This window comes from Nocardia niigatensis NBRC 100131 (genome assembly GCF_000308655.1).
Taxonomy (GTDB): Bacteria; Actinomycetota; Actinomycetes; order Mycobacteriales; family Mycobacteriaceae; genus Nocardia; species Nocardia niigatensis.
On record NZ_BAGC01000044.1, the window covers coordinates 1 to 57,671 of the forward strand.

At 66.6% G+C, this 57,671-nt stretch carries 56 protein-coding genes (1 of these 56 running past the window's edge); 35 read left to right on the forward strand and 21 right to left on the reverse strand.

All coding sequences use genetic code 11. From position 1 onward, the window contains the following. The 4 genes from ON33_RS20765 to ON33_RS20780 form a co-directional block, all read right to left on the reverse strand. Positions 1–313: wax ester/triacylglycerol synthase domain-containing protein (locus ON33_RS20765; RefSeq protein WP_040860705.1), on the reverse strand; the 313-nt coding region annotated here is incomplete at its 3' end. A 16-nt stretch (positions 314–329) separates the two neighbouring features. After that, positions 330–704 (reverse strand): NIPSNAP family protein, encoded by a 375-nt coding sequence (locus ON33_RS20770; protein ID WP_040860706.1) that lies wholly within the window; start codon positions 702–704, stop codon positions 330–332. Between the two features lie 185 nt (positions 705–889). After that, positions 890–1,351: a CoA-binding protein gene (locus ON33_RS20775; RefSeq protein WP_218001476.1), complete on the reverse strand. Its 462-nt coding sequence runs from the start codon at positions 1,349–1,351 to the stop codon at positions 890–892. Between the two features lie 38 nt (positions 1,352–1,389). After that, positions 1,390–1,680 (reverse strand): DUF4342 domain-containing protein, encoded by a 291-nt coding sequence (locus tag ON33_RS20780; RefSeq protein ID WP_051152558.1) that lies wholly within the window; start codon positions 1,678–1,680, stop codon positions 1,390–1,392. A 593-nt stretch (positions 1,681–2,273) separates the two neighbouring features. Here ON33_RS20780 and ON33_RS41410 point away from each other — a divergent pair. Further along, positions 2,274–2,648 (forward strand): hypothetical protein, encoded by a 375-nt coding sequence (locus ON33_RS41410; protein ID WP_157184630.1) that lies wholly within the window; start codon positions 2,274–2,276, stop codon positions 2,646–2,648. Between the two features lie 321 nt (positions 2,649–2,969). Here ON33_RS41410 and ON33_RS20790 read toward each other — a convergent pair whose 3' ends face one another. From ON33_RS20790 to ON33_RS20800, 3 genes are all read right to left on the reverse strand, one after another. Then, entirely contained in the window at positions 2,970–3,386 is a 417-nt protein-coding gene (locus ON33_RS20790; RefSeq protein ID WP_040860709.1) for a hypothetical protein, read from the reverse strand. A 588-nt stretch (positions 3,387–3,974) separates the two neighbouring features. After that, positions 3,975–4,727, reverse strand: a complete 753-nt coding sequence (locus ON33_RS20795; protein ID WP_157184631.1) for a DUF8020 domain-containing protein — start codon at positions 4,725–4,727, stop codon at positions 3,975–3,977. 74 nt (positions 4,728–4,801) lie between these two features. After that, entirely contained in the window at positions 4,802–5,647 is an 846-nt protein-coding gene (locus ON33_RS20800; RefSeq protein WP_040860903.1) for an SDR family NAD(P)-dependent oxidoreductase, read from the reverse strand. Between the two features lie 103 nt (positions 5,648–5,750). Here ON33_RS20800 and ON33_RS20805 point away from each other — a divergent pair, with 103 nt between their 5' ends. The 7 genes from ON33_RS20805 to ON33_RS20835 all read left to right on the forward strand — a co-directional run bounded on the left by ON33_RS20805 (position 5,751) and on the right by ON33_RS20835 (position 14,378). After that, positions 5,751–7,052, forward strand: a complete 1,302-nt coding sequence (locus tag ON33_RS20805) for a PucR family transcriptional regulator (RefSeq protein WP_040860711.1) — start codon at positions 5,751–5,753, stop codon at positions 7,050–7,052. Positions 7,053–7,173: 121 nt separating this feature from the next. Further along, positions 7,174–7,641 (forward strand): 2,4'-dihydroxyacetophenone dioxygenase family protein, encoded by a 468-nt coding sequence (locus ON33_RS20810; RefSeq protein WP_040860712.1) that lies wholly within the window; start codon positions 7,174–7,176, stop codon positions 7,639–7,641. 3 nt (positions 7,642–7,644) lie between these two features. Continuing rightward, the gene (locus tag ON33_RS20815) at positions 7,645–8,034 is read left to right on the forward strand and encodes a DUF1330 domain-containing protein (protein WP_040860713.1); all 390 of its coding nucleotides are present in this window, start codon (positions 7,645–7,647) and stop codon (positions 8,032–8,034) included. Next, positions 8,031–8,894, forward strand: coding sequence for an alpha/beta fold hydrolase (locus ON33_RS20820; protein ID WP_040860714.1), 864 nt, complete (start codon positions 8,031–8,033; stop codon positions 8,892–8,894). The genes ON33_RS20815 and ON33_RS20820 overlap by 4 nt, the downstream gene beginning before the upstream one ends. A 147-nt stretch (positions 8,895–9,041) precedes the next feature. Next, on the forward strand, positions 9,042–10,646 hold the full coding sequence (locus tag ON33_RS20825) for a long-chain-fatty-acid--CoA ligase (protein WP_245550639.1): 1,605 nt from the start codon (positions 9,042–9,044) through the stop codon (positions 10,644–10,646). A 196-nt stretch (positions 10,647–10,842) separates the two neighbouring features. Further along, positions 10,843–11,751, forward strand: coding sequence for a formylglycine-generating enzyme family protein (locus ON33_RS20830; RefSeq protein WP_040860715.1), 909 nt, complete (start codon positions 10,843–10,845; stop codon positions 11,749–11,751). Positions 11,752–11,867: 116 nt separating this feature from the next. Then, positions 11,868–14,378, forward strand: a complete 2,511-nt coding sequence (locus tag ON33_RS20835; protein WP_051152560.1) for a sulfatase-like hydrolase/transferase — start codon at positions 11,868–11,870, stop codon at positions 14,376–14,378. Between the two features lie 344 nt (positions 14,379–14,722). Here the strand turns inward: ON33_RS20835 and ON33_RS20840 are convergent, their stop codons facing one another. Then, positions 14,723–15,082 carry a DUF732 domain-containing protein gene (locus ON33_RS20840; protein WP_157184632.1) on the reverse strand — a complete coding sequence of 120 codons (360 nt, stop codon included), beginning with the start codon at positions 15,080–15,082 and terminating at the stop codon, positions 14,723–14,725. 13 nt (positions 15,083–15,095) lie between these two features. Here ON33_RS20840 and ON33_RS41415 point away from each other — a divergent pair, with 13 nt between their 5' ends. Further along, positions 15,096–15,251, forward strand: coding sequence for a hypothetical protein (locus tag ON33_RS41415; RefSeq protein WP_157184633.1), 156 nt, complete (start codon positions 15,096–15,098; stop codon positions 15,249–15,251). 16 nt (positions 15,252–15,267) lie between these two features. Here ON33_RS41415 and ON33_RS20845 read toward each other — a convergent pair whose 3' ends face one another. Continuing rightward, positions 15,268–15,507, reverse strand: coding sequence for a hypothetical protein (locus tag ON33_RS20845; protein ID WP_157184634.1), 240 nt, complete (start codon positions 15,505–15,507; stop codon positions 15,268–15,270). A gap of 160 nt (positions 15,508–15,667) precedes the next feature. On the opposite strand from ON33_RS20845, the gene ON33_RS20850 reads away from it, so the two are divergent. The 3 genes from ON33_RS20850 to ON33_RS20860 all read left to right on the forward strand — a co-directional run bounded on the left by ON33_RS20850 (position 15,668) and on the right by ON33_RS20860 (position 18,651). Next, complete coding sequence (locus ON33_RS20850) at positions 15,668–16,237, forward strand: IS110 family transposase (protein ID WP_083869146.1); 570 nt, start codon at positions 15,668–15,670, stop codon at positions 16,235–16,237. 132 nt (positions 16,238–16,369) lie between these two features. Continuing rightward, complete coding sequence (locus ON33_RS20855) at positions 16,370–17,020, forward strand: transposase (protein ID WP_157184635.1); 651 nt, start codon at positions 16,370–16,372, stop codon at positions 17,018–17,020. Between the two features lie 719 nt (positions 17,021–17,739). Next, the gene (locus ON33_RS20860; protein WP_218001477.1) at positions 17,740–18,651 is read left to right on the forward strand and encodes a helix-turn-helix domain-containing protein; all 912 of its coding nucleotides are present in this window, start codon (positions 17,740–17,742) and stop codon (positions 18,649–18,651) included. 83 nt (positions 18,652–18,734) lie between these two features. Here ON33_RS20860 and ON33_RS20865 read toward each other — a convergent pair whose 3' ends face one another. From ON33_RS20865 to ON33_RS20885, 5 genes are all read right to left on the reverse strand, one after another. After that, positions 18,735–18,992, reverse strand: a complete 258-nt coding sequence (locus ON33_RS20865; protein ID WP_306307520.1) for a DUF397 domain-containing protein — start codon at positions 18,990–18,992, stop codon at positions 18,735–18,737. 436 nt (positions 18,993–19,428) lie between these two features. After that, positions 19,429–19,881, reverse strand: a complete 453-nt coding sequence (locus ON33_RS20870; RefSeq protein WP_040860721.1) for a DUF2871 domain-containing protein — start codon at positions 19,879–19,881, stop codon at positions 19,429–19,431. A 7-nt stretch (positions 19,882–19,888) separates the two neighbouring features. After that, positions 19,889–20,326, reverse strand: a complete 438-nt coding sequence (locus ON33_RS20875; RefSeq protein ID WP_083869190.1) for a DUF4267 domain-containing protein — start codon at positions 20,324–20,326, stop codon at positions 19,889–19,891. 73 nt (positions 20,327–20,399) lie between these two features. Further along, the gene (locus ON33_RS20880; protein ID WP_040860722.1) at positions 20,400–21,368 is read right to left on the reverse strand and encodes a hypothetical protein; all 969 of its coding nucleotides are present in this window, start codon (positions 21,366–21,368) and stop codon (positions 20,400–20,402) included. Between the two features lie 36 nt (positions 21,369–21,404). Then, complete coding sequence (locus ON33_RS20885; RefSeq protein WP_083869149.1) at positions 21,405–22,517, reverse strand: AfsR/SARP family transcriptional regulator; 1,113 nt, start codon at positions 22,515–22,517, stop codon at positions 21,405–21,407. A 548-nt stretch (positions 22,518–23,065) separates the two neighbouring features. On the opposite strand from ON33_RS20885, the gene ON33_RS20890 reads away from it, so the two are divergent. The 10 genes from ON33_RS20890 to ON33_RS20935 all read left to right on the forward strand — a co-directional run bounded on the left by ON33_RS20890 (position 23,066) and on the right by ON33_RS20935 (position 40,534). Continuing rightward, positions 23,066–23,440, forward strand: coding sequence for an SHOCT domain-containing protein (locus ON33_RS20890; protein ID WP_040860724.1), 375 nt, complete (start codon positions 23,066–23,068; stop codon positions 23,438–23,440). A 181-nt stretch (positions 23,441–23,621) separates the two neighbouring features. Beyond that, on the forward strand, positions 23,622–25,025 hold the full coding sequence (locus tag ON33_RS20895; RefSeq protein WP_040860725.1) for a DUF2252 domain-containing protein: 1,404 nt from the start codon (positions 23,622–23,624) through the stop codon (positions 25,023–25,025). A 481-nt stretch (positions 25,026–25,506) separates the two neighbouring features. Further along, the gene (locus ON33_RS20900) at positions 25,507–26,403 is read left to right on the forward strand and encodes an SDR family oxidoreductase (protein ID WP_040860726.1); all 897 of its coding nucleotides are present in this window, start codon (positions 25,507–25,509) and stop codon (positions 26,401–26,403) included. 2 nt (positions 26,404–26,405) lie between these two features. Further along, entirely contained in the window at positions 26,406–27,842 is a 1,437-nt protein-coding gene (locus ON33_RS20905) for a cytochrome P450 (protein WP_157184636.1), read from the forward strand. Then, a complete protein-coding gene (locus tag ON33_RS20910; RefSeq protein ID WP_051152561.1) occupies positions 27,839–29,188 on the forward strand; it encodes a phthiocerol/phthiodiolone dimycocerosyl transferase family protein in 1,350 nt (449 codons plus the stop codon). The genes ON33_RS20905 and ON33_RS20910 overlap by 4 nt, the downstream gene beginning before the upstream one ends. Then, on the forward strand, positions 29,181–36,260 hold the full coding sequence (locus ON33_RS20915) for a non-ribosomal peptide synthetase (protein ID WP_169336824.1): 7,080 nt from the start codon (positions 29,181–29,183) through the stop codon (positions 36,258–36,260). The genes ON33_RS20910 and ON33_RS20915 overlap by 8 nt, the downstream gene beginning before the upstream one ends. Next, positions 36,257–36,502 carry an acyl carrier protein gene (locus ON33_RS42305; RefSeq protein WP_040860728.1) on the forward strand — a complete coding sequence of 82 codons (246 nt, stop codon included), beginning with the start codon at positions 36,257–36,259 and terminating at the stop codon, positions 36,500–36,502. The genes ON33_RS20915 and ON33_RS42305 overlap by 4 nt, the downstream gene beginning before the upstream one ends. Before the next feature lie 23 nt (positions 36,503–36,525). After that, positions 36,526–37,704, forward strand: a complete 1,179-nt coding sequence (locus ON33_RS20925) for an acyl-CoA dehydrogenase family protein (RefSeq protein WP_040860910.1) — start codon at positions 36,526–36,528, stop codon at positions 37,702–37,704. A 10-nt stretch (positions 37,705–37,714) separates the two neighbouring features. Beyond that, on the forward strand, positions 37,715–39,367 hold the full coding sequence (locus tag ON33_RS20930; protein ID WP_040860729.1) for a long-chain-fatty-acid--CoA ligase: 1,653 nt from the start codon (positions 37,715–37,717) through the stop codon (positions 39,365–39,367). Positions 39,368–39,376: 9 nt separating this feature from the next. Continuing rightward, on the forward strand, positions 39,377–40,534 hold the full coding sequence (locus tag ON33_RS20935) for an FAD-dependent oxidoreductase (RefSeq protein ID WP_040860730.1): 1,158 nt from the start codon (positions 39,377–39,379) through the stop codon (positions 40,532–40,534). Here ON33_RS20935 and ON33_RS20940 read toward each other — a convergent pair. Further along, positions 40,495–41,415, reverse strand: coding sequence for an AfsR/SARP family transcriptional regulator (locus ON33_RS20940; protein ID WP_157184637.1), 921 nt, complete (start codon positions 41,413–41,415; stop codon positions 40,495–40,497). The two genes, ON33_RS20935 and ON33_RS20940, sit on opposite strands and share 40 nt — an antisense overlap. A gap of 275 nt (positions 41,416–41,690) precedes the next feature. On the opposite strand from ON33_RS20940, the gene ON33_RS38370 reads away from it, so the two are divergent. The 4 genes from ON33_RS38370 to ON33_RS20960 all read left to right on the forward strand — a co-directional run bounded on the left by ON33_RS38370 (position 41,691) and on the right by ON33_RS20960 (position 45,847). Beyond that, on the forward strand, positions 41,691–42,344 hold the full coding sequence (locus ON33_RS38370; RefSeq protein ID WP_157184638.1) for a TetR/AcrR family transcriptional regulator: 654 nt from the start codon (positions 41,691–41,693) through the stop codon (positions 42,342–42,344). 61 nt (positions 42,345–42,405) lie between these two features. Beyond that, positions 42,406–43,797, forward strand: a complete 1,392-nt coding sequence (locus ON33_RS20950) for a cytochrome P450 (RefSeq protein ID WP_083869153.1) — start codon at positions 42,406–42,408, stop codon at positions 43,795–43,797. Then, positions 43,794–44,798, forward strand: a complete 1,005-nt coding sequence (locus ON33_RS41420) for a terpene synthase family protein (RefSeq protein ID WP_051152565.1) — start codon at positions 43,794–43,796, stop codon at positions 44,796–44,798. Before ON33_RS20950 ends, ON33_RS41420 begins: the two co-directional genes overlap by 4 nt. After that, positions 44,795–45,847 carry a polyprenyl synthetase family protein gene (locus ON33_RS20960; protein ID WP_063711046.1) on the forward strand — a complete coding sequence of 351 codons (1,053 nt, stop codon included), beginning with the start codon at positions 44,795–44,797 and terminating at the stop codon, positions 45,845–45,847. Before ON33_RS41420 ends, ON33_RS20960 begins: the two co-directional genes overlap by 4 nt. A gap of 257 nt (positions 45,848–46,104) precedes the next feature. Here the strand turns inward: ON33_RS20960 and ON33_RS20965 are convergent, their stop codons facing one another. Then, a complete protein-coding gene (locus ON33_RS20965) occupies positions 46,105–46,548 on the reverse strand; it encodes a PIN domain-containing protein (protein ID WP_040860731.1) in 444 nt (147 codons plus the stop codon). Then, entirely contained in the window at positions 46,545–46,775 is a 231-nt protein-coding gene (locus ON33_RS20970; protein WP_063711052.1) for a ribbon-helix-helix protein, CopG family, read from the reverse strand. The genes ON33_RS20965 and ON33_RS20970 overlap by 4 nt, the downstream gene beginning before the upstream one ends. A 285-nt stretch (positions 46,776–47,060) precedes the next feature. On the opposite strand from ON33_RS20970, the gene ON33_RS20975 reads away from it, so the two are divergent. From ON33_RS20975 to ON33_RS41425, 6 genes are all read left to right on the forward strand, one after another. Continuing rightward, positions 47,061–47,501: a hypothetical protein gene (locus ON33_RS20975; RefSeq protein ID WP_063711047.1), complete on the forward strand. Its 441-nt coding sequence runs from the start codon at positions 47,061–47,063 to the stop codon at positions 47,499–47,501. A 161-nt stretch (positions 47,502–47,662) separates the two neighbouring features. Further along, positions 47,663–47,932 carry a hypothetical protein gene (locus ON33_RS42800; RefSeq protein ID WP_218001478.1) on the forward strand — a complete coding sequence of 90 codons (270 nt, stop codon included), beginning with the start codon at positions 47,663–47,665 and terminating at the stop codon, positions 47,930–47,932. 1,095 nt (positions 47,933–49,027) lie between these two features. After that, positions 49,028–49,453 (forward strand): DUF5994 family protein, encoded by a 426-nt coding sequence (locus tag ON33_RS20985; RefSeq protein WP_040860735.1) that lies wholly within the window; start codon positions 49,028–49,030, stop codon positions 49,451–49,453. Next, on the forward strand, positions 49,450–49,926 hold the full coding sequence (locus ON33_RS20990; protein ID WP_245550640.1) for a DUF5994 family protein: 477 nt from the start codon (positions 49,450–49,452) through the stop codon (positions 49,924–49,926). The genes ON33_RS20985 and ON33_RS20990 overlap by 4 nt, the downstream gene beginning before the upstream one ends. 138 nt (positions 49,927–50,064) lie before the next feature. Then, a complete protein-coding gene (locus ON33_RS20995) occupies positions 50,065–50,322 on the forward strand; it encodes a hypothetical protein (protein ID WP_040860736.1) in 258 nt (85 codons plus the stop codon). A gap of 230 nt (positions 50,323–50,552) precedes the next feature. Further along, entirely contained in the window at positions 50,553–50,981 is a 429-nt protein-coding gene (locus ON33_RS41425; protein WP_157184639.1) for a DUF5994 family protein, read from the forward strand. A 528-nt stretch (positions 50,982–51,509) separates the two neighbouring features. Here the strand turns inward: ON33_RS41425 and ON33_RS41430 are convergent. Continuing rightward, positions 51,510–51,845: a hypothetical protein gene (locus ON33_RS41430; protein WP_218001479.1), complete on the reverse strand. Its 336-nt coding sequence runs from the start codon at positions 51,843–51,845 to the stop codon at positions 51,510–51,512. Between the two features lie 384 nt (positions 51,846–52,229). On the opposite strand from ON33_RS41430, the gene ON33_RS21005 reads away from it, so the two are divergent. Further along, positions 52,230–52,592 (forward strand): hypothetical protein, encoded by a 363-nt coding sequence (locus ON33_RS21005; protein WP_040860737.1) that lies wholly within the window; start codon positions 52,230–52,232, stop codon positions 52,590–52,592. A 340-nt stretch (positions 52,593–52,932) separates the two neighbouring features. Here the strand turns inward: ON33_RS21005 and ON33_RS21010 are convergent, their stop codons facing one another. The 3 genes from ON33_RS21010 to ON33_RS21015 all read right to left on the reverse strand — a co-directional run bounded on the left by ON33_RS21010 (position 52,933) and on the right by ON33_RS21015 (position 55,672). Beyond that, the gene (locus tag ON33_RS21010; RefSeq protein ID WP_083869157.1) at positions 52,933–54,012 is read right to left on the reverse strand and encodes an RNA polymerase sigma factor; all 1,080 of its coding nucleotides are present in this window, start codon (positions 54,010–54,012) and stop codon (positions 52,933–52,935) included. 290 nt (positions 54,013–54,302) lie between these two features. Further along, positions 54,303–54,449: a hypothetical protein gene (locus tag ON33_RS41435; protein ID WP_157184641.1), complete on the reverse strand. Its 147-nt coding sequence runs from the start codon at positions 54,447–54,449 to the stop codon at positions 54,303–54,305. A gap of 65 nt (positions 54,450–54,514) precedes the next feature. Next, positions 54,515–55,672, reverse strand: a complete 1,158-nt coding sequence (locus ON33_RS21015; RefSeq protein ID WP_051152570.1) for a helix-turn-helix domain-containing protein — start codon at positions 55,670–55,672, stop codon at positions 54,515–54,517. Between the two features lie 179 nt (positions 55,673–55,851). Here ON33_RS21015 and ON33_RS21020 point away from each other — a divergent pair, with 179 nt between their 5' ends. Then, complete coding sequence (locus ON33_RS21020; RefSeq protein ID WP_083869158.1) at positions 55,852–56,622, forward strand: SDR family NAD(P)-dependent oxidoreductase; 771 nt, start codon at positions 55,852–55,854, stop codon at positions 56,620–56,622. Between the two features lie 34 nt (positions 56,623–56,656). Further along, positions 56,657–57,671 carry the 5' portion of a flavin-containing monooxygenase gene (locus ON33_RS21025; RefSeq protein WP_040860739.1) on the forward strand. It continues 347 nt past the right edge of the window, so the window shows 1,015 of its 1,362 coding nt (coding positions 1–1,015); its start codon is at positions 56,657–56,659; its stop codon lies off the right edge, out of view.

Below are 57,671 nucleotides of genomic sequence, written 5' to 3' on the forward strand. Positions count from 1 at the left end.
GGTCGCCGGGCGGGGCAAGCGCATGGACGTGGATGTGCTCAGCGAGGTCGAAGTAGGGCGCGTCGATCCACAGCGGCCAGCCCAGCCCGAGCCGAGGCCGGCACAGCAGCTGCCTGAAGCGAGGCACCAAGTGCATTCTCGGCTCGAGGTGGCGCCGAACCGCGTCGAGTCGGACGTTGCCGTCCTCGTCGAGCAGGTTTGTGCCGTCGAGGATGGCGAGCCCGCCGATGTCAGTGGACCAGCCGTAGTCGTCCCAGAGCAGCAGGAACAGGTCCGAAGCGGTCACCCGTTCCAGCAGACGGGTCTCGGCCATGACCCCACGTCCCTTCCTAGACAGCCGCCGCGGTTCCGAGGCCTTGGAGGAACGAGTAAACAGCGATTCCTCCGGCGTGCTTGTACGCGAGTTCCCTGAGCTCCTGGGAGACCTCGCCGAAGGCGGTCATGCGGTGGTCGTACGCGTACTTCTCGAAGAGGATCGCCCGCGCGTGCATGACGTGAGTGTTGTGCTCGATCAGCCCTTGTCCGCTCGGGTACGCCTCGTGGACCTCGCACTCGGTTCCGTCCTCGCTGATGAACCAGTCGTAGCGAAGGGTCTGCGTGTCCTTCTCTCGGGTCAGCCGCATGATCTCGGCCGCTTGAGCTTTGAACCCTTCCAGTTGACCTGGACGGATCTTCAGATGTGCGTGCAGTTCCAGATGTCCCATAACTCCTCCCGTCATCGACATCGGGTGCGATCGTTCTGACCGAGGCGACTAGACCGTTGCCGTCCGTTCGAGTCCCTGCAGGAACGAAGAAACGGCCGACATCGCCCCTATTCGCTCTTCGACGAGTTCGAGGAAATCCTCCAACACCCCGCCGTCGAGGGGCGCCTGGTGGTCGGACGCAGTGGTCACACGGTCTTCGGGACGTGACTCCGGTAGATCACCCGCATGACCTTGTGGCCGAGGTCGGCGGTCGGTTCGAACATCAGCGGGCATCCTCCGTCGATCACAGTGATGCCGTGCCCACGCCCGTAGGCCGTGGCCGTGTCGCTGACGCTGCCCGCGCCGTAGGACCGGTGCATCCATACGTGTTTGATCCCCAGCTCGGCGCACTCACGCATCGCGCTGTCGGCCTTGTCGGGCGCGGTGGCGATGACGACGGCGTCGACCCCTCCTGGGATGCTCTTCAAATCGTGATAGCTGCGCGCACCCTCGACCTCGTCGGCATTGGGATTGACCGCGAACACCTCATACCCACGATCGCGCAGACGCTTGTACACGACGTTGGATCCGTGCTCCTTGGGTTTCCGCGATACACCCGTCACCGCGATTCGCTTGTTCGCAAGGAACGCAGAAGCTGCTTCCTTCATCGTCGGCATAATCCACCTCCTGTCACCGCCCGCATTACCTACGCCGGCGTAGTGCCGCCGGTCTCTGTCGAATCGGGAGTCTCTCGTTCGACTTCGATCGAGTAGTCCGCGGCGAGCGCGGCGAGCGCTCCGATCGCGGCCACCGTGGGCGCGAGGAGGAAGCCGGCCACACCAACCGTGACGGGTACCTCCATCACGGTCTTGCCGTCTGAGTCCTTGATGATGATCCGACGAACGTTGCCTTCGTGGACCAATTCCTTGACCCTCTCCGCGAGGTGGCCGCCCTTCACGTCGACCTTCTCTGTCGATGTCGTCGCTTGCCGTGCCATTCCGTTCACCGCCTCCGCTGCGCTGTCCGGCAGACCGCGTCCTCTCCGTTCCCGCGGCTCAACCTCGATGTCCGGCTCATGGCCGGACCCCCTCCGTTCTTCACATCGTCGTCTTCGAGACCGCCTCGAGGCAGGGCCGAAGGTCCACCCCTCACCGGGCCGAACCGACTGACTGCCGGGGTCAGATTCGCGACCTATTGATCGGTACCGCGCCGAGCATCAACCTCTGACGCCTCGCGCTGGCCGGTTCGGTCAGCGCGGTATGCGGCTACTTGGTGAGATCTGACCGTTCCGAGTGGGGCCATGCCCGCAGTACGCAGCCAGCCCCCGAGGTTTGCTGCCCGAGGTTGCGGAGGGCGGGCGGCTGGACTACCCGCATCGGTGGGTGCGCTTGCCCAAGCGGCTTCAATGGTCGGAAGATGGGACTCGAGCGCTTCCGGCCAATCCTTGTGAATAGCAACGAGTTTAGTCATCCGGTCGAGCGAGTCTCGGCGGTTGTTCAACCAGGTGCCGCCCGTGTTCAGCATCCCTGAGATCACAACAGCGGCAGCAGCAATCAGGCCGATGTAGTCGACGAACGTGGAGCCTCGGGGTTGAGCTTGCGCCGGTTGTACGGCATCTGCGAACCAAGTCAGCACGCCCAGAACTCTGCCAGCGCACCGGCGCTCAAACTGGGCGATCACCGAAGAGAACTGCGTGACTGGCGAGGATCCGAAGATTGCGCGCCACCCGCCGACTACAACAGTGACTTCGACGATCCTTGGCATGCACTGGTTTTCATGCAAGAAGTGGCGCGGGAAGGCATCTACTGGAAGGCGATAGATGGGGCCTTGCTGCACGAGTCGAACCTGCCGATGCCGTTCGGCAGTGTGGACGGCTACCTCGAGCGAAGCCGGCGACACACACTGACACCCTGCTTTGCAGAGCTGCGCCGCGCGGTCGCCGCGCAGCTGGACAATGATCGCTGAGGCACGAGGAACCATCGGCCGTCGATCAATTACATGGAAGCATGTCGGCCGAGATCGCGTCCGGCAGATCGCCGGGGCAATTCACGCTCATCGGCAGTTGCGGTGCGTTCGGCCAGCCTCGGATGGCTACGGCCAGTTGATCTTCCGTGCCTCGGGCTGGCCAGCCCGGTCAGCGGCATGATGATGCGTTCGGCCAGCCTCGAATCAGGACAGGCAACTGTTCTTCGGCTGTCTGGGCAGCTCGACCCGAACAGCGCGGGAACGCACGAGCGGAGGTTGAGAATCGATCGATTCTCGACCTGCGCTCGTACCCAGGGACGTTCAGTCGATCTGCAGGTTCAGCGTGTACGAGGCGTCGTGCTCGGGCGAGGTAATGGTCAGGTAGTAGGTGCCCGTGGCCGGGAGGTAGAGCTGGGTTCCGGTGGTGTCGATGGCCAACTGCTGGCCGTCGGGCGAGGTGAGCGTGTAGACAGCGGTTCCTGAGGCGGAGGTGTAGTGCGAGGTGATGTCGGTGCTCAGCTGCTGACCGGCGCGGGCGTCGAAGTACCAGGTGTCGGAGTATCCGCGGTTGATGTAGCCGTCCACGGCGCCGTGGTCGGTGCCGAGCGCGAACTTGATCTCGGCATTGACCCCGCTGGCATTGGCGGCACCCGCGCCTGCCAAGGGGATGAAGAGCGCCGCCGCGATCGCAATCATGGCGACGGCCGCTTTACGGGCGGCGGTGGCAAAGGCAGTCATGAGGTTCCCCCAATTCGATGTATCGGACGGCGCTACGCCACGTCGGCGTCCGCTCGTTCGGCCGGATGTTCTTCCATTCGGCACTACCGTATCTTTCGCGTCCGAGGCGAAACCCGTTGCGCCCCTATTCTCATGGGCACGCAGGCCACCGAACCGCAAACCTCACCCGCACTGGTGCACAAGACTTCTCGCGCCAGCACCTTCGAACCACCCGGGTAGCGGCAGGAGAGTGCGCTGCCACGCGGACATGCACGGCCAACCCACCTGTTCTAAACGTTCACTACAGCTGAGGAATTGGCGCGAAATTGCCTTTCTACAGCGGATTGTGCGGGATTTGACCGGTCGCACGGCATTCGGCAGATCAGTGCGTTTTCGCCAGCAGGCGCGCCGCGGCCGTCCCGACCCGAGCGATCAGCGGCGATACGGGACGTCGCCGTGAAAAGCCAGTACTGGATACGGGTCACGAGCACGTTCCTCCGACGATCGCAACAGAACCGACGAGAACCGTCTCGACGTCGGTGCCCCACCGGCGGAAGAGCGCATTTGGCTGAGTCCGAGCCATCGCCGGTGGGTTCCGCTACTGGGTTGTCATCGATTTGGGGTGGTGGCTTGTGCAGGGTCTTTGCAGTAGGCGAGGTCGGGTGGGCAGGGGGCGAGGATGGTGGAGAAGTATTGGAGGGCGGAGAACAGGGTGACGGGTCCGCCCGCGACGACGAGTCCGATCATGGAGCCGACCGCGCCGATGGTGGCGGCGCCGAGGACACAGCCTGCGATGGTCGCGCCGACGAAGGGGACGAGGAGGGCTAGAACAGGGCTGCTGACGACGGCGCCGGCGGCGGCGCCGACCAGGCATCCGACTCCGGCTCCGAGGACGGCTCCGAGGACGGCGCTGACGGCGGCGCCGATGGAGGCGCGCTGGGCGAAGGCGCCGAGGGCCTGGGCGTCGCGCGGGGTGAAGGATTCGGCGATCTGGGTGGCGGCTTGATCGGCGGTGATGATCCGGTCCGCGGTGACGGGCTCTGATACGGGCCGGCCGTCGCTCCGGTCGGGGGTGAGTGTTGCTGTGGTGCCGTCGATTCGGGCGGTGACCGGGTAGGCGGTGTTGTCGATGCGGTACGTGAGTGGGATCGCGGCGATCGGTTGCTTATCGCGGGTGGTGAGGACGAGTTGGTCTGCGACCAGTCTGAATTCGCCGCCGCTGACGGTCAGGACGGCGGTATCGCCTCGACGGGTGACTTCGTAGTGCACCGCGGTGCTGTCGTCGCCGGGCTGGGCGGTCGCGGTCGCGGTGGTGAGTGCGACCGCACTGGTGGCGAGCACCGCTGTGAGGGTTTTCCTCATCGAATGGTTCCTTGGTTCATCAGGGTGTTGCGATGGTGGAATGCGTTGTGGGTGAGGTCAATTCGGCAGTGGCATCACTTCGCGACCGAAGCCAGCTTGGCCGCCACCCACCTCGCCAGCGGCGGAGTGGCTCGAGACAGCGCGTACATGACGTGGGCTTCGGCTGCCACGGGAGCCACGGCGCGGTCGCGGTCGACGGCCCGCAGGATATTGCGGGCGACGCGTTCCGCGGTGTAGCCACGCTTCTTGTAGGTGCTGGCGAGGTTTTCGCGCCGTTGATCGGCGTTGTGCCCACGGATGGGGCTGGTCTGGGTGATGGCCGTGTTGATGACTCCCGGGCAGATCGCGGTGACGCCGATGCCGTGCGGATCGAGTTCCATGCGCAGTGCCTCGGACAGGCCCAGAACCGCGAATTTGGTTGCGCTGTAACCGACGAGCTGGGGATTGGCCAGCAGCCCGGCGGCCGAGGAGAGGTTCACGACATGCCCGCCACGGCCGCGGTCGACCATCGCGGGAATGAAGGCGTTGCAGCCGTGCACGACACCCATCAGATTGATCGACACCAGCCACTCCCAATCCGCGAGGCTGGTGTCGAGGAAGCCGCCGATGAGCCCGACGCCTGCGTTGTTGACCACCATGTCCACGCCATCGAAGCGGTCGTGGGTAGCGGCGGCGAACGCGATCATCTGATCCGGATCGGCCACGTCCACCCGGCTGGTGACGACGTCATTGCCGCGGGCGCGGGCCCTGTCGGCCGTGTCGGCGAGGCCGGCCTCGTTGATATCGCACAGGGCGAGGTCGGCGCCGCGGGCGGCACACAACAAGGCCAGCTCGCGTCCGATGCCGTTACCCGCACCGGTGATGGCTACGACGCGGCCGGAGAGATTCGCGGTCTTGATTCGGGAAGGGGGAGTGATCATGGTCACAAGCTAGGAGTAACCCGTTCCGAAGCGCTCGTGTCTCGGCGCCAACATCCGTCGACCTCGTTGTCGCACCGCGACAATGCTGAGTAGGTTCGGCGCCATGGACATCGAGTGGCCACCGGCGCGGCAGCCGACCGCTGAACGGGTGTGGCGAGAGGTATTGCGCCCGATCGCGGTCGAGATGCGGTTATCGGCGGGCGAGCTGGCCGCCCGCGCGGTCGCCCGGATGCAGGACGAGCTACCGGAGCTGTTCCCTGATACGCAGACCGTGACCGAGAACCTCGTCAGCACCGAGGCCAGCCTGCGCCAGTTGGCACAGGTCATGGAGATCGGAGCCGATCCACAGCAGCTGGATTTGCCGCCGTCGACACTGGCGATCGCCCGTTCCGGGGTGCGGCGCCAGGTCGCGCTGGCCGATCTCATGCGGTTCTACCGTCTCGCTCAAGAGCAGGTGTGGAAGTGGATACTCGACCGGATCACCGTGAGGGCCCGGGACGCGAGTGAGCAGGCCACCGCGATCAGGCTGGCCACGGAGTGGATCTTCGCCTATGCCGACGGGGCGATGATCCGCGCCGAGCGAGCCTACGAAGTCGAGCGAGAGACGTGGTGGCGCACCGCCGCGGCGGCGCGGGCCGTGGCGATCGAGGAGATCCTCGAGGGCGGGGAACGTGATGGGCACCGGGCGTCGGCACAGCTGCGGTATGAAGTGATCCGGCATCACATCGGCGTGATCGCATGGGTCGAGCAGATACCCCAGGACGGCGATGTTCTTCCCGCGCTCAACGATTCCGTCGCCGGGTTCGCCCGCGCTGTCGGGGCCGAGAGCACTCTCGTGCAACCGATGGGCTCGCTGGCCGTCATGGCGTGGGTCAGCCGCCGCGGCGCCTTCTCCGCCGCCGACCTCGACAATGTGCGACGCCATCGGGAGATGCGTGACCTGCCCGCGGGCGTCAAAATCGCTCTCGGCGAGCCGAATCGGGCGCTGGACGGGTTCCGCCGCAGTCACATCCAGGCGGCCCACGCCCGGCGGATCGCCTCGATGGTCGGGCCTCACGGCGACGCGGTGACGCGGTATCGCGATATCGCGGTCGCCGCGCTCGGCACCGCCGACGGTGATCACGCGCTGGCATTCATCACCGCGGCGCTCGGGCCGCTGGCGGCCGACGACGACGCCACCTACCGGTTGGCGATGACCTTGGCGGTGTTCCTCGACGAGAACGGCAGCCGCATTCGCGCCGCCGAGCGTCTCAACGTGCATCCCAACACGGTCGCCTATCGGGTGCGTCAGGCCGAAGAGCTGCTGGGCCGCGGCATCGACACCGGCACCTTGGAGTTGCGCGTCGCACTGGCCCTGCTTCCCGCCCTCCCCGGCTTGACACATCCGCGGCCGACGGCATTGTGACTCGACGACAAAAGCCCTCTCGAACGTTGTCGCGCAGCGCCGAGAGTATGTGATCTGGGTCTCCTAACGTCGGGAACGCGGCCGATCGGTCCGCAGTCACCAACGCAACGAGGAGCCTTGAATGCAGGCCCAGCAGCAACTCGACGTCAACTACATGAGTGGCGCCGACAATCCGTGGATCCCGTTCACCCCGCTCACCGATCAGGTGCACCTCAAATACTGGAAGGTGGACCCGGTGCGCGCGGAGATCATCGTGTCGATGAAGTTCCCTGCCGGGCTCGAGCTTCCGCCGCACTACCACACCGGCATCGTGGTCGGTCATACCGTGAAGGGCGCGTGGCGGTACAAGGAGAACAACTGGATCTCCCGCGGAGGTGACACCGTCTACGAGGTAGCCGGCTCCTCGCACACCCCGGAGAGTCTCGAGGAGACCGAGGTCTTCTTCTTCCTGGTGGGCGAACTGCTGTTCCTCGACCAGGACAACAAGATCCTCTGGCAGGAGAACCACAAGACCTCCATCGAGCGGTACAACGCCTACTGTGTCGAGAACGGAATCACCCCGCGCGACCTGACCAGTTGGGAGGCCTGAGCCATGCCCGGTATCGAGCCGAACCAGGACCAGGCAGCCGCCCTGATGGCCGCCGCGGCGGACAACAGCGACCCGGTCGTGATGATCAACCTCCTGCAGTTCCGCCCCGAGGACGGCGGCACCAATTATCAGCGGTACGCCCAGGCCGTGCAGCCGCACCTGGACGCGGTCGGCGCCTCGGTGTTGTACGCGGGTGACGCCGACCAGGTCGTCGCCGGGAACATCGACCAATCCTGGTGGGACGCAATCGTTGTCGTTCGCTATCCCTCCCGAGCGGCGTTCCTCACGATGGCGACCAGCCAGGAGTATCAGGAACAAGCTCACGTCCACCGGGCGGCGGCGCTGGAGAGTACCCATTTGATCGCGACGGATCCGTGGCCCATCAGCCGATGAGCGACACCAGCGTGTTCGAACAACGACAGATCGTCGTCGCCGGAGTCCGCTCACCGGTCCTGGTGGGCGGGCTCGGCGATACCGATCAGGCAGTGGTCTTCGTCCACGGCAACCCGGACGCCGGCGGTGACTGGATGCCGTTGCTGACCGAGGTGGCGACATTCGCTCGCGTCATCGCACCGGATATGCCGGGCTTCGGCGGTGCCGAGCGACGCGCCGACCAGGATTACACGGTGGCGGCCTACGCCGCCCATCTGGCCGGAGTCCTCGATGAACTCGGTGTCGGCACAGCGCATTTGGTTGCCCACGACTTCGGTGGTCCGTGGGCACTGGCGTGGGCCGCTGCGCACCCGGGACAGGTCGGCAGCGTCACCCTGATCAACACCGGGGTGCTGACCGATTACCGCTGGCATCGGATGGCGCGTCTGTGGCGATTGCCTGTTATCGGGGAACTGGTGCAGGTGCTGGCGACACCGCGAGTGCTGCGCGCTGTTCTGCGACACGACAACCCGGGGTTGCCGACCTCGTGGCTCGAGCGCATCGTCGGCCACGCGCTGCCGTGGGGAACCAAACGGGCCGTGCTGCGCCTGTACCGCTCCACCGATACAGCGGCGATCGAAGCGCTCGGGATCCCGCTTCGTGAACTCGACCTGCCGGCGCTCGTCGTTTGGGGCGAGTCCGACGTCTACATTCCGGTTGAGCAGGCGCGGCTGCAGCTCGAGGTCTTTCCCCGCGCCCGTGTCGAAACACTTGCGGGAGTGGGTCATTGGGCCTGGATGGAACAGCCGGACCGGGTCGTCGGACTCGTCGCGCCGTTCCTGCGCGCACAGCTCACCCGCCAGGACTCCGGCGAGTCGTGACTCGTCGAGGGCGACTGACCGACTGAACCGAGCCAGGACGAGACGAATGGCTTCGGAGCTCCCGCCGCCGTCTCGTCCTGGCCACCGAACCCGACAGCGGCTGTCGGTCGCGCCGCTGGAATCGCACTACTACCTCAGGAATTTCCAGTGATCGATGCTCTGACCATGGATGACTATCCGCTCACGTTGACCCATGTGGTCGAGCGTGCCGAACGTTTCCATGCCGGGAGAGAGGTGATCTCACGGCGGCCGGACGGCAGGATCGACCGCACGACACTCGGTGCTTGTGCCGCACGTGCGCGGCGATTGGCTTCCGCGCTCGCGGAATTCGGTGTCGGCATCGGGGATCGGGTGGCCACGCTGCTGTGGAATCAGGCCGAGCACCTCGAGCTCTACCTCGCGGTCCCGGCAATGGGAGCGGTGGTACACACCTTGAACCCGAGGCTGCATCCGGACGAACTCGCATTCATCGCGGCCGATGCGCGTGACCGGGTGATCGTGGTGGACGAGTCCCTGCTCGACGTGTTCGAGCGTTTCGGCCCCGCGCACCCGTTCGAGCATGTCATCGTCGTCAGCCACAGCGGGGCGGTGCCCGCGGGGATGCAGGACTACGCGGACCTGATCGCTGGCAGTGTGCCGATGGTATGGCCGGTGCTCGACGAACGGCTCGCCGCCGCCCTCTGCTACACCTCGGGGACTACCGGTCGCCCGAAGGGAGTCGTGTACTCGCATCGTGCCCTAGTGCTGCATTCGTTGGCGGCTGCCCTGCCCGATCAGCTGGGTGTATCGGCTCGTGACACCTTGCTGCCGGTGGTTCCGATGTTCCACGCCAACGCGTGGGGACTGCCGTACGCGGCAGCGCTGCTGGGGGCTCGGCTGGTGCTGCCGGGGCCGCTCCTGGACCCGGTCAGCGTGCTCGATCTGCTTGCCGGCGAACGCGTCACGATGACCGCCGGGGTGCCGACGGTCTGGATGGGCATGCTCGCCGCTCTCGACGCGGAACCGCGGCGCTGGGACCTCGGCCGCCTCGATCGGCTCGTGGTCGGCGGCGCGGCGGTGCCCAGGGCCTTACTGGAAGGGTACGACCGGCACGGTCTGACCGTGATCCAGGCGTGGGGCATGACCGAGACCGCGCCACTCGGCAGTGTCGCCCGGCTACCCGAGGACCTGGATGCCCATCCCGTCGAAGCGCAGGTCGCGTTCCGAGTGCGACAGGGTATCGCGGTGCCGTTCATGGAAATTCGCGCACGCGACGAGAACGGCGAACTGATCGATTGGGACGACACGGCGATGGGTGAGCTCGAGGTGCGCGGCCCCTGGGTGGCGTCGGCGTACCACAATGGGCAAGGCGCGGACAGCTTCACTCCGGACGGCTGGTTCCGCACCGGCGATATCGTCCGTATCGATCATCGTGGGTGCCTGCGGATCTGTGATCGGGCCAAAGACCTCGTCAAGTCCGGCGGGGAGTGGATCTCCTCGGTGGATCTGGAGAACCATCTGATGGCGCATCCGGCCGTGGCCGAGGCTGCGATCATCGCGATTCCCGATCATCGATGGGGCGAGCGTCCGCTGGCGGTCGTCGCCCTGCGCGAGGGGATGCATGTGGGTCCCGGGCAGCTCCGAGATCATCTATCCACCGAATTCGCTCGCTGGCAGCTACCCGAACACTTCGAGTTCGTCGACGCCATCCCCCGCACGGCGACCGGCAAATTCAAGAAGACCGCGCTTCGTGACCGCTACTCACCCGGCTGACCAGGATGACAGAGATTCCTTGTCGGCCGATGTCGAGCGGGGACCTATCACCCCGAGCCGCTGTTTGTCGCGGCGCGACAACAGGCGATGGCAAGCTTGGCTCCCGATGACGAGCGCAGCGCTTCGTGGCACTCCTAGCTTCGTGGCTATGCCACTACGTGCTTCCTCGTCCCGAACCACCGACCTGCGCAAAGGCATGGCCCCAATTCCGGGCGGCCGGTTCGCCATGGGTTCACTGGACTTCTTTCCCGAGGAGCAACCGGTGCGTGAGGTTGTCGTGGAACCGTTCTGGATCGACGTCCACCCGGTCACGAATGCCGCATTTCACCGGTTCGTCCGGGAGACGGGATATCTCACGGTGGCCGAGCGGGAACTCGACCCCGAGGACTTCCCCGGTGCCGATCCGCTGGAGTTGGCGCCGGGAGCCTTGGTGTTCCGTTCGCCGGGCGGGCCTGTGCCACTGGATGATTGGCGGCAGTGGTGGTCGTGGGTACCGGGCGCGAGCTGGCGGAATCCGGGCGGGCCGGGCACGACCCTGGACGGACGTACCCACCACCCCGTGACGCACGTCGCCTATGCCGACGCCGTCGCCTATGCCGAGTGGGCCGGCAAGACACTTCCCAGCGAGGCCCAGTGGGAGTTCGCGGCCCGCGGCGGCCTGGTCGCGGCGACCTTCCCGTGGGGGCCGGAGTTCGCCCCGAAAGGGCGGCGGATGGCCAACACGTGGATGGGTCGCTTTCCGTGGGAGTTCCTGCCGGGCAAAGGCCAAGCGGCGCAGCCGGGAACGACCAAGGTCGGGACCTATCCGCCGAACGGGTTCGGCCTGTTCGATATGGCAGGCAACGTCTGGGAGTGGACCAGCGACTACTTCCGTCCTGACCACCGTGCTCCGGCAGGCTCGTGCTGCGCCCCCGGCAACACGGGATCGGCTGACACGCCACCGGAGCCCGAGGCCGGTGAGCGTTTCCGACGCCGGGTGGTCAAGGGCGGGTCGTATCTGTGCGCACCGAATTACTGCTTGCGGTACCGCCCCGCGGCACGCCAGGGCCAGACCGAGGACACGGCGACTTGTCATCTCGGGTTCCGTTGCGCCTTGCCCGTGTGATCACGCGGCCGATATCGGCCGGTGCACTTCACTTTCCGACAACCAGTTCAATTCCTCGATCCGGGTGACGCACTGGCTTCACACCGGATCGATACCGAAAGGTCCTCCCCGCAGTGATGGAACAGCCCCGCGAAAAGTCCTCCCCCGAATCCGATTCCGCGCCTCTGCCCTCCCGCAAGAGACTATCCAGGCGTTCGATTCTCGGTGGTTTCGCCGCAGCGGGCGCGACGGCCGCCGCCATCCCGCTGATGGTCACATCCGGGAATTCCAAGACTGACGCTGCTCGCGACTACGGGACCGGAATCGATGACGGATTCCACGGCAAGGCCGAACTCGACGCGCGCGACTCCAAGCCCGACTGGACCCCATACGAGATCAAGAAGGCGCCCGCCGGTGCCCCGAACGTGCTGGTGGTGCTGTTCGACGACGTCGGTTTGGCGACATGGTCTCCGTATGGCGGCCGGGTCAACATGCCGGTGCTGCAGCGCCTTGCCGACGATGGGCTGACCTACACCCAATGGCACACGACGGCACTGTGCTCGCCTACCCGATCCTGCTTCCTGACCGGCCGCAATCACCATGTGAACCGATTCGCGTCGATCGTGGAGGGCTCCAACGGTTTTCCCGGTGCGGCGGGCCGCCTGCCCGCTCAATGCGCGACGGTCGCGCAGGTGCTCCAGGAAAACGGCTACAGCACGTTCTGGCTCGGCAAGAACCACAATGTTCCCGAAAGCGACATATCCAGTGGCGGTGCCAAGTCGGAATGGCCGCTGCAGAAGGGGTTCGACCGCTTCTACGGGTTCCTCGGCGGTGAAACCAACAACTGGTACCCGAACCTCGTGGAGGACAACCGGTTCATCGAGGCGCCCTATGGTCCGGAGCATGGCTACCACCTGTCGAAGGACCTGGCCGACAACGCCTTGAAGATGCTGCGTGACCAGCGGTCCAGCAATCCTTCGAAGCCCTGGTACATGTGGTTCTGCCCCGGTGCCAGTCATGCCCCGCACCACAGCCCGGCCGAGTACGCCGACAAATACAAAGGACAATTCGACGACGGTTACGAGGCGTACCGAGAATGGGCACTCGCGCGCATGATCGACAAGGGCATCATGCCGAAGGGTACCGCACTGACGCCGCTCAACCCGTTACCCGAAGATGTTGCCTACGCGGCAGATTCGGTGCGACCGTGGGAATCGCTGAGTTCCGACGAGAAGCGATTGTTCTCGAGGATGGCCGAGGTATTCGCCGGGTTCTCGGAGTACACCGACGCCCAGGTCGGGCGAATCGTCGACTATTTGGAGCAGACCGGCCAGCTCGAGAACACGGTCATCTTCTACTGCGCCGACAACGGTGCTTCCGGTGAAGGTTCACCGAACGGCTCGGTCAACGAGAACAAATTCTTCAACGGCTATCCCGACGATCTCGCCGAGAACCTGCGATATCTGGATCGGCTCGGCGGCCCCGACACCTACAATCACTATCCGACCGGCTGGGCTGCGGCCTTCTCCACTCCGTTCCAAATGTTCAAACGCTACTCACAGTTCTCCGGCGGCACCTGCGACCCGTTGGTAATCCACTGGCCCAAGGGAATCAAGGACAAGGGGCAGATCCGGCACCAGTACCATCACTGCACCGACATCGTCCCGACCATTCTCGAGATCACCGGCATCCAGATGCCCGAGGAGTTCCGCGGGGTGGAGCAGTATCCGGTCAATGGGGTGTCGATGCGCTACAGCTTCGACGACGCCAACGCGCCCACCACAAAGAAGCGTCAGTACTACGCCATGCTGGGTACCCGCGGCATCTGGGAGGATGGCTGGAAGGCAGCCTCCCTGCACGCCGCGCTCAGCAACAAGGGCCACTTCGACCAGGACAAATGGGAGCTCTACCATGTCGACGAGGACCGCTCCGAGTCCAGGAACCTCGCAGATCGATACCCTGACAAGCTCGAGGAATTGATCAGGGCCTGGAACGAGGAAGCCAAGGACAACTACGTCCTCCCACTCGACGACCGTTCCGCCGTCGAGCAACTCGGCCTCGATCGGCCCCATGCCGAACCACCACGCGACCGCTATGTCTACTACCCGGGCACCTCGCCGGTCCCCGACGGTGCCGCCGTCAATGTCTGCGGCAGGTCGTACAAGATCGTCGCCAACGTGGACCTCGCCCCCGATGCCCGAGGCGTCATCTTCGCCCACGGCTCTCGCTTCGGTGGACATGCCCTCTTCATCAAGGACGGCAGGCTGCACTACGTCTACAACTTCCTCGGCATCCAACCCGAACAGGACTTCGTCGCCGCCACACCGATCACCCCGGGCAAACACGTTCTCGGAATGGAGTTCAACCGCGAAAAGACCGGGAAACACGGCGAATCCGAGGGCACCACGACGTTGTACATCGACGGCCAACCCGTCAGCAGGGGTCCGATGCGCGCCCAACCCGCCAGATTCGGCCTGGCCGGCGAGGGCCTCAGCGTCGGATACGACAGTGGCGACACGATATCTCCGCAATACCAAAGCCCGGCTGCCTTTGTCGGAGGAACCATCCGGGACGTCACCATCGACATAGGCAAGAAGTCCTTCGCTGACCTCGAAAGGGAGGCCGCGGCCGTACTGGAAGGAAACTAGCGAACAGACTGTGCGCCACAGCACCACGAGTCGCCGTCCGAACGTGATTCTGACTCAACGGAACAGGCGGCCCTGGACTGACAATGATGACGAACGCGGCGATGGTGAAATCGACCGCTTGCAAGATCGCAATGATCCGAGAAGCCTGGTTCCGTTGGTCCTGCCGGCCGCCCACGATGTCCTGGAATCGGCAGTAGCGGATGTCTCTGCGCCGCAGCCGGTTCGAACTGGCCGCCCGCTCCGCGCTGGCCGGTTCGGTGCGCACGGTATGCGGCAATAGAGTGCGTCGCGAGAGCCAGCGAGGACGAGGCGAACGTTCAGGGCGGGCCAGCCATGCACCGGCATCAGCCGGGGCAATAGGCAGTCTCGGCGGCGTTCACGAAGGCCATCGCCGAGCCGAACTCGCCTGGCTCTTCGCTCAGGAACTCGGCCAGACTGTGCTTCGATAGGCCGTCCGCGAGCAGATCGCAGACGGCATGGCCACCTTCGGAAATGCCTGGGAAATCCGAGATGATGTCGGGAAGTACCTGAATGCCATCCCGCTGGATGAGCAGGAACCCGAAATACGCGTCCTGTAACGGGCCGTAGTTGTGGGGGCCCGCGACCGGCCGAAGCTCTGCCGACGGCAATGCCGAGGCGGGGGCGGCGAACAGAACAGCAGCGGCCGCGGCGGCGAGCCCTGTAGCGATCTTCGAGAAGAGCAAGACGATTCCAATCGTGGGACAACTGCGCGACCCGGTGGTCGCCACGAAGATCGTAAATGAGGTCGCCGAACTGGGCCGGGCGTCAATTCGCGTTACGCCACTGGACCGCACGTGGCGGGTCGCCGGCAACCTCGTCGGCCGGTTCGGTCAGCGCGGTATGCGGCAATAGCGGATGCTCTGGGCGGTCAGTCCAGTTGTGCCTCTGATTGAGAATCGGCGATGGTGCGGGCCATGTACTGGTTCTTGCCTGAGGCCGGGCATAGGTTGGAAGGTTCGAACTCGCCCACGTCGGTCGCTTCCGTGTGATCGACGAAAACCCATGGGTCTGTGCGTCGGTCACCGTCGATCGCGGGAATGCTGGGGTCGTGGCGAGCACGGACCGGGCGCCAGCAGATCGGGCAGATCATGTTCTTCTTTGTAATCATCGGCATCGATTCTCCACGAGTATGTCGACCTACGACGAAGGACGGCGATGCCCTGGAATCGGCATATAAAGACGTTCTGCGCCTCGGTTGTGTGGACGTGGGAACGTCCTCCTGATGCGCTTGTCGGGCTTGGTGTCCCATCGCAGGAGGAGGACGTTCGATGAGTAACGGTAGTCGCTTGTCCAGGGGTGATCGCAACCGCAACGCGCGTTTGAGCAGGCTGCGGGCGCTGGTGGCGACCACTGACGCGATCGTGGGGATCGACCTTGCCGACCGCAAACAGATGGTCGTGGTCACCGATCACGACTCGAAAGTACTGGCCCGCAGAACATTCCGATGCCGGGCGTGGGATCTGGGGGCGGCGCTGGACTGGGCCGGGCAGCGTGCCGCGGCGGCCGGGTTCGCTGCGGTGACGGTGGCGTGTGAGCCGACCGGGCATCGGTGGCGGGTGCTGGGTCAGTTGGCCGCGGATCGGGGCATGGCGTTCGTGTGCGTGCAACCGGCGATGACCTCCTGGTCGCGGCGCGCCGAGGACCTGACTCACGACAAGACCGACGAGAAGGACGCGGTGCTGATCGCCCGGCTGACCGCCCAACTGCGTTGCTATGCACCCGAACCGGTCGACGAAACCTGGGGCAGGCTCCGGCATCTGGGCGCGCGGCGGGAGCGATTGCTCGCGGGTATCGGCTCTCATATGCAGCAGATCCGGGCTCTGCTGGAATGTGTGTGACCGGCCGCGCTCGAGGCGGCCCGTCAGCCGTTCCGGTCGCGGACGTGGGTCGCGGCGTTGCGGGTGGTCTGCGGCCGTGACGGTGGTGATCTGACGCGAACACGGCGGTTGGGCCTGGCGCGGCTGGAATCGGTGGTTCGTCGCGAGATCATCCGTGCCGGCGGGCAGAAGCCCTCGCTGCGGATCATCCGGAATCTGTTTGCCGCCCTCACCGATCCGGCCGGGGTGATCGCGCATCGACGCGGCGCTCTGGAACGGGTGCACCTGGTCGTGGAAGACTGGGCCGAGGATCGGCGGCGGCTGGCCGACACCGAAACCCGCATGCACAACGTCCTGGACGAGCTGCGGCTCACCGAGCTGGTCACCTCGATCCCCGGAATCTCGGCTGTCGGCGCGGCCGCCATTCTGGCCGAAACCGGTGACCCGACACGGTTTTCCAGCGCCCGCTCGGTGGTCAAACACGCCGGACTCGCGCCGCGGGAACGGCAATCTGGGACCTTCACCGGCCGCACCAAACTCACCGGCCAAGGCCGGCCCGGCCTGCGGGTCGCCGCCTGGCGGGCGGTGTGGGGTATCCAACGCGCCAATCCGGTCTATGCCGCCCGCTACAAGCATCTGACCAGCCGTGACACCAACCGGCTCACCCCGACCCAAGCACAAACCGTGATCGCCGCCGCTATCCTGCGGCACTTGCACGCCGTCATCACCACACGTCAACCCTGGGATCCCGACATCGCCACCCACGGCACAACGAAACCCACCCTGATCTCGACCGCCGCCTGACCGCAGGCGCGTCGAGCGGTCGGTCGGGGCGAGCCCTCCGCGGCATCGAGACACCCCCGGGTGATCTCGTCGCTCATCACGGGCAGCCCCGGCCCGTCGTCACGACAACCCGATTACACGCTGCAGGGTGACCAACCCCAATACCGCTATGCCGGGACGACGACAGACCAGGGCACCGACCGAACCGCTTGACACAAAACGACTTACGCTGATGAGCGCGCACTTCAGGCCGCCATAGCCAGCGCCCTGCGCGCGCTGAGGGTCGGCAGCGCGCTGCGGATTGGGCACACCATGAGCAAGGTGTACCTCAGCCGCGAACATGGGTGAAGCGGGGCCCGTTGCTGATTGCTCAACGGCTGCGCGTGTCCCCTATTCCGAGGATTCCTGCGCCGCCAATTCACGGTGGTGTCAGCGGAAACCACCGGTTCAGGGGTGGCATTTGGATGTGTCCATGCCGTACGCGCCACCTCGGGGGCACCTACGAAAAGGGTGAGCACCGACGTTCACCGTCGCCGCCATCGTGTTCGGATCATCCGAGAACAGGTGGCCGTACAGGTCCAGGGTGGCTGGATGGACGTCTTGCCAGGCCAGATCTGGCGGTAGCGCACGGGCCGTCAGCTGTCCGGGCGCTGGGCGGTGCGGGCCTGATTCACGTTTCGACCGGCCGAGACTTGACTCGGATGAATCAAGATGATTCGATCTGAATCATCATGTTTCCAGTGAATCAACCGGCAGAGGGCGCCACAGCGGCGGCGGCAGTCGCCGCGAATGCTGTTGCGCGCCAGTCGCACCCGCGCCAGCAGTTGGGTGCGGAGCTGCGCCGGTTGCGGGACATGGCCGGAATCTCCGGGCGGGAGTTGGCCAAACGAGTCGGGATCAGCCAGTCGACGTTGTCTCGGATCGAAGCAGGCCAGGTGGTTCCCCCGCTACCGCAGGTGCTCGACTGGGCCAAAGAGGTTGGGGCAGAACCGGATTCTCAGCATTCCTTACGCGCCCTCACTGAAGCGGCGCACTCACCCGAGGTGCGCGATTGGGCGGCCTCACTCGCGGACCGCGCGCATTTGCAGGACGATGTACGGGCATTCGAGGAGGACGCGCAAGTGGTGCGGAACTTCCAGCCCGCACTGGTGCCGGGTCTGCTCCAGACCGCCGACTACGCCCGCCGGGTGTTCGCCACCTTCGATCCGCCCTATGCGCCCGACGCGCTGGCCGCCGCGCTCGCCGCACGCCTGGAGCGCCAGCGTGTATTGTACGACCCTGCGAAACGCTTCGAATTCCTGATTACCGAAGCGGCCCTGCGCTTTCGGCCCGGCCCGCATCGTATGCTCCTCGCCCAACTGGACCGGATCATCTCGATCGAGACCCTCGATACGGTCGTCATCGGGGTGATTCCGCAGGATATCGAGGCGAGCACCACGATCCCGCACGGTTTCGTCATCTACGAGAGCGAGGACCACGCGCTCGCCTCCGCGGAACCGATCCCGGGAAGCATGGTCACGCGCGGCCCCGAACTTGTCGACGCCCATCGCCGCCGCTGGGTGGCTTTGACTCGAATGGCCTTGTTCGATACCGATGCCCGCGTATTCCTCGCCGAACTACGGGACGAAATCCACCGCATCGCAACCAATTGACCATTTTCCAGCGGCCGTCGAGGGGTCGGCCGCACGTGGGGGTGGTGGTGTCGCAGTGAACTCGCTGCGACACCACCTTCACGTCAGTCGCCGAAATCGAATTCGCCGGCCCGCACGCCTGACGTGAACGCTCGCCACTCAGATTTCGTGAACCACAGTGTCGGACCGTGCCGATCCTTGGAATCACGCACTGCGATCCGGCTTTCGTGGTAAGCGACCTCGACGCAATCGCCGCCACCGTAACTGAAACTGCTCTTGGCGAACTTCGGGCCGCGATGGCCTCCGCGAATCATATTGCAGCTCATGACATTCAGTCCTTCCCCCGGAGGGCCACTCCCCATGACCCTTCTCGTGAATCGTTTACGACAGACACAGTGCTATCCGAACCACCGGCAGCGCAACTGAATTCGTGTGGACCTGCGCGCCGACACATCGAAATGCTCATGAACGCAACTCTACGGCGACCCACCGACAAACTACCGCGGTGCACAGCAGCCACTATCTGGTTACCATCTGGCGACAGCCTCAGCACGCGCTGACCGGAAATCTTGTCGCCGTCGAGTCCCTCGATCTCGACGCGCGAGGTATCCAGCGGTAGCCGGTCCTCGATATCGGTCAGCGGGGGCCGGGATAGCTGATCGCGGGCACAGCACTGCCCCGCCGATCACGATCGGCGGGGCAGTGCTTCGCGAAGGTGCAAGAGGGGCTCGAAACCGAAGATCAGCGCCGCGAGCGAGACCGCGTCCCGCGTCCACAGCGCGCTGTCCCGGCCGGTGATCACGATGCCTCCGGTTCGGCGAATACCGCTGCGGTGCGCGGTGTTCGGCTGTCGCCGACGGATTTGCCGAGGGTGATGAAGAAGACGATCAGGCCGGCGGTCAGCAGGATGTGACCCACACCCGCGCCGAGCGCGATCGCCTCACCACTGCTGCTGCCCAGCACGGTGAGGGTGCCGTGCAGCGTCATGACCGCGATGGTGATGGCCAGGCCGATGTTGTACAGCCAGAAGAACCAGGCGTACAGACTTCTCCGGGCACTGAGCGTGAACTGCTTCTCCAAGGCCAGCACGATGAGGAAGAACAGCATCCCCAGCGCCAGCACGTGGGTGTGCACGACACCGAGCTCCGACTGCCCGGTGAAATGTTCGGCCTTGCTGATCTCGCGGTAGTAGAACCCGGAGATCAGGCCGATGATCATGTAGATGTGAGCGGTATTGACCAGCGTCTTCATCGGGCGCTCACCGGTTTTCACGACGCAGCAGCAGCGCGCCGGTGGCGGCCACCAGGGCGGCGGTGAGACCGTGCACATTCAGGGCGGTGGCGGTGGAGCCGCGGCGCACCAGGATGGTGAGCATGTCGCCGGTCGGGATGAGGGCGATGGTCAGCAGGCTGACGCCGACGGCGCGGCGCTGCCCGGCCGCGAGCAGGGCGAGCACGATCAGGCCGGTGACCACATCGCGGACGCCTTTGATGTTCAGGAAGCCGTCGGCTTCACCGCGCGGCCACTCGGTGAAGCCGAACTCCGGGGCCATGCGCTGCGGGGCGAGCAGATAGCCGCCGCCGACGGACATGATGAACCCGGCTCCGAGTACGGCGCCGGCCGTGCCGAGACGTTCGCCGAGCCGGCGAGAACCACGGACGGAAACAATTGATTCCGTGTTCGGGGGAACGGACATGAACACTCCTGGATCGGTGGGATACGCGTCCCGAGCATCCGGTGCGGCTCGTACCGTTCGCTGACAGCCGTTGTCAGCGAACGGTACGCAGCAATTCGAGCACCGCCTCGTCCGGAAGCCGGGCGCCAGCGAGGAATTCCGCGCCCAGCCGCACCGGCCCGAGCGCTACTTCCGCCTGGTCGAGCGCCCGCCGGCGGAACGGGCCGATGCGGATCACCCCGGCCCTCCGGTTGATCCGGTCGGTGGCGCCGAGAATGCGGGCCGCGCGCCCCGCGGCGCCCTTCGCCAGAGCGACCAGGGCGTAACCGATTCCGACCTCGGCCAGCAGCGCCGCCGAGGTCTGGGCCGCCAGATCGCGGGGCATGGCCAGCTCGCGCAGCGCGTCGTCCGGCCGACCGGCCGTGACCAGGGTCGCCGCGTGCGCGGTACTCACGAACACCAGGTTCACGAAACGGACGGTGTCGTGGCGTCCGGCGGGTGGCGGGGCGGCGGGGAGCGGATGCTCGGACATCCGCCGGAACAGTTCCATCGCGCGGTCGTTGTCGCCGCGCAGGTGCGCCAGGTGCGCCTTCGTCGCCGCCAGGAAGCGCGCGGGTGCGGGGATGATATGCGGGGTGATCAGCGTCTCGGCCCGATCGAGATAGATTGCCGCGCTGTCGGTATCGCCGCCGACCAGGTACATCTCCGCCGCGAAGAGCAGCACGCCCATGCGCTCACCGGCGCCCAGGTCGGCGCTGAGCAGTTCCAGCGCGCTCGCGATCAGCGGGCGTGCGCTGTCCAGGCCGAGCATCCGGGTCCGGTAGCTGGCCAGGGAGATCAGGGCGCGGCTGTGTGACCGGGCGTCACCGTGTGCGCTGAGGCAGGTCAGCGCCGCCTCCAGGGTGGGCAGGGCGCGGGCCGGATGGTCGCCGCCCAGTTCATCGAAACCTCGTGCTATCAGCGCATTTCCGCGCAGCCATGGATCGTGGGAAATGGTGCACGCGGTCAACAGGCTGTCGTCGTCGCCGAGCAGGTCACGCAGCGCCAGGATGAGCACGAACATCGGGTGCGGGGGCCGATCCTCGGCGAGGCAAGCGGGTCAGCCGCTCGAATTGCCCCGTGTTCTCGCGGATTTGGCCCCACCAGATGTTGGTGAAGTCGCCGGCAGCTCCTCGGCGTACCGGCAGGCCAGATAGGCCCCGGTGCACTCCGGTGGCGGTGTGTCGCCGAGCAGAGCGAGGACCTCGCGGCGGCGTTCGGAGATGTCGCCGTGCAACCCGCGCAGCAGCCAGTACAGTCGCGCCTCGCGCAACGCCCGCCGCACTCCTGCCACGTCGTGTCCGCGTCCGACGAAGCTGGAGTGCCGCCGGGGCAGCAGCGGCACGGGCACCTTCGATGTCCCGGTGGTTCGGGATGCTGCCGCAACTCCCGTACCAACCGATCCGCGCGTCGTTTCGAAGGCAGGTCGGTCGACTGCGGGATCAATTGCGTTGGTGTGAATTTCGGCCAGAGCTGAGCGCAGTACCTCGGCGGGCGGCGCGCCGAGCTCCTCCCGTAGCAGGGCCTCGGTGCGTTGAAACTGCTGTATCGCCTCGGATGTTCGTCCCACTGCCGCCAGCGCCCGCACCAGTCGTGCGGCCAGCGTCTCGCGGAAGGGATGTACCGCAACTTCCGTACGGAGTTCACGCAATACCTCGCCGCCTCGGCCCAAGGCTCGCAAGGCGTCCGCTCGCAGTTCGACTGCTTCGAGCCGCTGTTCGGTCAATCGCAGTGCCGCGGCGCGCAATACCTCCGATTCCCCCACATCGATCAACGGCTCCCCGCGCCACAACGCGAGTGCGGCATCGAAACACGCGATGGCTCTTTCGGATTCACCGGCCGCGAGCAATGCCCGCCCCGCCTCGATCTCACGTGTGAACCGATGCACATCGACGTCCTCCGCCGCGAGTTCGAGCACATACCCGCCCCCGTCATTCCGCACCGCCCCCGGCACCGCCGCACGCAACCGACTCGCCAAGGTCTGCAACGCATTCCCGGTCCCAGCCGGCGGGTCCTCCCCCCACACCCCGTCCACCAGTCGGGCCACCGGCACCACTCGCCCGGCTTCGAGCGCCAGCAACCCCAGCAATGCCCGCACCCGCGGCCCCCCGACCGACTCCCTCGTCCCGTCCGCGGCCTCCACCATCACCGGACCCAATAGCCCTACCAGCATGAATCGCCCATCTCACGATCGATCCTGCGTGGCACCGGGCCTCTCGTCAACCCGGCCACGCTGGGGCCTCGCCGCATCGCGGCCATCGAACCCAGCTCAGACCGAAGAGCCGAGTTACATGTCGGCACAACATCCATCGACCGGAAATCTCCATCAGCGAGTTCAGGGTTCGAGTCCCTGACGGTGCACCGCAAGAAGGCCGCTGACCCGCTATTTCGGTCAGGGACCTGCTTCGCTGGCGCGACGGTCTCCTCGTTGGTCGCCTTGAACGTGGAGTTCAGCGAGAATCGGCTAGGTTCGCCACGAGCCCGATACTGGCGGGTACCACCACCGATCAGGGTGCAGCAAATTGTTGGATACCTTCGTCTCCCCGTGTCAAGATCCGGAGAACGTTCGACGACAGCCGGAACCGCCTCGGCGCCACCGACGATCCGGATCCCCGCCGCCGTAGCCGCGGCCGACCACCCCACCAAGCCCGGCCCATCGAGACCAGTGGAGAACGCTTTCCGGAGTCCGATTCGACAGCGCAGGAAGATGAGGAGAAACCGATGCCGGTATGGGATGTTTTCTGGCTGATCATCATGAGCTTCGCGTTCGCGGCCTACCTGATCCTGCTGTTCACCATCATTTCCGATCTTTTCCGCGATCGGGACACCTCGGGCTGGGTGAAGGCGCTGTGGGTGCTGTTCCTGTTCGTGCTCCCGCTGATCACCTCACTCGTGTATCTGATCGTGCGCGGCGGCGGGATGGCACAGCGCTCGGCCGCCGCACAGGATCGGGTCCGGGAGGCGCAGGAGACCTACATCCGGGAGACGGCCGGCACCAACCCGTCCGCCCAGATCGCCGACGCCAAGAAGCTACTCGACGAAGGCACCCTCACCCAGGCCGAGTTCGATCGGCTGAAAGCCAAGGCGCTGAGCTGATTCCGGTGTCACCGGACCGGCGCGCAGGCCACCGGCCCACTGCTCACCTATCGATGCCGACTGGGCCGGGAACGAACCTCGGTGACTGGTCGGCCTCGCGCACCGACGAGCACGACATCGGGCTGGGTTCCTCTCACGCGCGTGTCGTTCCCATGGCACCCGAGCAGAGAGAGTCCCGCCGATGACCGATGAGCTCAGCTCTCCCCTGACGCCGCGCGCGAGCGTTGCCCGGCCGGAACGCAGTGGGCGAGGGCGGGATTCCCGCAAGATCGTGCCGCGGCCGGCGTTGGGAGAGTGGGACCCGGAAGCGCGCGGCCATGACGCGCTGGCCACGATCCTGGCACAGAACGACCTGCGCGCTCCCGATCTGGTGCCGATCCGGATCGCGCGAATGGCCGCCTCGCCGTGGACCTACTACCGCGGGGCCGCGGCGGTGATGGCCGCTGACCTGGCCTCACGCCCACACACCGGCATCGAGGTGCAACTGTGCGGGGATGCGCACATCCTCAACTTCGGCATGTGGGCCTCACCCGAACGGAACCTCGTGTTCGATCTGCGCGATTTCGACGAAACTCTGCCAGGCCCGTTCGAGTGGGATCTGCTGCGACTGGTCGCCTCGGTGGTGGTGCTCGCGCGGGACAATGCAGTGTCCGAGGACCGGGCGGCCGCCGCGGTGGCCGCGGCGTCGGCGAGCTATCGGGCCGCGATGGCCGGCTATTCGCGTACCCCTGAGATCGACATCTGGTACGAGCGGGTCGACGCCGAGGACTTCCTCGGCTACTTCGGCCCCCGCGCCCAACGGTCGGCACGCAAGGTGATCGAACGCGGTACCCGCAAACGGACCAGCCGGGGCGCGTTCGCCAAGTTCACCGAGATCCGCGACGGCCGCCGGTGTATCACCGAACTGCCGCCGTTCCGGGTGGCCGTCGGCGCCGACCAGCGCCGCCTGGTCGGCGAGGTCGTCCACGATTATGCCGAGTCGGTGCCCGATCACATCTGGTCATTGCTGACTCGATACCGGGTGGTGGATGTGGCGCGGCAGGTGGTGGGCGTCGGCAGTGTCGGCATGCGGGTCTATCTGGCGTTGCTCGAGGAACGACGCACCGGTGATCCGTTCTTCCTCCAGGTCAAGCAGGCGGGTCGATCGGTGTACGAGGACTTCCTGACACCGAGCCGGTACCGCAACCACGGTTCCCGGGTGGCACACGGCCAGCGGATGCTGCAGTCGACGACCGACAAGTTCCTGGGATGGACCCGTGTCGACGGCCTGGACTTCTACGTACGCCAGTTCCGCGACATGAAGATCACCGCCGACGGCGCGTTGGTCGCGCCTCAGCTGGAACAATTCGCGACCGCCTGCGCGCGGGTCCTGGCCCGGGCGCACGCCCGATCCGGGGACGCGACGATGATCGCCGACTACCTCGGTCGTACCGCCCGCACCGACGCCGCGCTCGTCGCCTTCGCCACCGCCTATGCCGACCAGAACGCCCGAGACCACGCCCAACTCACCGAAGCGATCGCCGCGGGCAGAGTCGAAGCCCACGAAGCAGGCTGGGCGAGAAGGGACTCCGACTCCCGCGCCTAGCCTGAGATTGCCTCTCCCCGTCCGACGCCCGGAGAGAAGGGGCTTCAATCTCCATGCCCCACAAGGGAGTAGGGGGACAGATGTCGTCACCGGCCACGGATCGGCAGGAAGAAAGTCCAGGCCAGAAGGCCGAGCCCGGATCCGATCGACCGCACGACGATCAAGGCATTGACGGTGTCAGCAGCAAAGGGATAGATCCGCGTCCACGGACACGAAAAATGGCCATAGCACAGCGCTATGGCCAAAGAATTCAGTGGACCTGACGTACCAGCATACGAACCGAGCCGTGCTGGTGGACAGGCCGGACGTCGCTGTTCGCGCGATGGGATGCGGTGACGAGGCGGTGCTGGTCGACGGCCCTGGATCGCGACCCGGGGCCGTCGAGCATTGGGGTCGCTGTGCTCGATCCTTAACCGCTGCTGCCTAGCGTCCTCGGCTACACGGCGGTCGTTTCCACGACTGCCAGGGAGGAAGGCAGCGGATGGCAGGCGAGAAGGGGGCGGTGCTGGTTACCGGTTCGTCCTCCGGATTAGGCCGGGCGGCGGCATTGCGCCTGGCCTCGAACGGATGGGTCGTCTTCGCGGGCGTGCGCACCGCGGAAAGCGCGACGCGGCTGCGGCGCGACGCGGCCGGAACCGCGCTGCGACCGGTACAGCTGGATGTGACATCAGCGGATTCGATCACGCTCGCGCGGAAGGAGATTCATGAATGCGTCGGCCCCGGCGGGCTGACGGGGCTGGTGAACAACGCGGGCACCTGCCTGGCCGCGCCGCTGGAATGCGCGGACATCGATGACTTCCGTGCCGAGCTCGAGGTCAATGTGGTCGGCGTGGCGGCGGTGACCCAGGCCTTCCTGCCCTTGCTGCGGGCCGCCGCCCCCGGTGGGAAGACCCCGATCCGGGGCCGGATCGTCATGATCGGTTCGGGCGTCGGGTGGGTCGCGCCGCCGTTCCTGGGGATGTACGCGGCCTCGCAGTTCGGTAAGCGGGGCATGGCCGATGCGTTGCGACGGGAGCTGGCGCCGGCCGGTGTGACGGTCTCACAAGTGGAGCCGGGGGCGGTGCGTACACCGATCTGGGACAAGATCGCCGAACACGCCGAGGTGGCCACCGAACCCGAGCTGTATCGCACGGCCTTTCGGAAGTTTTTGTCGGAGAACAATTCCCGGGCCATGTCGAGCCGGACCAGTCCCGAGGACGTCGCCCGCGCCGTGGAACACGCGCTGACCGCGCGCCGGCCCCGGCTGCGCTACCGCGTCGGGCCCGACTCCGCGATGATGGGACCGGCGGTACGGCTCGTGCCCGAATGGTTGCTCGACCGGGCGGTCATGAGAAATCTCGGTCTGAAGACCAGCGCGCTGGCGGCCGAACGCGAGTGACCGTGTCGACCCGATCCGCTCCCGGCACCTCCCACCACAATCTCTCCGAGATCCCCCGTCGAGATGCGTTCGATCGCCTGCTCGCCCGCATTCCCTGGCGCCCCGCGGTATTGGCCGAGCCGCCGTCCGGTAGCGGCCTCGCACCGGTCCCAGGCGCACGGGGAGTGCCGATCCTCGGCATGCTTCCGGCGTTCGTGCGCTACGGCCCGGCGCTGCAGCTGGCCATGTATCGGCGCTTCGGGCCGGTGTCGTGGTTCGGCGGCCTGGGCGTCGAACTGGTGACGGCGGCGGGTGGCGACGCCGCGCACGCCGTGCTGACCAACCGGGACAAGGCTTTCGAGACCGGCTGGAACCTGCTGGACCCACTGTTCCTGGGCGGGCTGACCCGGATGGACGGTGACGAGCACCGCCGCCACCGCCGCATGAACCAGGCGGCGTTCACCGAGTCCGCGATCACCGGGTACCTCCGGCCGATGACGCGCGCGATCGCCGCCGAGATCACCGGCTGGCCGACCGATCATCCGCTGTCCATGCGCGACACGAGCCGGGCCTTGTCCGCCGCCGTATCATCGGTACCTTTTCTGGCACAACCGAATTCGGCTGGCGGATTGGCGACGATGGCGGCGATTCAGCGATTCGTCGACGCCCAGACGGCCGTACTGCGCCTGCCAATTCCGGGCCTGACATGGTGGTCGGGTCTACGGGCTCGCCGCCATCTGCTCGACGTGTTCCGACGGGCGGTACCGGCGGCCCGCCGCCGCGACGGCGACGACTTCCTGTCGGTGCTCAGCCGCGCGACCGACGACGACGGCGTCGGGTTCACCGACGACGAGCTCGCGATGCACCTGCTGCACACGCTGTTCGCCTCGCACGACACGACCGGGTCCGCGTTGACGGCGGCGGTCTACTTCCTCGGCAAGCACCCCGAGTGGCAGGACCGCTGTCGCGCGGAGGCGCTCGCGCGGGGCACGTCCGAGCTGGACGCGCCCATGCTGAAACGCCTGCACCTGCTGGATCGGGTCATCCGCGAGAGCATCCGCCTGGTCGTGCCGTCACCGACGCAACTGCGCCGCACGGTCACCGACACCGCCCTGGTGGGGCATTTCATTCCGGCAGGCACGCTGGTCGCGGTGTCGCCGCTGGTCAATCACATGATGCCCGAGTACTGGACGGACCCGGACCACTTCGATCCCGACCGGTTCTCCCCGGAACGGCGGGAGGACCGCGGTCACCGTGCGGCCTGGATCCCGTTCGGCGGCGGGCACCACAAATGCATCGGCATGGATTTCGGACTGTTGAAGGTGGCCGCGGCCCTGGACACGATGCTGCGCACCTTCGAGTGGGAACTGCCCGCCGATTACGAGATGTCCTGGTCGTACACCGAACTCGGCCCTCGCGACGGCCTGCCGGTTATCTTGCGACGGCGGCGGGCCCGATGAACCGCCCGCCCTGCGACATCGACCGTCCGCTGAGCAACTCCGAACGCTGGTACTGGATCCTGGACGCGATCTCACCGCTGAACGTGGTCGCCTGGGTCACCATCGCGGGCCGCGTGACACCGGAACAGTTGAGCGCAGCCGCCACCGCGGTCGTCGCCGAACATCCGCTGCTACGGGTCGCCATCGCGGCCGACGCCGAGGGCGCCAACCCGCGCTTCGTCCCGCTCGCCGAACCCGCGCTGCCGATCCGGACCGTGACGGCCGACCCCCGCGACACCACCGCCGCGGCTCGCGAAGTGGATATCGTCGAACTGCGCACCCCGATTCTCGCCTCGGGAACGCTCGCCAGGCTGGTAGATATCGTCAAAGCCGCTGGGACACCGCATGAATCGCATGAGCTGATCCTGACGATGTCGCACGTGATCTGCGACGGAACGTCCATCCTGAGGTTGCTGCGGCGACTTGTCGAGCGTGCGGCCGCCACGGCCGCACCGCCGAGATCTCGCCCGCCGGGACCTGCTGTCGACGACAGGCTCCCGGCAAGCGCCCGGGGCCCGGTGCGAATCGCCGCGTCCATGCTGGCCGATCAGCTGATCGCGGTCGGCGCCAGGCCGGTGCGCATGCCCGCCGAAGTCCATGTCCCGGCCGGGAATCGGCGTACCCGCTTGCTCACCCGCGAGATCGGCGGGGAGGACCTGTCGGCGCTGATGTCGGCTTGCCGGGAGCACGGAGTCACCGTGCACGGCGCGATCACCGCGGCGCTGGCTACCGCGGTGGCCCGGGAGATCACGCCCGGACGCACCGTGCGGCTACCCGTCGGATCGCCGATCGACTTCCGAGCCGAGATGGCCGTCGACGACGCGGAACTCGGAAGCTTCGTCGCCACGGTCCCCACCCATCCGAGAGTGGGGCCCGATGTGCACTTCTGGGACACCGCACGCACCGTCATTCGTAACCTGAACCGCCGCAGACGATTCCGCCAGCACCTGACGGCGATAGCCGGCCTGCGGCTGCTGTGCCCGGATTCGGTGGCCCACAGCGGCCGGGTCGTGGACCTGATCAACACCCGGGGCCCGTGGAACGTGTGCGTCACCAACGTGGGCCGCCACGAGTTTCCCGACCGGGTGGGCGAATGGCGTTTGTCGGGAGCGCAGTTCGCCGCCGGGATCTCCTGCATCGGACACCTCGTCAGCGCGGTCAATACCAGTCACGGTGTGCTGCGGTGGAATTCGACCTATGTCGAAGGTCTGATGTCGCCCCCGCGCGCCGGCCGGATAGTCGACGACGCCCTCGCCATGCTGCTGACGCGGGTCCGCACCCACGATGAGGAACACGCATATGACTGAAGTCGACCGGCGACTCGATGCCCGGGACGGAATGGAACGCGGCGTCCGGTACACCGGATTGACCGGCTACCAGCAGGATGTGGTGGCGATCGGCGCACGGTATCCGGACCTCGCGGTCGTGCAGGGCGCGCTGTCCCTGCGTTTCCCCGGCACCGCCGACATCGAGCGCCTGCGTGAGTGCGTCGAACGCGCCCAGTGGCGCCATGACGCATTACGCCTGCGATTCGCGCAGCGCGACGACCAATTCGTCCAGTGGGTGGCCGACACCGTGACCCCGCTCGAGGTCGTGGACTGTGTCCGGCCCGGCGAGGCGACGCGGTGGCCGCGAGAAGCCACCGCCACGCCGCTGCGCCCGGGCGGTCCGCTGGTGCGGTTCGCCGTGCTGACCGCCGAGAACGAGTGGGTCCTGTATTACCAGTATCACCACGCGGTCTCCGACGGCTGGGCAGCGAATCTACTACTGGCGCAAATGTGTTCGGAATTCTTCGGCGCACCCGCCGACACCGTGCCCGCACCGAGCTACCTGGACTTCGCCGACCGCTGGTCCGAGTACCGCGATTCGGCGCGGTGGAACGCTGATCACGCGGCGCTGCGGGACCGGGTGTCCGGCCTCGAACCGGCACTGTTCACCCGATCAGGCACACTGCGCGAGCGCCGTCGTCATCGGCACAGTCTGCGCATCGAGCGCGCCGCCGCGGACCGGGTCCGCGCCACCGGTCACACCGTCTTCACAGTCATCGCCGCGGCGGTCGCGGGCTATCTGCGCAGGTTGCACCGCGACGGCGACATCGTGCTCGGCATCGCGCTGCTCAACCGGCAGACCCGCGAGGAGTTGCGCATGATCGGCGATCTGGGCAATATCCTGCCGCTGCACATCGCGGTCGACGACTCGTCGCCACTGCTGCGGGTCTGTGATGGAGTATCCGCGGACGTGCTGGAACTGCAACGCCGACAACGGTATCCATTCGGAGCATTGACCAGCGCACTGCGCGCCGAAACGGGGGCGACCCCGACGCTGTTCGATGTCACGCTGTCCTACAACAGGATACGGTCCGGCGAGCTCGACTCGATCCCGCACGAGGCAGACGTGCTGTCCACCGGCTACTCGCTCGACGCGGTCAATATCGTGGTACGCGACTACGCGGGCTCCGGGCAGCTGGAAGTCGACCTGTTCTACGCCGAGGACGTCTTCGACGACGACTTCCCGATCGCGGCCGCGGCGGTGCACGTGCTGCGCCTGATCGACGCGTCGCTCACCGCGCCGGAGCAGCCGCTGGGCGCGGTGCAGATCATGTCCGAGTCCGAACGAACTCGGTTGGCCTCGTTCGAGGGGCCGAACGTGGTCGCCTTCGACGAGGGTGCCACGCTCGACCGGCTGCCGGCCCGACAGGCAGCGGCGACACCCGCCGCCCCGGCCCTGCGCTGGACGAAATCCGATGGCTCGCACGCCGAATCGACCTACGCGGACTTCTTCGCACGGGTCCACGCCCTCGCCGCCCGGCTACGGGCGCGCGGGGTTCGGGCTCAGGAGTTCGTGCCCGTGCTGCTGCCCCGCTCCCCCGAGTTGCTCATCGCCGTGCACGGCGTGCTCGCAGCGGGCGCGGCCTATGTTCCGGTCGATCCGCGCTTACCGCCCGCGCGGCTCACCACGATCCTTTCCGACTGCGGTGCGCGTTTCGCTGTCGGACACCCCGGCCTCGTCCCGGCGACGCCCGGTGTCGAACTGATCGACTGCGGCTCCGGGGATTCCGCCCCCGCTGTCGAAACAACAGTGCGCCCAACGGATTTGGCGTACATGATCTACACCTCCGGCTCCACCGGAACCCCCAAGGGAGCGATGATCGAGCATCGTTCGGTGGTCAACCGGCTGGCGTGGATGCAGCGGCGGTATCCGCTGACCCCCGACGATGTCATCCTGCACAAGACTCCGGCGAGTTTCGACGTCTCGGTGTGGGAGCTGCTGTGGTGGGCGCAGGTCGGCGCGAGCGTCGCCGTGCTGCCCGACGGCGCCGAACGCGATCCGCGCGCGATCCTGCGGACCATCGAACGACACCACGTCACGGTCGCGCACTTCGTGCCGTCGATGCTCGGGCCGTTTCTGACCGAGCTCGAATCCACGGCCTCGGTGCCCGCGTCCCTGCGCCTGGTGTTCTGCAGCGGTGAGGCTTTGACCCCCGCGCTGGTTCGCCGCTTCGGCAACCTGTGCGCGGCCGCCGGGCGGGCGGACATCCTGCTGGTGAACCTGTACGGGCCGACCGAGGCCACCGTGGACGTCTCCTGGTTCGACATCCCCGTGGCCGCCGCCCGCACGCTGCGGCAAATCCCCATCGGCCGGCCGATCGACAATATCGCCCTCACCGTGTTGTCGGCGGACGGACACCGATGCCCGGTCGGCGTGCCCGGCGAGCTGAACATCGCGGGCGTCGGAGTCGGACGCGGGTACCACCGGCGGCCCGAACTGACCGATGCCGCGTTCGTCCCCGACCCCGCGGCTCCGGGTGGAAGACGCTATCGCACCGGCGATCTCGCGCGGTGGCTGCCCGACGGCACCCTGGAGTACCTGGGGCGCCTCGACGATCAGGTCAAAGTGCGCGGCAACCGCGTGACGCTCGGTGAGGTGACCAATCATCTGGCCGACTGCCCGGGCGTGGCGCACTGCGTGGTGGTCGACGAACACCGCGACGGGACCGGCGCACTCGTGGCGTATTACACCGGTCCGGCGACACCGGCACAGGCGGCCGAGTTCCTGGCCGGGCGCCTACCGGCGTACATGGTGCCGTCGGAGTTCGTCGCGCTGCGCGATATTCCCCTGACCCGCAATGGCAAAGCGGATCGACGCGCGCTACGTCGATTGCGCCGGGAGCGCTCCCTGAAGCCCGGTGCGGACTCCGCACCGCCGTGTGGCGAGACCGAACTCGCCCTCGCCGAAGCATGGCAGGAGGTGCTGGGCGGCGAATTGCCGGGCAGGCACGACGACTTCTTCACCGTCGGCGGCGATTCCATCCTGGCGCTCGCGCTGCGCACCGCCGCCGAACGCCGGGGCGTACGGCTCGACATCGACGTGCTGTTCGCCAGGCCGACGATCGCCGACCTGGCGACCACGATCAGCGTGGCGGACGGGTCTCGTGCCCCGGAACCGTTCACACTGGTTCCGCTGCTCGACAGGGCGTCGCTGGTCGGCCTGGAGGACGCGTTCCCAGCCGGAGCGCTCGCGCTGGGCATGCTGTTCCACAGCGTGGAACGCATTGATTCGGCGCAGTACCACGATGTCTTCCGCTACCGGTTGGCGATGCCGTGGCGGGAGAGCGACTTTCGAGACGCCTATGCGCGGTTGGTGGCGCGGCACCCGGCCCTGCGATCGACCTTCGATCTCACCGGCCGCTCGATCCCGCTGCAAGCGGTGCACCGGGACGTGCCCTTGGATCTGCAGGTCGAGACCACTGCTGCCGTGGACTCCGTCGTCGCCCGGATGCGCGGCACCCGTTACGATTTCGCCGTCGCGCCCTTGCACCGGATGCGAGTCTGCGTGCGGCCCGGCGAGGTGGAGCTGGTGTTCGCCTTCCACCACGCGATTCTCGACGGCTGGAGCGTAGCCGGTCTGATCGCGGAGCTGCTCGCCGACTATCTGGGTACCCGCACCGTTCCTGATCGCTACTCGAGTTCCGTTCTCGCCGAGCATATTCGAGCCGAGCAGACAGCGTGCGACACCCCCGCGGCGCGGCAGTTCTGGCTGGATGAACTGGCCGAGGTCCCGCCGACGCACCTCGAGTCGAGCCGGGCGTACGAGCCCCCGGAATCGATCGACGCCGCCACGACGGTCGCCCTCGTCCCCGCGTGGCTGCACGAGTGCGCCACCGATCTGGCCCACTATCGGCGCGTACCGGTGCGGGCACTGCTACTGGCGGCGCACTGCCTCACGCTGCGAGATCTGGCGGGAATCGATGAGGTGACCACCGGTGTCGTCACCCATACCAGGCCGGGCCTGTCCGGCGCGGACACCTGCGCGGGACTGTTCCTGAACACGGTCCCGTTGCGCCTGCCGCCCACGGGCGGCTCGTGGTTCGACACCGTCGACGAGGTGGTCCGCCGGGAACGACGTCAGCACCGGCACCGGCGCTATCCGATGCGGTCGATGATCGCTGACCACGGTGGGCCGATCTTCGACGCCGTCTTCAACTACGTCGACTATCGAAGGGTCGCAGCGCCATTCGATACGGGAAGCGTCGAGCTGCGTGACTTCGCCGCTCACGAGGAGACGAATTTCGCCCTGCTGGTCTCGGCGCTGGTGGACCCGCGCGACGGCAGCCTGGCGCTGCACCTCGCCAGTGCCCGCGGGTCTCTGACCCGAGCGCAGCGGGAACGCTATGCGCGCCGATTCGTGGCGATCCTGACCGCGCTGGTCCGAACGCCGGACGCGCCCGCCGATCCGGCCGTCGCCGTCGGCGATGTGACCGCGGCCGTGGAATCGATCGGTTGTGTGCGACCGGATCACCCCGCCCTGATCGAGACCGATGGGCAGTCGTCGTGGAGCTACCGAACCCTCACCGCGACGGCGGATCGGGTGGCCCGCAACCTCATCGGATCCGGGGTGCGGCGCGGATCCCGGGTGGCGGTGCAGATGGACCGCGGCGCCGGACTGATCGCCGTGACGCTCGGGGTGCTGCGTGCGGGAGCGGCGGTCGTGCCGGTGGACCCCGCCTATCCGCGGGCCCGACGCCAGGCTGTGCTGGCCGTCGCGCGCCCCCGCCTGGTGATCACCGACAATGCGACCGAGGCGGTCGAAGGATTCGAAATACTGGATCCGGCAAGCATATTGTCGGCGACACCGCCCGAACGGCCGTCACCGCCGCCCCGGATCCGGCCCGGCGATATCGCCTACGTGCTGTTCACCTCGGGCTCGACCGGCGAGCCGAAGGGCGTAGCGATGCCGCATCGCGCTCTGACGAACCTGATCGAGTGGCAGAATCGCCGGCCCAGCGGAGCAGTCGGGGAGGTCACCGCGCAGTTCGCGCCGATCGGCTTCGATGTGGCTTTCCAGGAGATCTTCGCCACGCTGGTCGGAGGGGGCACGCTGCGACTGCTCTCGGAGCGGCACCGCCGCGACCCCGTCGCGCTGCTGGCGGCCGTCCGGGAATCCGGTGTGCGGAGGTTGTTCCTGCCCTTCGTGGCCCTGCAGGCGCTGGCCGAGGCCGCCACCGCCACCAGCGCCTACCCCGATGGCCTGACCGCGCTGATCTCCTCCGGTGAACAGTTGCGGATCACCGAGGAGATCCGGTCACTGTGTGCCGCCGTGCCCGGCTTGGCGCTGGAGAACCAATACGGCCCCACCGAAACGCATGTCGCCGTGGCCGAGCCGATAACCTCTGCGGCACAAGAACTTCCGCTGTTGCCTGTCATCGGCACGCCGATCGCGAAGACCGGCGTGCAGTTGCTGGACCCGCTGCTGCGCCCGGTCCGGCCGGGCACAGTTGGCGAGATCTACGTGACCGGCGATTGTCTGGCACAGGGTTATGAGCGCAGGCCGCGGCTGACCGCACAGCGCTTCGTCGCCGACGAGGGCGGCGGAATCCGGTACCGCACCGGCGATCTCGGCGTCGAACTGCCCGATGGCCGGTTGCGCTGGCTGGGCCGCGACGACACCCAGGTCAAGGTGCGCGGTTTCCGTGTCGAATGCGCCGAGGTGGAGAACGCGATCCGTGCGCTGCCATCGGGTTCGGCGGTGCGTGAGGTCGCTGTCGTCGCGCTGCCGCGGCGGGGAGCCGATTCCCTGCTCGCGGCCTTCCTGTCCGGGCATCCCGATCATGTGCGGCCCGAGGAGGTGCTGAGTCGCTTGCGCGGCGTACTGCCCGCGTACATGGTGCCCACCCGGGTCTATCGGCTGAACTCCCTGCCGGTGACGCCGAGCGGGAAGCGCGACGACGCGGCACTGCGCGCGATGGCCGCCGCCGAGAGCACCACCGCGCCGACCGGGCAGGGTCGCGCCCCGGCGGACGCCGAGGAGCGCGCCATGGCCGCGATCCTTGCCGAATGTGCCGGTACCGGCGAATTCGCCGCCGATACCGACTTTTTCGATGCCGGCGGAACATCGATCGGCGCGATGCGGGTCATGCTCACCGTGGCCAAGCGATGGGGCGTCCACGTTCCGCTCGAAACCTTCGCCGCCGCGCCTACGGCCGCCGCACTGGCCGTGCTCGTGCGTTCGGGCGATACCGCCGCGGTGTACGACCCGCTGGTCCCGCTGCGTACGGGCGGATCCGACGCACCGCTGTTCCTGGTCCACCCGATCGGGGGGTCGGTGCTGTGCTACCTGGATCTCGCCCGCCTGCTGCCCGGGGACCGGCCGGTCTACGGATTGCGCGCCGCGGGCTCCGATCCGGGCACCGAGCCGGTGGCCACGGTCGAGGGGCTGGCCGCCGCGTATCTGGCGGCGATCCGCCGCATCCGGCCGGAGGGCCCGTATCTGCTGGCGGGCTGGTCCTTCGGCGGCCACGTCGCCTTCGAGATGGCTCGGCAACTGCCCGCGGGCTGCGAGGTGCGCGTCGTCCTGCTCGACACCATGACGCTGGCGGACAACGCCACCGCGATCAGCGAGCGCGACCGGATCGCATGGTTCTTCGGTGAACTGCTCTGGCACGCGGACGGGAACCTGACCGAGCTCGAATGGCCCGCCGCCACCGACGAGGAGCTGTTCGACGTCCTGCTGGCACAGACCATCGCGGCCGGAATCATCTCCGAACACGGTGCGGCGCAACTGATCCGCCGGCTGTACGCGGTGTTCTGCGCGAACTTCGACGCGATGGTCGGCTACCGGCCCGCTCCGCTGGACCGCGATCTGGTGCTGATGCGCGCGCACGGGGAGATGCCCACGATGCTGGCCGCCGTGCACCGGCAGACCGGCAGCAGTTTCCACGATCCGGCCAACGGCTGGCGGCCGCTGGCCCGCGACGCCTTCGAGGTGATCGAAATCCCCGGCGACCACCTGTCGATGATGCGGCCGCCGCACGTCGCCGAGGTGGCCGCACTGCTCGACCACGCACTCGACCGGGTGCCGATGAAAGGACAACACCGATGAACCGCGACATTCGCTCGGAACTGACACGGATGCTGAGTGAGGAGATGTCGATCGCGCCGGAACGGGTACACGACGACGCCGGCCTGATCGCGGACCTCGGGTTCGATTCGATCGCCTTCACCATGGGTGTCGTGGCCATCGAGGAACGGCTCGGGATCGTTGTCAGCACCGAGGGACTGCTCGGCTGCCGGACCTTCGGCGACCTCGTCGCGATCGTCGAAGCCGCGGGAATCCCGGCATGAGCGGGCCCGGTACGGCCGAGCCGCTGTCGGCGCTGGCCTCGACACCGGAGCAGCACGCCTTCGCCGAGGCACTCGACGCGGCCTTCGCCGAGAAGACGCAGCTGCTGGCCGACGAGGCCGAAACGGCGCGGACATTCCCCCGCCGGATCGTGGAGATCCTGGCGGAGTTCGGCGTGTTCGACATGAAATGGAATGGTGCACAGCGGCATTCACCGGCGCACGGCGAGCTTTACCACCTGCTGGCACTCGCCGAACGGCTCGGCCGGCTGGGCTCGGCCGGTGTCGCGGCCGGGGTGAGCCTGCACGATTCCTCGATCGCCATCCTGCGCCGCTTCGGCCGCTCGGACTACCTCACGCGACTCGCCGACGACGCGATCGAGGGACGCGCGCTGCTGTGCATCGGAGCGACCGAGAACGACGGCGGATCGGATCTGCAGGGCGTGACGTCCACCGCCACCGCCGAAAACGGCGGCTATCGACTGATCGGGCACAAGAAGTTCCTGTCCCTGTCGCCGGTCGCCGACGCCGCGATCCTGGTGGTCCGAGTTCCCGGGAACGCCACCGGTTCCAGGCTCGGCGATCTGGCGCTGTTCGCCGTGCCGATCGAGCGGCTCCACGTGGGACCGATCTACGCGAAGGTCGGTGCGCATGGCTTCGTCACCGCGCCCATCACCATCGACACCTGGCTGCCCGCGGATCATCTGATCGCCCGTCCCGGCACCGGAATGGCCGCGCTCACCTGGGGAATCAGCCATGAGCGGCTATCCATCGCGGGCCAGGTGCTCGGCGCGTGCGACAACGCGCTGGGGCTGACCGTGGCGAGGATGAAACGCCGGGTGCAATTCGGCGTGCCGCTGCTCGAGCATCAGGCCCTGCGCCTGCGCGTCGCCGACCTGGACGCACGAGTCGGCGTGCTGCGGTGGGCATTACGCGGTCTGGCGCTCAGCGGTGCGCGCCTGGACGCCCGCACCGCGGCCGCCATGAAGGTCACCGCGGCTCGGCTCGGGTCCGAAGTGCTCTCGGAATGCATGCACATCTTCGGCGGCACCGGCTATCTCAGCGAGCAGTCGCCGCTGGGGCAGTGGTGGTGCGACATGAAGCTGGCCCGAGTCGGCGGCGGCACCGACGAGGTGCTGTGGGAATTGGTCGCGGCGGGCCTGGTGCCCGACCACGACCGCTACGACCGACTGATCCACGAGTGAGTGACGAGACATGAGCAGATTCACCGACGACCTGCTGCGGCCGTCCACCACGGCGGGCCTGGTATGCGGCGACCCCGATCGGCTGCAGCGGTTGCCCTGGAACGAGATTCACCACGCGGCCCGGCGCACCGCGGGCGGCATGGCGCGATGCGGAGTGGTCCCGAACTCGGCCGTGGCCGTCCTGGCCGGTGATCCGGGCGAGGTCGCACAGGTCGCGCAGGCATGCTGGCTGCGCGGAGCCTCGGTCACCATGCTGCATCCGCCCACACCCCGCACCAACCCCGAGGAGTGGGCGCGGGCCACCGCCCGAGTGCTGGAGACGATCGAAGCGCGTCTGCTCGTCATCGGCGATCCCTACCCCTCGGAACTGGCGAATGCCATTGCGGGAGTCGCGATCACGACCGTTTCCGAACTCGCCGACGCGGCGGCGATCGAACCGGTACACCCGGATGAGGACTCGGTCGCGCTGCTGCAGTTGACAGCGGGCTCCACCGGCGCGCCGAAGGCGGTGGCCATCACCCACCGCAATCTCCACGCGGGCACGGCGGCCCTCACCGATGCCTTCGAGCTGCGGCCCGACAGGGATGTCGTCGTGATGTGGCTACCGCTGTACCACGACATGGGCATGATCAGCTTGATGACGACCATGCGATACGGCGTACCCGCGGTATTCGTCACGCCCCTGGACTTCCTGCGCCGACCGCTGCTGCTGCTGGAGCTGATCAGTACCTACCGGGGCACGTGCACCACCGGCCCGGACTTCTCCTACGCCATTCTGTCCCGGCGCCTGCGGATCGCGCCCGACGGGGCCTACGATCTGTCGAGCCTGCGGGTCGTCGTCAACGGTGCCGAACCCATCGATCCGGAGGTCGTCGACGAGTTCACCACGCAGGCCGCGCGATTCGGGATGGGGGCCTCGGCCATCACGCCCGCCTACGGAATGGCGGAGGCCACCCTGCTGGTGTCGCTGTCCCGCGGCCGCGGAATGCTCACCGACACCATCGATCCGATGGCGGTCGAACATCACGCGCTCGCCGAACCCGCGCCCGCTGCGGGCCGGCGCCTGGTACGTCTCGGAAATCCGTACGCCGCCATGGAAGTACGCATCGTCGATGCCGCCGGTACCACCTTGCCCGCCCGCTCGGTCGGCGAGATCCGGATCCGCGGAGCGGCCGTCGCCGAGTACTACCTCACCTCGGAGGGCAGGGTCCCGGCCCGTGACGACGACGGCTGGCTGGCCACCGGGGATCTCGGCTACCGCACCGAGGACGGCGACCTCGTCGTCTGCGGCCGCGCCAAGGAGATCATCATCATCGCTGGACGCAATATCTACCCCACCGACATCGAGCGGATCTGCGGCGCGGTACCCGGCGTGCGCGCGGGCAACGTCGTGGCGGTGCGTACCGGGACCGCGACGGGCGGTGAGGGTTTCGTCGTGATCGCCGAATCCGCCCGGGCCGGGTCCGAACCGGTCGACGCGGCGCTCATCGCAGAGCTGCGCGCCGACATCGCCACCGCGATCCAGCACCGCTTGGGCGTCACACCGCGTTGGGTCGAGGTGGTGCCGCCCGGCACGCTGCCCAAGACCTCATCGGGCAAGCTGCGCCGAACCGCCGCGGCGAGCCTGCTGGGCACTAACCCCGCGCTAACCGCCGGACGATAGCGTCGCGCCATGTCCCGAGCACTTCGTGTCATCGTCGCCGGCGCCGGTATCGCGGGCCTGTCCACCGCGGCAGCTCTGCATCGCCGCGGAATCGAGGTCGAAATCCTCGAATCCGCCACTGCATTGCGGGCATCCGGCTCCGGAATCGGAGTGGCCTGCAACGCGGTCGCGGCGCTCGCGACGCTCGGCGTCGACCCGATGACGGCGGGCCTGGGCCGGCCGATGGACCGTTTCGTGCTCCGCACCGCACAAGGCAAGCCGATCCGCACGGTGGACTACCGCGGCATCGCCGCGGAACTCGGATTTCCGCTGGTGAACATGCATCGCGGCGAACTGCTTTCGGGTCTGCGCGCGGCGGCGACCCAGGTACCCATCCGATTCGGCGCGGAGGTGAAGGGCTTCGACATCACCGCGTACGGCGTGCGTGTGACCTGCGCCGACGGATACGCCACCGAGGCAGACGCACTGGTGGGCGCGGACGGCATCCGATCGGCGGTGCGGGCCCAGCTCGCCGGGCCCGCACCGGTCACCGACCACGGCTACGTCTGCTGGCTGGCCACCGCCGCATTCGAGCACGAGAACATCCCCGCGGCCGCCGCCACCCACTACTGGGGCGCGGGCCGGCGTTTCGGCTTCGCCGATCTCGGAGCGGGACAGATCTATTGGTGGGGAACCCGCAATGTGGCGGGCCGGGCTGCCGATTGGTCCGGAGGCAAGGCCGACGTCCTCGACAGCTATCGCGGCTGGGCGCCCGAGATCGGTGCGGTCATCTCGCGCACACCGGCCGACGCCATCATCACCGTGCCCGCCCAGGACCGCCCCTTCCTGCCGTCCTGGGGCCGCGGGCCGGTCACACTGATCGGTGACGCCGCCCACCCGATGCTGACGAGTCTGAGCCAGGGCGGCAGCTCCGCGATCGAGGACGCCTGTGTTCTCGCCCATCATCTGCACCGCAACGGCGCCGTCATCGCCGCGCTGCGCGGCTACGAGGATGCGCGCCGGGCCAGGACCCGGACCCTGGTGGCGGCGTCGCGCCGGCTCAGCAGGGTCGAGCAGCTCGCGAACCCGGTCGCGGTTCGCCTGCGCGAGTTGGCTTTCCGGTACGCGCCCGACGGTGTCATCCGCGGTCAGACAATCGAGCCCATGCGGTTCGAGGTACCGTCGTGAACCCGGTGGCCGGTGCGGCCCGGCCTGACCCCCTCCACGAATTCCCGGCTGAGCACGCGACGCCGCAGCGATCGCGTGTCATGGCCGGGATCGACTTCGAACTGCTCACGCAGGCGTTGCGCGCACAGCGCATACCACTGTTCCGCCTGCTGCAGCTCGCCGCGCCGGGCGTGGATCATCATCAGTCGGCGAAACGCCGCCTCGTTCACGGAATCGATGGCCAGCGTGCGACGGCACGCGTCGGCCGCGTCGGCGAATTCGCCCGCCTCGAACGCGTACTCGGCCAGTACGTCCAAGACGCTCAAGATCATCGAGCGCAGCCAATGCCGATGCTCGATCACCCAGCTGTCTGATTCTCCGCTGAGGAACTCACCCGAGTACAGCGCCGCAGCACGCCGATACAGATCCAGCGCCTCCTCTCGCAGGCCCCGCACCGCGGCCTCGCGAGCGGCTTTGGTGAACCGCTCGAACTCGTGGAAGTCGACGAACACATCATCGCTCGCGTCCATGATGTAGCCGAAATCCCGGAACTCGACACGCAGATGCCCGCGATCGGTTCCCAGGTGGTCGTCCAACGTTCTGCGCAGGGTGTGCACCGCCACTTTCAACGACGTACTGGGGCCCTCGATATCCGGCCACAACAGCTCTCGCAACCGCTCCTTGCCCACGACGATGTTCCGGTTGACGAGCAGAACCCCGAACAGCGAGCGCGCCTTGCTCGCGCGCCACCGAACACAACCCTCGCCGGGGGCCGAAATGACGAACTCGCCCAACAGTTTGACATGCACCGACCGTTCACCGGATGCGCTCATTGAAACTCCTTGCACCATGCGAGAATCGATCACAGTCCCAAATACATTTCGCCACATGGCAATTCGCAATTGCTAATCAACGTCGACGGTAATTGCGTCTCGATACCAGCGATGACGGAAATCCTTAGCTCCTTGTGTCGCAAGCGATCTCGAATCCGGATTCCGCTGGCGGCTATGTTTGCATGCTCAACTCACCTGCGCAAGTGGATGTTTCACAACTCGCTCGCCGACTAACGGTCCGAAACGGACAGTAATGTTCTTGTCGCGCCGCTACCTGGCGGATCGGACGAGAAATCATGTTCCGTTCATGTTCGCCCGCCGCGGGCAGGCCCGGAGGAGCCGGCGTGCCGCCGGGCCGGGTGCGCGGACGCCGCCGCCGCGCCATCTGCGATCATTGCCCGGTGTCTGAGCCGGGGCGCCTCCGACGCACACCCGTGCAGTCGCGCAGCAGGGAACGAGTCGAGCGAATTCTCGACGCCACACGCGAACTCGTCGACGAACACGGATGGGATGCCGTGACGACCCGCGGGATCGCCGAGCGTGCCGCCGTACCGATCGCGACGCTCTACCAGTTCTTCGCCAACCGGGAGGCGGTGTTCCGGCAACTGCTGGACCGCGACATGGAACAGATCGACCGGCGGGTCGCGGCGGAGATCGAGACGCTACGGGCGGACGACATCCCCCACGCGATCACGCTGTTCGCGACCGTGCACCGCACGCACTTCCTGCGGCATCTCGAATTCGTGGCGCTCTACTTCACGTTCGGCGACAGCGAGCTGGTCTGCACACATCAGCGCCGCTGCGCCCAATCGTTCGGCCAGCTGCTGCTGTCGTCAGGGGTGATGCCCGCGGACACCGATCCCCGGGTGTTCGGTGTGGCAATCGCGATCGCCGAAGGCACCATCGAGCACGCCTACCGGGACATCCCTCGCAACGAATGGGTTGTCAGCCAAGGTCGGCTGGTACTGCAGCTCTATCTCGAAAGCCAGTGCGGCTGAGGGCCGATCGCGCCCGAATCTGCCTAACCCGGTCCTAACCGCCCCCGGCTAGCGTCGCGCCATGTCCAGTCAGCGCACCCCCGGCTCACCGCGCCCACTACCCCGGTTGGGCCGCCTCGACGGGCTCGACAATGGGCTCGCCCTGCGCCGTGACCAATTGGGCTTCCTGTCCCGCGGCCTCGAGCGCCAAGGCGACCTCTTCGAATTCCGGCTCCTGGGCCTGCCGATGGTGCTGGTCAACCATCCGGACCACATCAGGCACATCCTGGTGGACAACAGCGTCGGCTACGACAAGAACGCGGTCTTGTTCAAGATCGTGCGCCCGGTACTGCGCAAGGGCCTGATCGCGAACGCCGATCACGAACTGTGGCAGCGACAACGGCGTATGATCGCACCGCATCTCACGCCTCGCGCCATCCGCGACCTGGCCGGGAACATGACCGCGGAAACGCTGCGCATGCTGGAGCGCTGGGATGCCGCCGATGCGCCGATTCTCGATATCACAGATCAGATCGGCCAGCTCGCGCTGCGGATCGTGAACCGGTCGTTGTTCAGCGCCGACGTCGACGCCACCGCCCTGGCGTTCGAACGCGCCTTCGGCGAAGCCAATGCCATATTGGGATCGTTCTTCCGTTTCCCGTTCCCTCCGCTCACCGTGCCCACGCGGAGCCATCGGCGGCTGCGCCGCGCGATCACCGAGATGGACGAATTCGTCTCACAATTCATCACGGCGCGGATCGAGCAGCCGACGAGCTCACACGACACCACCGACCTGTTGACACTCCTCATGAACTCGGTCGACGAAACCGATGGCCTGGGAATGGATATCGAGCAACTTCATCACGAGGTTCTCAATATCTGCATCGGCGCATACGAGACCACCACGAACACGTTGTCCTGGGCCCTCTATCTCCTGGCCCGGCATCCCGATACGGAACAGCGGCTGCACGAGGAGATAGACCGGGTCATAGGCGACCGGATTCCCGATGTCGACGACATTCCGAGACTCCCCTACACGCGAATGGTCGTGGACGAAACACTCCGGATCTATTCTCCGGCATATCAATTCATGCGACGTGCACGCCGGGACGACGAGCTGGGCGGATATCGCCTCCGGAAAGGGTCCAACGTTCTGATCAACAGTTATCTCCTGCACCGACATCCGGAGTTCTGGGACGACCCCGAACGGTTCGATCCCGAGCGCTTCACCCCCGATAACATCGCCGCCCGGCCCAAGCATGCCTACATTCCCTTCGGCAGCGGGCACCGGGTGTGCGTCGGCAAGCACTTCGCGCTGACCGAACTGGTGCTGGTGCTGGCCACTGTGGCGAGCAGGTACCGGCTGCGACTGCCGGAGGGCGCGGCGCCGATAGCCCCTGAAGCGCTCATCACGCTGCACCCCAGGGGCGGAGTCCATTTGCGGCCACAACGACGGAAGGCACGCGCGCGATGAGAACCGGCGCACTCGGGACCACCTTCGGTTGTTTCCCCAGCCAGCTCAACCCGAATCTCGACCGGGCACGCGAACACGTCCTGACATGGGTGGACGGCTTCGACCTGCTCCGTTCACACCGGGCCAGAACTAAATTCAGCGCGGCCGACTTCGGATACTTTGTGGCACTGGTTCATCCGCATGCCGAGCGGCACAGTCTCGAATTGGCCGCCGATTGGTTCGCCTGGCTGTTCCTGGTGGACGACGAACTCGACGACGGGGCGATCGGCAGAACGCCGGCGGCGGCCGCGGCGCTGGCACACGGGGTTCGCGGCGTCCTGCGCGACGGCGGGCACGGAGAGGCGAATTCGCCGCTGCTGGCGGCGCTTTCGGATCTGTGGGATCGAACCGCCGCGCACGGCTCCGCGGCCTGGCGTACCCGATTCGTCGGCCATCTGGAGGAGTGCCTGCACACCGCCGCGTTCTGGGAGGCCGGAAACCGGATAGCCGGCATCGTCCCGGACAGGGACACCTACGTCGACCGACGACGGCACACCGGGGCGATCTACGTCTGCATGGATCTGATCGAGGCGTTCGGCGGTTTCGAGGTGCCGCCGGCACGGTATCGCGACGCCGACTTCTCCGGCGCCCTCGATGCCGCCTGCGACGTGGTGTGCTGGACCAATGACGTCTATTCGCTGGAGAAGGAACGATCCTTCGGCGAAGTCCACAATCTGGTCTTCATCGTCGGACATCACGAGAATCTGAGCGAAGCCGAAGCGGTGTCACGCGTTTGCGCGGAAATAGACACGCGCACAGAGCAATACCTCGGATTCGAGGAGCTGGTTCGCACACGATCGGCGTCGGATCACGATCCGGTCGAGCGCTGTCTCGACGGCATGCGTACGTGGATCCGCGGAAACTTCGATTGGTCGAGCAGGACTGCGCGATACGGGCACGCGCCGGCGCCTTCGACATCGATGCTCGCTCCTTCAGGCGACGGCCGGGAGCAGGTACTGTGAGCACGCCCCGACCCCGCCTCGCTGCGGCAAGAGAAGTCCTGCATCGAGCCTGGCAATTGACCGACCCCGAGTTGCGGAAGTCCGTGAACCGGCTGGACGATCCCTTACGAACCGTCGCGGCTTATCATTTCGGCTGGGCCGACAAGTTCGGCAGGCCCACCGACACCGGTTCGGGCAAAGGCGTGCGGGGCGCCTTGGCGATCGCGAGCGCCGTCGCGGCCGGCGGCGAGGACAGCGACGGGGTGCCCGGCGCGGTCATCGTCGAACTGGTCCACAACTTCTCGCTCCTGCACGACGACATCATGGACGACGACCGACGGCGGCGCGGCCGTCCCAGCGCGTGGGTGGTATTCGGCAGGGCGCAGGCGATTCTCACCGGCGACGCCCTGTTGTCCCTCGCCTTCGAAGCGGCGGCCGACCGATCGCGCGTCGGGCACGCGGTCGCGGCAGATCTGTCGGTGGCCCTGCTGGAGGTGGTCAACGGCCAATCCGCGGACATGCTGTTCGAGAACCGCATGGACATCGGTCCCGACCAGTGGCAGTCCATGGCGAGCGGCAAGACGGGGGCCCTGTTCGGGCTCGCCTGCGCGCTCGGCGCCAGAGCGGTGACGACGGACGAGCGCCGCATCGAGGCGCTCCGCAATGCCGGTCGCCACCTCGGCCTGGCCTTCCAACTGGTCGACGACGTACTCGGACTGGTCGGCGATCCCGATCGTCTCGGAAAAGCCGTCGGCGGCGACATCCTCCGACGGAAGAAGTCCGCCCCGATCGTCCGAGCCCTGCACGACGACCCTCGACTCGCGACCATCCTGGCCACGGCGTACACCCGTTCGCGTCCCCCGTCGAGCAGTGAAGCCGCAGACCTCGTCGCCCTCGTCGAGCGCTCGGGCGCCCTGGACTGGGCCCGCACCGAAGCCGACGGATTCCGTTGCGCCGCAATGACCGAACTCGACACCGTATCGACCGACCCACAGGCCCGCCGAGCCCTCGAGGCGATCGCCGACGCGGTGCCGCGCTGGGACCGACTGTCCCGCCGCAACTCGAACTGACCGAACGAACTCACCCCGGAGCCGAACCCAAGGTTCAGCGGCAACCACAATGCAAAAAGGCTCCCATCGAACAATCGACGGGAGCCTGATCTGTGGACCTGACGGACCAGCATACGAGCCGCGCGGACCCGGTAGACGGCGGACATCATGATCCGCGCGGTTGGCACCCGGTCGCAGTCGGCACCCGTTGGTGACCGATGACCGGTGGGTGGACCACTGGTTCACGCCGTCCTGTCCCATCGGTGACGGCCAGCAGTTCAGTCGCCCTGAAACAGCAGCCGGAACGACGAGTGAGCGGGCGTCAACGGCCGGACGGCATGAAAGTCCTTCTCGTCCAACGTCAGTATGTCATTGGTGAGGTACCGCTCGGCGAGCACGACAGTGACCGCATCGGCCAGGTCGAGCCTGAGACCTCGGTACTGCTCGATGATCTTCTGGGCGACCCGCAGATCATCGCGACCTACCGGTGGCATGAGCACCGCGCCCTCCTCGGCCGAGGTGAGCAGGTCGTCCAGGACGAGATCGGCTGTGCGGCAGTCTTTTCCGAATCGCGCGACGAGCAGATGATCGACCTCGTACAGCACGAGTGGCGAGACAACCGCGACGGAGGTGGCGAGATATTCACGGGCTTGCTCGTGCAGTTCCGCGGCGCGATCGTAGGCGGCGATGATCGCCGAGGTGTCAGCGATGAAGAAACTCACTCGCCGTATGCCTCGCCGAGCAAGCCCTCACTGTTGGCGGCGAACCCAGGATCACCGGAATCGAACGACGGCCACGGACGAGTACGGCGGACCCTGTGCGACCGCAGCAACACCAGGTCGATCCCCTCACGGATCAAATCAGCTTCCGACCGCCCCGAAGCTTCGGCAGCCTCCTTGAGACGGGCAGCCTGATCAGGATCCAGGTACACGCTCGTTTTGGCCTTCATGAACGTTGGGTACCGCGTAGGGCACTTGCCGGGTTCGCGCATTGCCGAGAAAGCAACAGAGCCACAGATCATTCACCTGCGGCTCTGTTGCTTGGTGGACCTGACGGGCCAGTATACGAACCGGGCGGTGGTGGTCGACGCTCCTGAATCGTGATCCGCGCGGTACATGCCCGCCGGTAGATCACAATCTTGCCAAGTGGCACGTCGCACCTAGCGCGTCGGCGGCCGGATGTACATGATGTACATGATGTACATCCGGCCGCAACGGAAGAGGTCGAGGGACCGATGACGACCACAGAGCGAATCACGTCTGTCGAGCGATACAACTCCATGAACAGCGCTCGACAACACTTCGCCCAAATGCTGACGGCCGCCGAAGAGGGCAATGTCGCCGTGGTATCCCGCAAGGGGAAGGATTCCGCGCTGGTGGAGGTTGGGCGGCTCCGGTGGTTGCTTTCCCACATCATCCGTGTCCACGAACCGCAAGTAGTGCGGGAAAACAACAATTGGGTCGCCTACCTGCCGGGTCTTCCACTGGCAGTGGAGGAACCCGACCTCGACACGGCGATCACCGCCTTGATCGAGGCCATGCGCGAGTACACCGCCGACTGGCAAGACCATCTCCATGCCGCGCTCAACCATCAGAAGAACGTCGACTTCGTGCAGTTCGTGGAGCTATCCACGGACGAACAGCTGAGAGAGTGGTTGACGGCGGCCGAACAATGACCCAATACCCTCCGGGTAACAAGAAGGCCCACGAAACGTTCTGCCACCACGATGAATGGGTACGAGTCCGCAACGCCACAGGTGGTGTGGTCAGGCACCACAGCACATGGGAATTACCGCTTTCGGACGGCCGCGTCTTGCGTACCCGGATCTCACGGCCCATGGACAACACCGACTACGGATCCAAGCTGTGGTGCCAGATCCTGAAGGACCAACTCGAGGTCAGCGAAGCCCAGTTCTGGGCATGCGTCAACGATCGAGTTCGTCCAGCACGCACCTCGGGGTCTGTCACGATCCCCGACAAGGAGCCAATCCCTCTCGGTGTCGTCGAGAAGCTCATACGCCTGGTTCACCTGACCCCAGAAGAAATCGAGGAGATGACCAAAGATCAGGCGGTAGCCCGACTCAACCAATTCTGGGCTGAACAGTGAGCTCCGCCCACTCCTCGTGTGCGTGAGAGCGCAAAAGCAGTGGGTCTACCGCCCTGAGCACTGACTCGGCTCTTCACCTCCGTCTCGCGCAAGGTCCGGATTGCTCAGTTACGGAGCGGGATTCACTCACACAATCATCGAAAAGCTACGTGAGGCCGCAGGTCATCAACCTGCGGCCCCACACATTGTGGAGCTAACGGGACTCGAACCCCTACCTCCGGGGCGCGGAAGCCCTGCTCATTTGGTCGGGCGAAGTCAAGCCCGGTGGTAACAGCGATCTCGGGGGATCTCGCTGCAGTTGTCGCGCTCTCGCCCCGTGAAGCGAAAACGCTTGGCGTCTCGACAGTGACGCGCACCGCATGTTGCGTCGTGGCGCCATTGGAGTCGTACACATAGTGTGCGGTACTTCCGCCGCCGAGTTCGGCGCGATAGAGGCTGTTCCCGTAGTCCCAGTGCAGATCCGGCTCGATCGGCGCGCGGTCACCCCGGCACAGGTGGTCGTATTGCCTTGTGCGTCATAGCGATACGACTCCGGAACAGCTTCCGATCCGGCCGACATCGTCACACTGAGTCGGTTGCTGAAGGTAAAAGGATTTGCGGTGCCATCGGTTTCGATCGAACTGCGTTCGGCGTAGTGATGGTCTCAGGTCCAGCCGTGGTGGAATGGATCTGCTCCGTGGTGCCGCATGCTCGAGATATCGCCGGCCGAATCGTGGACGTAGCGCTCGGTGTAGCGGGCCAACGCCGTTGCGGTGGGTCCTCTCGGGCGAGCGCGGTGATCAACGGCACAATCGTCGACTCGCCATTTCGGCGCTGCTGCGAAGGCGGGTGCCTCCCACGGCACCGCCGACGATGAGGTATCGCTTCGAACCCTGTGTGCACGACGGCATGTCGGCACTTCGCCGATCGTGATCATGGGAAGCGCCGAATCTGACGCGGACAGCCCCACCTCCGATTCCGTTTGCGCAGGTCGTCAGGCCGGAGTCAGCGAGTAGGCTGGACAATATCCGGAGGCACCTCGCACGCCGACCAGTCGAGGTCGCGTCGTCTCCGATTCTAATTCCGGCCCCGCAGGGGCTGTGACAGGAGCGTCCCATGACGCCACGATCGACGAGCTTGCATCCTGCAGTGCCTCGTCGCCTACCGCTCGATACACCACGATTGCGATTGCGTCCGCGCGCCGACGTCAGCGGCTATGTCGACGGTGCCTGGTGGCCTCGCACGCAGGACCTCGCCGCCGAACTCCCCGGACTGTTCACCGCCCTCCGGCCGCGCCTGGGACCGGTATGGCGGGTCGTCTACGACCCCACCGGATGGTCGCCCTCCGCTCGACACCTCCAGCTCGGCAGTCATCGAATCCGCTTGGACCCCTATCCTTTCGAGCTGTTCAACACGATGTATGTCTGTGGTGTGCACGGCATCGTCATCGTGCTGGAGGTCATCCCCTCCACCACCGGCGGCACGGTGGCGAACACGGCGCTGGCAGCAGCATCGGGTACACGGCAAGCAGGTCGATCATGATCGACGCCAGCGCAAAACGTCCCATCACCAACCACGCCGCCATGGGCGAACCAGCGTCCGCCCGCCGTAATCGGCAGCCGTACCCGTCCCCGACGCGCACACCACGGGTCCTGCTACGCCGTCCCTATACCGCACCCGGACCGGTCGATGGAGCCTGGTGGCCCCGGACCGCGAATCTCACCAATGAGCTGCACGACCTGATCCACGTTCTCACCCCTTGGCTCGGCCGCCTAACCCGGGTCGGATTCGCTTGGAACGCAAGAACTCTCGCGCAACGCCGGATCGATGAGGACGACAGAGTGAACATGCACGGTCCGGCACCGGACCTGCCGCCCGACACCATGCAACTGTTCGGAACCGAGGGCGCCAACCTGACACTGCTGATCATCCCCGCCGACACCGAACCGCTCGTCGCCGACCAGCGCATGCGGCACGCGTCGGGATGGTCGTCAACGATGGACTCCGGCGAGTAGACAGACCGTGCAGTACCACCCCCGGCACGCAAGGGATGCGCGCGCCTGACCGAGGGGTGACCCGGTGTCACGTTCATCGATCGCAAGGACGCGGGCCGGCAGCTGGCCAGACTGCTGCCGGCGTTCCGCGGTTCCGACGTGGTCGTGATCGCCCCGCCCGGCAGCGGTCTGCGAGTCGCATACGAGATTGCCGCAACGCTGTGGGCGCTGGTCGACGTCATTCTGGAGACCACACGCGCATCATCGACACCGCAGCCATCGCCCGCGGCGCGATCGGCCCGTCCGAACGCGCCCGCGCCGAACAGACCGCATACGGGCGACTGGCACATGCTGCAACCGGTGTGGACCACCGACCGGCTCGCCCACTGGCACGCTCGCAGCAACCCATCACGCTGACCCGACGGCCGAATACCGCTCGCTGCCCCGCCGAGTGTGGACCGGTCCAGGCGGACGGGCTCGTCCGCCGCAGTCTGTGCCGCTCGTGTGGTGAGCACCGGCGTGTAGGCTCGAAGCATTCGGCGGCATCACGTGCGCTGACCAGCAGAGGTCGCGCCATCCCCGATTTCGACATCCGGCCTTCCCAGCGGCCACGGTAGGAGCGTCTGATGACGCCACAATCGACGAACGTGCCTTCGGCACCGCTCGGTCGTACACCCACTCGCATCCCACGATTACGTCTGCGCCCGGACTCCGAGGCTAGCGGCTACATCGATGCGACCTGGTGGCCACGATCGGGCAACCTCGCTGTCGAGCTCCCGGATCTGATCACCGCACTCCGTCCGCGAGCAGGGCCGATAGCGCGCATCGTCTACGACCCGCGCGTCTGGTCCCCGACCGGCCGGCACCACCTGGTGGCCGACCGCACCATCCGACTGGACCGGTATCCGTTCGACCTGTTCGGCACCATGTACATGTGCGGGACCGACGGCACCGTGATCGTGCTACAAGCCATCCCCACGGGCACCGACCCGGCCCTGGCACAGTCCGTGCTCGCGGCGGCTGGGCGACCCGCCCGGACCGAACCGGCCCAGGAGCGACGGTCAACCGTGCTCTAGCGTGTGCGGCACGCCAACAAGTCGCGGCCAATGGCAGTTGAGATGGCGTCGAGCCGGTCGACGGCACTCGCGTCGATGAAGCACAGCTGATACGTGTACGCGGCATCTGCGGACTTGAATTCCGTCACCTGCACCAGGGCAGCACCGGTTCGCAGGCATCGATCGCCGATCTCGTCGACAAGCTTCTCGGCGACTTCGCCTGCGCTCCAGCCGACTTCGCGCAGAGTGCCACGAAATCCGGAAACCGTTCCCAGCTCAACGATTCCGGATGCGAGCTCAACCCCTGTAGCTGTCGCCGGAATTCCTCGGCATCACTGCACCAATCGAGATGTGCCGCCGTGGGTGCTGGGGCACCGTCGAACCGAAAGGTTCGGTCAGAGAGTGGTTCAGCTCGCGCCGGGCCAACGCCTCCCACTCCGAGCGGGGATATCGAGATCTTCTGCCGGCAGGCCCGCGTCGGCAAACCTTGGGGTGCACTGTTCAGGCTCCGGGTAGTGGCAGTTACGGCCTGAACGACGTGGCGGGTGATCAACCGAGCATCTCTCGCGCAGTAAGACTGGTGGTTGCGCGGCGTTCACGCTCGGTGAGTAGAGCGGCGAATGTGGCGTATTCGCTTGAGGGGACGCAGATCTGCCGGTGTGGCAGTGGACGTAGCCTGTCGGGATATATGTCGTTGGGGGTGACGACGGTGTGGTCGGGTTGGTCGGTCGTGTTGTGCTGGCGGTTGATCCAGGCTTGCATGTCGGGTGAGTCGATGCTGGGCAGACTCGCTACAGCATGAACCCAGTCCAGTCCTGTGATGGCTATGGCCGCTTCTGCGACGGTCACCATCACGGCGTCGGTGCTATGCCAGTTGCCGCCCATCGCCCATCGTGCCTTTCGTGACGACCACTGAGGAAGATGGTCCGAAAGGGCCTGGACAGGTTCGGCAGCGGTGAAATCCCTCCACGTCAACGATAGACGCAAATCCTCGGTATGAGCCGTTCGATTCGCTGCGACCGCCGATATGCCTACGCCTCTCGGCTCCGCGGCGCCACAAGCGTTGTTCGGGCCGGGTTCGCAGGCGGGGGCTGGATGGGCGCGGAGGGGTATAGCGTGGATACAGCGGTGATTGCTCGCGTACCGCCGTCCAGGCGGTGCCATCATCGTTCAGCCGACCAGTCGATGGTCAGACGGGAGCGTCGCAATGACGCTGCTCTACAACGGTTTTCGTTCCGTATCCACCTGCCTGAGGCCGGGGTGTGGGAGATGAGCGCGCAAGATGACGCTACCGGCTCGCGCCGGGCATGTCTGAACGCGGCGCTGAACGAGAGAGCCGACGATCTCACTGATGACGATGCGGGGGTGGCAGCATTTCTGACCCTCGGTGATGATGTCGTACGGAACCTGTTGGATGTGCTGCAGCGACTCGACCGGCTACGCGGCGTTATCGAAGACACCAAGTCCACGCTGTTGCAGGTAGGTTCCGCGCGTATCGACCTGCGCGATCTGGTCGTCAGGCTGGAAACTGATCTACGTAGCGCGAACACCGCCATGCTCGCCATCGCCAGCAACTGGCTCATGTCCTCCCCCGAACGCGGCGGCCCCCTCACCATTCGGTCCACACGCTGACAAGACGCGGCATTCGTCCCAGGCGACGGCTATGACGGGCGCGGCGCCTGTGGTCAACTGAAGTGCGGCCACGTTCCACCTTCCGTGACCGCCCGCGGAACCCCCGACGATGCGGGTGCCGCGGTCACTGCCTGTGAACAGTCGAGCAAGATCTTCCCTGCGGCCGGTGAACACGGCGATCCGGCAAGCGATGATGCGTCCGCCGATGCGGAATCGGACTCGGAACCTGTTGTGCCGCAGTCGATCTATCGTGCTTACTCGCCGATCGCGGTGTTTGGGGGTGCCGCCGCGTTCTCCGGCGGCCAGGGCCGAAGGGCTGGGAACCAGACAGGCGGACCGGTCAGTCGAGGTAGCCCTGCAGGACCTGCGAGCGTGACGGATGGCGCAGCTTCGACATGGTCTTCGATTCGATCTGGCGGATTCGTTCACGCGTGACGCCGTAGACCTTCCCGATGTCGTCGAGGGTCCGGGGCTGCCCATCATCCAAGCCGTAGCGCAGGCGCATCACGCCTGCTTCCCGCGGGTTGAGCGTGTCGAGCACCGACTGCAATTGGCGCTGCAGCAGGGTGAACGACACGACGTCGATCGCGACGACAGCCTCGGTGTCCTCGATGAAGTCGCCGAACTGGCTGTTACCCTCGTCGCCGATAGTCTGATCCAGTGAGATCGGTTCACGCGCGTACTGCCGGATCTCCAGGACCTTCGCGGGTGTGATATCCAGTTCCTCCGCGAGCTCTTCGGGCGTGGCCTCGCGGCCCAATTGCTGCAGCAGCGCACGCTCGACGCGTCCGAGCTTATTGATGATCTCCACCACGTGCACCGGGATGCGAATGGTGCGGGCCTGGTCGGCCATCGCGCGACTGATCGCCTGCCTGATCCACCAGGTGGCATAGGTCGAGAATTTGAATCCCTTGCGGTAATCGAACTTTTCGACCGCACGAACGAGGCCCAGATTGCCTTCCTGGATCAGGTCGAGAAAGGCCATACCACGCCCGGTGTACCGCTTGGCGATCGATACCACCAGGCGCAAATTCGCCTCCAGCAAGTGGTTCCTGGCCTTGGCGCCATCCTGCACGACCCAGGTCAGGTCGCGGCGACGCGCGGCGGTGATACCGGACCCGGATTCGAGCTCCTCGTGCAGCTTCTCCGCCGCATACAGTCCAACCTCGATCCGGATCGCCAGATCCACCTCTTGTTCCGCAGACAGCAGGGGAACACGGCCGATCTGCTTCAGGTACGCGCGCGTCGAATCCCCACCGGCCATGAGCGCGGCTTCCTTGCGCGCCCGTCGCAGTGCCGGGGACTCGCTCTCATCCCAGTCGGAATCATCCCCGGCACGATCTCGCTCCGCTGCGTCGACCACGACCTCGAAGGTTGAATCCTCTTCCAGCGCATCGGTTTCGACGCTTACCGAGGCCATATCGACATCCGATGGAGGCTGGTCGGTCAATTCGTCGGCGGAGGTTGCCACACTCGCCCTTTCGCGGGATCAGGGCGGCACCGCGATGTGAGATCCGCAGAGAGGCCTTGGACGCCCTCGGCAATCACCGAAGCCACTGGCCAGTGTAGCGGCCACCAGCCGGTACACCGTGGCTGCAGCGTAGCTCGGGCAGGCAGCCGCCGGCACTGAGGCGGCTGCATGCCGATGGATTTTCATCCCGTCGCCGAGTACTTTGCAGGCGGCGTGTCTGGAGCACCCGATCAGCACGTTCAGCCGAACCGGGTCCGATGCCGTAAGCGGCAGATCAGTGCGTTCGTGGGCATGCGGATCCAAGCTTCGGCGAGCAGGAACACCTCGACGTAACTGCGCGGGTCGACCAACACGATCTCGATCGGGTAGCGGATACCACGGACCACGTCGAGTGCTGGCTGCCGGGGTCGGGCGGGCCTGCTCCGACGTCCTGCCGCATCCGTGCCGACCCTCATCTCTGCCCTGGAACCGCCGCCCCGGCCAGGGCCAGCCAGGCATGGCACAGCCACCACGCCGTCATGGCGCCGAATGTCGTGGACGGGTCGATTCCGGTGGCGTCGGTGAAGCGCTGGACCCGGTTGCGAACGGTATTGGGGTGGACGAACAGCGCTTCGGCGGCCGAAGCGGTGTCCCGGTCCGCTTCCAACCAGGCGCACAACCCGACCACGACCGGTTCGGCGTTCGGACCGAGCGCGGCCATCGCCGTCGCGTGATGGTCGAGAAGCGCCGTAGCCAGGTCTGCCCGATCGGCCAGCGCCGCCGGCACCGCGACCTCGGCGATATGGATCACGCCGACCCGGCCTATCGTCTCCGCTGCTGTCAACGCGGCGGCCGCCAGCAGTCTGATGGCGGCCAGCTCCTCGGGTTCGGCGGGACCGGCGGCTCCCACCGCCATGGGCGACATCACCAGGCTGGAAGGAGCGTGGTCGAGTACTCCGATCAGCTGGTCATCCACGATCGCGAACAAGGCATGGCCATGCTCGCGCCGCGCCGCGCGCTCGAGACCCTCCATGACCGCGGCGTCGCCGACGCGAGTCACGAGTACCCAGAGCCCGGCGCCGACCCGCAATCCGGCCTCGGCCGCTGCCAGCGCGGCCACCGACCCACCCGCGAGCAGACGCCGCACGATCACCGCGTTCCGGTCGGCCGCCGCGCTGCGTTGTCCGACCTGCGCGGTGCGGTGCGCGGTGATCAGCCTGCCGCGCACGACCTCGGCCCAGTCGTCGTACAGCTCCCTCGCGTCCAGCAGGAGACCGAACTCGATTCCGTTGGCCGCGGCCAGCTCCCGCGCACGCGACCAGATCGCCCGCTCGGCCACGTGGATGGCGCGCAGCACCGCTTCGATGGGAACACCCTGCCCGGCTCGGGTGACCGCGAGCTCCTCGACGAACGACAGCTCCGCTTCCACGGGTCCACGCCGGTCCGTCAGCGCCCGGGTCGCCGCGAGGAGCAGGGCGCGGGTGTGCCCGGCGATATCGGTGCGAGTGAGCGGCGCGACCTCCCGCACCGTCGCACGCACACCGGCAACCACGGACGAGAGCAGATCGTCCTCGCCGACCACCTGCTCGATGAGGTCGGTCATGGCGGTCCAGTCAGCTCGGGGTTGCATTCGGTCGATGATGCCCAAGATTGTGGTGCGCCACAACTATCAGGGGAAACAAGGTGGCGTAGGCCATATTCACGGCCGATACTCGCACCTACGGTTGGGTGGCATTACAACAGCGAGGGCGAACCCGCGGAATCAGCCGCGCGGTGCGCACCCGTGAACCGTGACGACAGGACGTTTCGATGGGACAGGTTGCCGTGATCACCGGCGCCGCCGGCGGCATCGGCCGGGCAATGATGCAGCAATTCGCCGCGGCGGGCTATGCCGTCACCGGACTGGATCTTCCCGGCGCCTGCCCGGCCGACGACCCGCGGTCCGTCGGTTGCGATATCACCGATGAGGGCCAGGTTCGGGCCGCCTTCGACCATGTGATGTCCGAGCACGGCCGCATCGATGTGCTCGTCAACAACGCGGGAATCTCCGCGATCGGCAGCCTGATGGACCACGACGCGGCGACCTATCGGCGCGTGATGGAGGTCAACTACATCGGCGCGCTGCTGTGCACCCGGGCCGCCCTCGCCGCGCTGACCGCCACCTCGGGCCGAATCGTCGTGATGAGTTCGGTCGCCGGTTTCGCACCGGTCCTCGGCCGCCCGGCCTATGTGGGCGCCAAGCACGCGGTTACCGGACTGTTCACAGCCTTGCGGCAAGAGCTTGCGCCACAGGGGATTTCGGTCACGATGGTGCATCCGACATTCGTTCTCGGCGGGATGAGCGAGGTGGGGCGCGCCGCAGGCGTGCAACGCGCCACCACCGGGCCCGAGATCACTTCCGAGGACGTGGCGCGCCTGGTCGTGCGGGCCGTGCTGGACCGGAAGGACCTCGTGCTGCCGGGACTGACCGCGAAGCTCGCCTGGTGGGCGGATCGGATCTCGCCCAGCGTGTACGCCCGGCTGATGACCCGGAAACTGCGGCGGGACAGCACGCCCGCGCCGGCGCTCCGCTCCCACTGATCACACGATCCACCGCTTTCGAGGAGATACATCGATGAGTTCGACCAGCCGGGTCGCGGTAATCGGCGCCGGCGCAGCCGGTCTCGCTACCACCAAGGCCCTACGGGACGCGGGTCTGGAGGTCGTGACCTACGAGAAAGGGGATCGGCCCGGAGGTCTGTGGGCCAGAGACAACAGCAGCGGACTCTCCCCGGCCTACGCGTCACTGCATCTGAATACGAGCAAGGGACGGACGCAGTTCGCCGACTTTCCGATGCCCGCCGCATGGCCGGACTATCCTTCGGCCGACCTGATCGCCGGATACCTCGCCGACTACTCGCGCACCTTCGGCCTGACCGAGCACATCCGCTTCGGCACCGCGGTCGCCTCCGTCGACAAGGCCGGGGCACGACGCCCATGGGTCGTGACCACCGAAGCCGGCGAGACCGACGAGTTCGATGCCGTCGCGGTGGCCAACGGCCACAACTGGTCACCTCGCGGACCCGAGCCCCAATACCCCGGAACGTTCACGGGCGCACAGCTGCACGCGCACGAATACCGCGATGCCGAGGTGTTCCGGGATCGGCGAGTGCTGGTCGTCGGCATGGGCAATTCCGCGATGGACATCGCTGTCGATGCGTCGTACGTGGCCCGCGGGCCAGTTCTGCTCTCGGCCCGGCACGGCGTTCACATCGTTCCCAAGTATCTGTTCGGCAGACCGTCGGACCAGACCGCCGGCATTCTCGCAGCGCTGCCGTGGCGCCTACGCCAGCGGATCGCGGAGACCATGCTGCGGCTCGCCGTGGGCACCCCGGAGAGTTATGGACTGCCGACGCCCCAGGGCGGGCTGATGCAGAACCATCCGACGATCAGTGACACGATTCTCCATCGGCTCACCCACGGTGAGGTGGTGGCACGGCCGGGCATCGAACATCTCGACGGGGACCGGATCGTCTTCACCGACGGCCGCTCGGAGCTGGTCGACGTGATCGTCTGGGCCACCGGCTATCGCGTGGACATCCCGTTTCTGTCCGCCCGATGGACCACCGATGATGCCGAACGACTACCGC

Bases quoted from the DNA above. Each gene is read 5' to 3' on its own strand.
- ON33_RS20885 (WP_083869149.1), bottom strand. From the start codon at position 22,517: ATGCTGGTAGGGCTATTGGGTCCGGTGATGGTGGAGGCCGCGGACGGG.
- ON33_RS20795 (WP_157184631.1), bottom strand. From the start codon at position 4,727: ATGAGGAAAACCCTCACAGCGGTGCTCGCCACCAGTGCGGTCGCACTC.
- ON33_RS20900 (WP_040860726.1), top strand. From the start codon at position 25,507: ATGGCAGGCGAGAAGGGGGCGGTGCTGGTTACCGGTTCGTCCTCCGGA.
- ON33_RS21015 (WP_051152570.1), bottom strand. From the start codon at position 55,672: ATGCAACCCCGAGCTGACTGGACCGCCATGACCGACCTCATCGAGCAG.
- ON33_RS20815 (WP_040860713.1), top strand. From the start codon at position 7,645: ATGCCCGGTATCGAGCCGAACCAGGACCAGGCAGCCGCCCTGATGGCC.
- ON33_RS20880 (WP_040860722.1), bottom strand. From the start codon at position 21,368: ATGTTCGTGCTCATCCTGGCGCTGCGTGACCTGCTCGGCGACGACGAC.
- ON33_RS20820 (WP_040860714.1), top strand. From the start codon at position 8,031: ATGAGCGACACCAGCGTGTTCGAACAACGACAGATCGTCGTCGCCGGA.
- ON33_RS20835 (WP_051152560.1), top strand. From the start codon at position 11,868: ATGGAACAGCCCCGCGAAAAGTCCTCCCCCGAATCCGATTCCGCGCCT.
- ON33_RS21020 (WP_083869158.1), top strand. From the start codon at position 55,852: ATGGGACAGGTTGCCGTGATCACCGGCGCCGCCGGCGGCATCGGCCGG.
- ON33_RS20890 (WP_040860724.1), top strand. From the start codon at position 23,066: ATGCCGGTATGGGATGTTTTCTGGCTGATCATCATGAGCTTCGCGTTC.
- ON33_RS20915 (WP_169336824.1), top strand. From the start codon at position 29,181: ATGACTGAAGTCGACCGGCGACTCGATGCCCGGGACGGAATGGAACGC.
- ON33_RS41430 (WP_218001479.1), bottom strand. From the start codon at position 51,845: ATGGGCGGCAACTGGCATAGCACCGACGCCGTGATGGTGACCGTCGCA.
- ON33_RS20870 (WP_040860721.1), bottom strand. From the start codon at position 19,881: ATGAAGACGCTGGTCAATACCGCTCACATCTACATGATCATCGGCCTG.
- ON33_RS20810 (WP_040860712.1), top strand. From the start codon at position 7,174: ATGCAGGCCCAGCAGCAACTCGACGTCAACTACATGAGTGGCGCCGAC.
- ON33_RS42800 (WP_218001478.1), top strand. From the start codon at position 47,663: ATGGACAACACCGACTACGGATCCAAGCTGTGGTGCCAGATCCTGAAG.
- ON33_RS20935 (WP_040860730.1), top strand. From the start codon at position 39,377: ATGTCCCGAGCACTTCGTGTCATCGTCGCCGGCGCCGGTATCGCGGGC.
- ON33_RS20950 (WP_083869153.1), top strand. From the start codon at position 42,406: ATGTCCAGTCAGCGCACCCCCGGCTCACCGCGCCCACTACCCCGGTTG.
- ON33_RS20975 (WP_063711047.1), top strand. From the start codon at position 47,061: ATGACGACCACAGAGCGAATCACGTCTGTCGAGCGATACAACTCCATG.
- ON33_RS20875 (WP_083869190.1), bottom strand. From the start codon at position 20,326: ATGTCCGTTCCCCCGAACACGGAATCAATTGTTTCCGTCCGTGGTTCT.
- ON33_RS20780 (WP_051152558.1), bottom strand. From the start codon at position 1,680: ATGGCACGGCAAGCGACGACATCGACAGAGAAGGTCGACGTGAAGGGC.
- ON33_RS20850 (WP_083869146.1), top strand. From the start codon at position 15,668: ATGAGTAACGGTAGTCGCTTGTCCAGGGGTGATCGCAACCGCAACGCG.
- ON33_RS20800 (WP_040860903.1), bottom strand. From the start codon at position 5,647: ATGATCACTCCCCCTTCCCGAATCAAGACCGCGAATCTCTCCGGCCGC.
- ON33_RS20990 (WP_245550640.1), top strand. From the start codon at position 49,450: ATGATCGACGCCAGCGCAAAACGTCCCATCACCAACCACGCCGCCATG.
- ON33_RS20775 (WP_218001476.1), bottom strand. From the start codon at position 1,351: ATGAAGGAAGCAGCTTCTGCGTTCCTTGCGAACAAGCGAATCGCGGTG.
- ON33_RS42305 (WP_040860728.1), top strand. From the start codon at position 36,257: ATGAACCGCGACATTCGCTCGGAACTGACACGGATGCTGAGTGAGGAG.
- ON33_RS20895 (WP_040860725.1), top strand. From the start codon at position 23,622: ATGACCGATGAGCTCAGCTCTCCCCTGACGCCGCGCGCGAGCGTTGCC.
- ON33_RS41420 (WP_051152565.1), top strand. From the start codon at position 43,794: ATGAGAACCGGCGCACTCGGGACCACCTTCGGTTGTTTCCCCAGCCAG.
- ON33_RS20845 (WP_157184634.1), bottom strand. From the start codon at position 15,507: ATGATTACAAAGAAGAACATGATCTGCCCGATCTGCTGGCGCCCGGTC.
- ON33_RS20805 (WP_040860711.1), top strand. From the start codon at position 5,751: ATGGACATCGAGTGGCCACCGGCGCGGCAGCCGACCGCTGAACGGGTG.
- ON33_RS20930 (WP_040860729.1), top strand. From the start codon at position 37,715: ATGAGCAGATTCACCGACGACCTGCTGCGGCCGTCCACCACGGCGGGC.
- ON33_RS21005 (WP_040860737.1), top strand. From the start codon at position 52,230: ATGAGCGCGCAAGATGACGCTACCGGCTCGCGCCGGGCATGTCTGAAC.
- ON33_RS20865 (WP_306307520.1), bottom strand. From the start codon at position 18,992: ATGGGGAGTGGCCCTCCGGGGGAAGGACTGAATGTCATGAGCTGCAAT.
- ON33_RS21010 (WP_083869157.1), bottom strand. From the start codon at position 54,012: ATGGCCTCGGTAAGCGTCGAAACCGATGCGCTGGAAGAGGATTCAACC.
- ON33_RS20985 (WP_040860735.1), top strand. From the start codon at position 49,028: ATGACGCCACGATCGACGAGCTTGCATCCTGCAGTGCCTCGTCGCCTA.
- ON33_RS20790 (WP_040860709.1), bottom strand. From the start codon at position 3,386: ATGACTGCCTTTGCCACCGCCGCCCGTAAAGCGGCCGTCGCCATGATT.
- ON33_RS20910 (WP_051152561.1), top strand. From the start codon at position 27,839: ATGAACCGCCCGCCCTGCGACATCGACCGTCCGCTGAGCAACTCCGAA.
- ON33_RS20970 (WP_063711052.1), bottom strand. From the start codon at position 46,775: ATGAAGGCCAAAACGAGCGTGTACCTGGATCCTGATCAGGCTGCCCGT.
- ON33_RS20770 (WP_040860706.1), bottom strand. From the start codon at position 704: ATGGGACATCTGGAACTGCACGCACATCTGAAGATCCGTCCAGGTCAA.
- ON33_RS20830 (WP_040860715.1), top strand. From the start codon at position 10,843: ATGGCCCCAATTCCGGGCGGCCGGTTCGCCATGGGTTCACTGGACTTC.